The organism is Billgrantia pellis (genome assembly GCF_008297955.1).
In the GTDB taxonomy this organism is placed as follows: Bacteria; Pseudomonadota; Gammaproteobacteria; order Pseudomonadales; family Halomonadaceae; genus Halomonas; species Halomonas pellis.
Genome location: NZ_VTPY01000005.1, coordinates 451,762 through 502,611 on the forward strand (window position 1 = coordinate 451,762; position 50,850 = coordinate 502,611).

Here is a 50,850-nt window from a genome sequence, read left to right on the forward strand (position 1 = left end):
CGCTGTGGGTACGCCAACCAGCTCGCCTTCGGCGTCGAGGTTTTCGGGTAGGGCATAGCTGTCGTCGCGTACCTTGTAGGAGACGCGCCACGTCTCGCCGGGCTCCAGCGCCGTGCCGCCATTGATAGCGTTCACGACATAGCCTTCGTCAGTGGCGGTATATTCACCGTTCCATATGTCGGTAATGGTCCCCGGCAGGTGGAAGCTCACCGATGGCTGCTCGATGATGACGTCCGAGGTGTTCGTAACCCATATTTCGGACATGTAGCCGCCCGACCAGGTCTTGGTGATATTGCGGGTGAGCGCCAGAAAATCCGCCGCCGTGGAGGCGGGATCGAGCGCATCGAACAGCGCGGGATCTGCCGCTTCGCCGGCAACCAACGCCTCCGGGTGCAGCGTCAGTTCGGTGCCGTTCAAGGTGAGCGAGGTAGGCGCTTCACTGGTAGGCGCGTACGCCTTGAAGGAGAAGCGCATGACACTGGCCTCCTTTAGCGCATCACTGCCGTCGTAGGCGATCCGATACGTGTCGCCGTCACGCGCCAGCAGAGTGGCACCATAGAAGGTGGTAATCTCCGCAGGCAGCGCGAAGGTGATCTCGGGGCTCGCCACATCGCTGTCCGAGTGGTTGGCGATCTCGACGCGCATCACGTAGCCGCTTGACCAGCGGCTGACCATGCTCAGCACCACTTCCATTTCGCTGGCGGTGATAGTGGGCTCGTTCATTGGTTCTTCGGAAACCACCGGCTCGGACTCGATGGTGCTCGAGGCCGGAGACGACACGGTGGTGTCGTTGGTGTCCTGTTCCGAGTCGGCGAGGATATCCGCTGGCGTGGGGGCGCTCGGTGCTTCTCCCTGGGAGAGGCTGCGAGTAGCGGCATCGAGCACGATGCCATCGGCGAACAGCACCCTTTCGATGCCGAGCAACGTATCGGTGTCTCCGCCGCCTCCCGCAAGCTGAAGGCTGCCGTCGTCGCCGAACCGAACGGCGTAAGCGTCGTAGTTCTGTTCCATGTGGGCGATATCGAAGCCGGCACCACCCTCGAGAACGTCGTTGCCGAGTCCACCGCGCAGGAGGTCGTCACCGGCGCCGCCAATGAGCGTGTCATGGCCCAAGGCCCCGTCGAGATAGACGCCGTTGTCGGTCCCCTGGATGAGGTCATCGCGGCGTGAGCCGACCACGTAATCGAAGCGGATCTGGTTGGCACCGGCCTCGGTGATGGCGCCGAAGGTCTCGCCGCCATCGTTGTACCACACCACGGGTGAGAGGCCGTCGGCATCGGCGTCGCGAATCGACTGTTCGACATGCACGGTGTTGCCGTGATCCTGGCCGCCATGGAAGTTGATGTCGCGGTCGGTGGCACGCACATGGATATCGTTGCCCACCGAGGAGCGCCACGAGGCGAACAGCACGCTATGGCGCATGCCCGTGTCCTCGAGCTGGGTGAAGACGCCGTCGTAGCTCTCGCGCAGCTCGAAGGCATAGCCGTTGCCGCCGCTGCCCTTGTTGAAGGCACCGTGCGCGCCGAGTGAGTCGGCATGCAGATCGAGGGAGAGGGCGAACTCGAAGGCGGTGGAGGGGCCGTCGATCACTTCGATGTCTTCGACCCGAGCACCCACGGTGCCGCTCAGCTTGATCGCTTGGTAATGGGTCAGGTCGGAGAGCGTATTGCTGAACTCGGCCTTGTCGGGAGAGCCCAGTTCGTAGCCCACCGTGAAGCCCTGTAGGGTCACATTCTCCAGCGCATCGTAACGCTGTACCTTGGCTGCGCCGCCATCGAAGTCGAAGTGCACGCCGCGATCGAGGGTGACGGTGCCGCCATCGACAGCAACCACCGTGGCCATGCTGGTGCGCAACGGAGCATTCAGTTTCTGCCAGGAGGTATCGCCGATCTCGGCGAAGTATTCTTCCGTGTTGTCCTGCCAGATGCGTACGATATCGCCCGCTTGCAGGCCATGGTTCGTCTTGAGCGACAAGGTGTCGTCGCCCATGGCGGCGTTCTGCTTGAGGTAACCGGCGAATTGGGTCGCCTTGTTCTCCACGAGGAAGGCATGCGCACTGCCGGAGGCGAGGGCTTCATCGGTGAAGATAATGCGCGTCTCGCCGCGCCCGGCCCCCACGATACCGATGTCGGAGCGCGAGACGGTGATCATGGCGTCGAATCGATAGTCGCCGGCGGCAAGGTGCAGGACGGCGCCTTCCGGGGCGGCGTCGATCAGCGCCTGCAGCTCGGCGGCAGTGATCTCGGGGCCGACGGTGGCTTCGCCATTGCCGTCGAACGGGCTGGGCTCGACCGACTGGGTCTCGGCGACCTCAGCGATCAGCAGCGTTTCCGCTTCGGGGGAGAACTTGGGAATGGCGCCGTTGACCGTCAGCTCGGAAGGCATCATGCCGCTCTCGGTCAGTACCTTGAATTTGAATCGCACGGTCTCGCCCGGAGCGATATCGTGGTTATCGTCGTCGACAATGGTATAGCGGCCATCGGTTCGGCCATCGATGACTCCGTCCCAGATATCGGTAATGGTGCCGTCGAGTGTGAAGTCGACCCGATAGTCGACGATCGATTGGGTTCCTTGGTTGGTGATGAAGATCTCCATCACGAAGCCGCCGTTCCACTGGCTGCTGAGAGAGGTATCGATGAAGGGACGCATGAAGCTACCGCCATTGCTAGGAATGAAGCAGGCCGCCGGAGGCGGGCAGAGTGTCGGCTGCGGTAGAAGACAAGCACCTGCGAGTGCAAGGGATGGCGCTCGCCTGGCCGGGCAGTCATTCGCCCACTGTCGTCCCTGGAAGCGTTCTAACGGGCAGGACAATGCGAATATAACGGTTCGATTCGCTTCAATTGGCAAGAAAAACCTAACTTTCCTTACGCTGTTCCCGGGTCAGCTATGGCGGGTCGTGATTCTTCCGAGAGGGGCATGGCCGGTGGACGAGGTTTTTGGCGAGGATTGATAACTATTATCATTAATGGCATCATCTTACGCCGCCCACCCAGGGCTACCGTTCGCCGTTACCGTCTCGGGAGTTACATCAGTGAGATCGTTTCGCTACCCCTGCCTCGCAAGCCTGCTCTGGCTGGGGCTTGTTACGGCGTCCACCGCCGACCCTGATGTGCGTGAGGAAGCCACTCAGGCCCAGCGCAACCAGGCCGAACTGCAGGCACGCATCGACGAGGCCGACGACGAATCCCGTGCCATGCTCGCGGAGCTGCGTGAGCTGGAACGAGCCAATCGCCGCCTCGAACGCGAGAACGCCGAGCTCGCACCACGCCTGGAACGACGGGCCGACGCGCTTGAGCGGCGCGAAGCTGCCCTGGGCACGCTGGAGGAGACGCGGGACGCTCTGCCGGCGCTGCAGGCACGACTCGTCGAGCGTCTGGCGCAGTGGGTCGACGACGACATGCCTTTTCTGCGCGACGAGCGCCGTGCTCGCGTGGCAAGCCTACAGGCCATGGATGGCGAACCGACTTCTGCCGAGCGCTGGGAGCGCATCGTTGGGGCATGGCGGACCGAGCTGGAGTACGGACGCGAATTCGACGCTTGGCGCGGTTACCAGGATAGCGAGGGAGGGCGGCGTGAAGTCGACTACCTGCGTCTGGGGCGCATCGGCTTCTACTACCTGACACCCGATGGTCGTGAGGGAGGTGTCTGGGAGGTAGCGTCGGAGCGCTGGGTGCCGCTCGACGAGGCCCAGCGCCGCGAGGTGCGCAATGGTCTGCGTATCGCTCGCGATCGTCGGGCGCCCGAGTTGTTGACGCTGCCAATCTCGCAGCCGCTCGAAAGCACTGGGGAGGGCGATTCATGAGAACGCCACGCTACGTTGTCGGCCTGCTGATCGCCGGTCTCCTGGCCATTCCGGGCACGGCTCAGGCTCAATCCGAACCGCTGAATACCCTGCGTGCCGAACGAGAGGCCGCCGAAGCCCGTGATCGAGCGCGCTTGGCCGAACTGATCGAGGACCGCGAGGCGCTCGAGTCCGCTCTCGAGGAAGCCCGCGCCGCACATGAAACTGCCGAGGCACGCAACGCAGAACTGCAGGCCGAGGCGGAGGCGCTGGACGAGCGTCAGGCCGAGCTGGATGCCAGACAGGAGGAACAGGGCGACGACCTGAAGGCCATCCTGGCGTCGCTGAAGCAGCACAGCGGCGAGCTGCGCGATAGCCTGGCGGACAGCTGGCTGGTCGCGGGAACCGGTGAACTTCCGCCACGTCTCGATGATGCCGAAGTGTTATCACTCGAACACCTGGAAACCTTTGCCGACCGTCTGATCGAACTCACTGCCGATACGGGGCGGGTGGTTCGTTTCGAAGCCCCGGTAGCGGCGGCCAGTGGCGAGATCGCACCGCGACAGATCGTAGGCCTGGGCGACTTCGCCGCCTTCACCGAAACGCATCTGCTCCGCCGCGGCGCGGATGACGAGGCGTTGTCGGTGGTGGAGCGTACCCCGCGTGAGGTTGCCTCCCGCCTGGCCGCCTTCCATGCCGGCGAGTCGCGCTCCCTGGCACTCGATCCGACCCGAGGGGAAGTGCTGTCCGCACTGGCGCAGCGCCCGAACCTGGTTGAGCGTTTTCATCAGGGGGGGGCGGTAGGCTATGTCGTCGTGGGCTTGGGCGTCATCGGTTTGCTGGTGGCCCTCCTGCAATACGCCTACCTGCTGCGCATCAGCCTGGCCATGCGTCGTCAGCTGCGCGACCTGAGCATTCTGCGTGACGACAATCCGCTGGGGCGCGTGCTGTTGCGCTTCCGTGCACTACGGGACGACCCGGTGCCGGAAGCGCTGGAGGCGCGTCTCGATGAGGCCGTGCTCGCCGAGTTGCCGCGCCTCGAGCGCGGTCAGCCGCTGGTCAAGCTGCTCGCGGCCGTGGCACCCCTGTTGGGCTTGCTCGGCACCGTGACCGGAATGATCGTCACCTTCCAGGCCATCACCGTGTTCGGCACCGGCGATCCGCAGCTCATGGCGGGTGGCATCAGTCAGGCATTGGTCACGACGGTGCTGGGGTTGATTACCGCTGTGCCGCTGCTATTCGCGCATACCGCGTTGGCCGGCCGTAGCCGCCATCTGGCTGGCCTGGTGGAGGGACAAGCCAGTGCCGCCCTGGCCGAGCATCTCGAAAGCCGTCCCAGCGGACCGGACACCACCACCGGGAGCGCGCGCCGCGATGCCGCCCTGGCTTGAACCGTTGGAGCGCCTGGTCGAGGCGGGCGGCTCGGTCCTGGTGGTGATCGTACTGGTCGCCATGCTGCTGTTCAGCCTGGCCCTCGAGCGTGTGTGGTATTTCCGCATCACTTATCGCCGTGCGCGACGGGCGCTGATCCGGCGCTGGGCGGCACGCCGTGACCATCTGAGCTGGAGCGCCCTGACGCTTCGCGAGGCGTGGACCCGTGATTTGATCGGTCGGCTGCGCCGGCCATTGCCATGGCTGCGACTGCTGGTGGCACTATGCCCGCTGCTGGGATTGCTGGGCACCGTGACCGGCATGATTGCCGTGTTCGACAGCCTGGCCCTCAGCGATACCAGCCAGGCGCGGGCCATGGCGGACGGCGTGGCACGAGCCACCCTGCCGACGCTGGCGGGCATGGCGGTGGCGGTGGTGGGGCTACTTTTCACCAGCCGGCTGGAGCACATCATTCGACGCGAGGACCAGCGCCTGCACGACCGCCTGGCTCGCGCCGTGGAGGAATCCGATGCGTAGACGTCGCCTTGTCGCCGACGACAGCGAGACCAGCGAGGTCAACCTGACCCCGATGCTGGATGTCGTGTTCATCATGTTGATCTTCTTCATCGTCACGACCAGCTTCATCAAGGAGAGCGGGGTGGAGATCCAGCGCCCCGAATCCAGTGCCGCCAGTCCCCAACCCGATGCTCAGGTGATGGTGGCGATCACTCCCGAAGGCGCGGTATGGGTCGATGGCCAACCCATGGACCTGCACCGCGTCGGAGGCGAAGTGGCCGGGCTGGTGAGCGATGGCGGGTCGGTGGTGATCCAGGCCGATCGCGAATCGACGACCGGCCTGCTGATCGAGGTCATGGATCGCATTCGCGAGGCCGGCGTGGAGCAAGTGGCGGTGGCCGCGAGCCGGAGCCGGCCATGACCCGCATACCCCTCTCTTCGTTGGGAGGTGCGGCCCTGGCGCTGTTGTTGTTCTGGCTGCTGGCGCTATTGGTGACCCCTCCGGAGGAGGCGTTCGAGGTGATCGACGAGAGCCTGACGCTAAGCATGGTCGAAGCTCCGGAGCCGGTGCAGGAGGAAACGGCTGAACCCAGCGCCGAACCGCCGCCACCCCAGGCGGAAGCGACGCCACCGCCTCAGCCGGAACCGCTGCCGCCGCTGGAGAGTTCGATCGCCATGCCGGAGCCGGAGCTGCCTCCTGAGCCGGTGGAGCCGCTCGAGCTCGACGCCAGCCTGCCCGAACTCAGCGAGGCCCGGCCGGAACCGCCGCCGGAGCCTCAACCGGAACCCGAACCTGAACCTGAACCGGCCCCGGAGCCGTCGCCCGAGCCAGCGCCGTCTCCCGAGCCGAGCTCGTCACCTCCGGCTTCCAGCGCGGCCGCTCCCGAGCCAGCTCCTGCCGAGCAAGGGCCGGTGGATGTCGGGCAGATCGCCCCGACCAATCGCGTGCCGCCGGAGTACCCCTCGCGCGCCCAGCGGCGTGGTCTGGAAGGGCACGTGGAGCTGCAGTTCCTGATTCGCCCCGATGGCAGCGTCGATCGTTCTTCCATACGCGTGGTCGAGTCGCAGCCGCGCAACGTTTTCGACTCGGCTGCCGAACAAGCCGTGGCGCGTTGGCAGTTCGAACCGGCCAACGGCGTGCGCCGCGCGCGGCAGCGCCTCGAGTTCCAGTTGAGGTAAGTCATGGTGATTCGTGTCGTACTTCGTCTCATGGCGTGTGCCGGTCTGCTGATAGCCGCTTCGGCAGCGGCCCAGGCGCCGGCGCTGTCCGGCGATATCATCGCCGACCTGGAACGACTTCAGCAGGCGTTACGGCAAGGCGAACACGAGCGGGTGGGCGAGCGCGCTCGTGCCCAGGCCCGGCGCTTCGAGGGCGGCAACGCCACCGACCGTTGGGCCAGCGCCCTGTACCGCCAATTGGCGGCAGGAGCCGAGGCGAACACGGGGCGGCACGAGGCGGCGGCTGATCAGTTGCATCTGGCGCGCCAAGTGCAGGAAGCGCCACAGGAGCAGCGCGATCGCTGGCTGCGCGAGGAGGCGAGAATGCGGCTGGCCGCGGGCCAGCGTGAACGGGGTGTGAAGCTGCTGAGCGATTGGCTGCAGCAACATGACGGCGAGCCGGCGGAACGCTGGCGCCTGGCCCACGCATTGGCGAAACTCAAACGCTGGGAGGAGGCGGCGCAGTGGGTAGAACGAGCCCTGGCCGACGATGCCGATCCGGGTGAGCGTCGCCAGGCACTCGCGGTCGCCGTGTTTCAGCGTGCCGGACGGGGCCAGGAGGCTTTGGCGAACCTGGAGGATTCGCTGAACGCACAGGCCGAGCCCGCCGCGTGGCGGCGTGCCGCGGCGCTGGCCCAGGGGATTGGCGAGGCACAGCGGGCCGCGGCGATCTGGGAGGCCGGCTGGCGGCTCGGGGTGTTGTCTGGAGAGGCCGATCTGCGCCAGCGCATCGAGCTACACCTGGCCGCCGGTACGCCGGCCCGGGCAGCCGAATACCTGAAAGCGGCGCTGGACGACGAGGCGCTACCCGATACCCTGGCGAACCGGCGCCTGCTAGCCCGGGCTTGGGAGGAATCCCGCGACCGCAAGCGGGCGCTCGAAGCCTGGCGGGCGGTCGCTCAGCGTAGCGGTGAGGGCGGTGACTGGCAGCGCTTGGGACTGCTGGCTCACGCCTGGGGGCAGGACGAGCTGGCGCAAGAGGCCATGCAGCAAGCGCAACGCCGCGGAGTGGAGATCGATCCGCGTTGGCTCTCGACCCGCTAGGAGGAGCCTTCCAGGCGGGCGAGGCCATAAGATCTTAGATGTCGAAATCGGTCCACACCGGGGCGTGGTCCGAGGGCCGCTCCATGGCGCGCGTTGCGTATTCGATGCCGGCACCCCGCACGCGCTCGGCCAGGGCTGGGGTCACCAGGATATGATCGATGCGCAGGCCCCGCCTGGGGTCGCGCTCGAAGCCGCGCGAGCGATAGTCGAACCAACTGAAACGATCGTCCGTGTCCGGATAGAGGACCCGGTAGCTGTCGGTCAGGCCCCAGTCCTTCAGGTTGCCGAGCCACTGCCTCTCGATCGGCTGGAAGCTGGTCTTGCCCTCGCGCAACCAGCGCTTGCGGTTGGCCTCGCCGATCCCGATGTCGATGTCTTCCGGCGAGATATTGAAGTCACCCATGACCACCAGTCGCTCCTCGGGGCGATGCCGCTCCTTCAACATTCCGGTCAGGCGTGCATAGAAGTCCCGCTTGTTGGGAAACTTGGTCGGGTGGTCGATGTTCTCCCCCTGCGGGAAGTAGCCGTTCCACACCGTCAACGCCTGACCGTCTGCCGTGCGCAGGCGCGCGCCGATCAGGCGGCGCTGGGACTCTTCACCATCGTCGGGAAGTCCGAAGAACACCGCTTCAGGGCCTTCGGGGCAGAGCGTCTGGTGACACATCAGAGCAACGCCGTAGTGCCCCTTCTGGCCGTGAAAGTGCACGTGATAGCCCATCGCCTGTACCGCTTCGCAGGGGAACTCGCTGTCGTGAACCTTGGTTTCCTGCAGTCCGATCACCAGCGGACGATGCGTGGTAATCAGTGCTTCGAGCTGATGCAGCCGGGCGCGCACTCCGTTGATATTGAACGACACCAGACGTATCACTCGCCGCGCTCCTCATTGTTCTCTTCGTCGCTTCGGGGATGGATGGCGATATTCACCGCCTGTTCCTGACGCGCCAACTTGCGCGCTGCCTGCAGCTTGCGCTGCTGGCGTTTCTTCTGGATGAAGCGTCGCGACGAGGTCACCTGGTCGGGATTCTCGTGACGCCACTTCTTGTAATCCTTGCGCTTGCCGGTGCGGATGGTCACCTTGTCGGCCAGCGAGCGTGTCTTCTTGCGGCGTGTCATCAGGCCTGGCTCCATGAAGGTCGTTGGCAGCATGAAGGGGCATTCTACCAGTCCGTTGCAAGGGACGCGCCCTCGGCGCCATTGGCTGGTACAATACGCGGCTGTAAGAAGTTCAGGAAACGCTGACCGAATCGACGAGCGAGTTGAAGCGCAGCGTTTCTTCACCCATTGCTACGGACAAGACACACAGCTTATGAGCGAGTCGGAACAGACCACAGCCCCGGCCGAGAACCGCAAGCCCAAGCGTCGTCGTCGCAAGCCGCGTCGCCGCCAGTCGAACTGGGATCTGCGCCAGTTTCAGGTGCCTGCCGTGGCGGGCAAGTGGCGTTTTCACGACTTTGACCTGCCGCTGCCCCTGATGCGCGCCATTCATGCATTGGGCTTCGAGTATTGCACGCCGATTCAGGCCGAGGCGTTGACCCACACTCTGCTGGGCGGCGACGTGGTAGGCAAGGCGCAGACCGGCACCGGCAAGACGGCGGCGTTCCTGATATCGATCCTGGCCTATTTTCTCGAAGAGGAGGCGCCGGATGGCCAGAAGCCCGGCGCACCGCGTGCCCTGATCGTGGCCCCGACCCGCGAACTCGCGTTGCAGATCGAGAAGGACGCCAAGGCACTGGCACGCTTCACCGACCTCAATGTCGCCAGCGTAGTGGGTGGCATGGACTATCAGAAGCAGCGCGAACACCTGGGCAAGAAACTCGACATCCTGGTGGCGACACCCGGACGATTGCTCGACTTCCACGAGAAGCGCGACGTCGATCTCTCCCAGATCGAGATTCTAGTGCTCGACGAGGCCGACCGCATGCTGTCGATGGGCTTCATTCCCGACGTCAAGCGCATCATCCGGCATACGCCGAAGAAGGAGGAGCGCCAGACCTTCCTGTTCTCGGCAACGTTCTCGCAGGACATTCTCAACCTGGCCAGCCAATGGACTCACCAGCCGACTCACGTCGAGATCGAAGTCACGGTGGACAACAAGGCCAACATCGATCAGCGCGTCTACATGGTCAGCGACGACGACAAGCCGCGCCTGTTGGTCAACTTGCTCAAGCAGGAGAGCTTCGACCGGGTGATGGTGTTCGGCAACCGGCGTGACCTGGTGCGCAAGCTGGAGAGCCTGCTCAAGAAGGCCGACATCAATGTGGCGATGCTCTCCGGCGACGTGCCGCAGAATCAGCGCATCAAGACGCTGGAGCGTTTTCGAGAGGGCGAGGTGCAGGTACTGGTGGCGACCGATGTGGCCGGCCGCGGCATTCATATCGAAGATGTCAGCCACGTGATCAATTACACCCTGCCCGAGGATCCGGAGGATTACGTGCATCGTATCGGCCGTACCGGTCGCGCTGGGGCTGCCGGGGTGTCGATCAGCTTCGTCGGAGAGGAGGATGCCTTCTCGCTGCCGGAAATCGAGCGCTACATTCAGGACAAGCTGCCCTGCGTGCATCCGCCCGAAGGACTGCTGTAACGGTCATGCTGGACGAGGCCCTGAAGGGTGAGATACAGGCCGCCTATCGCCGCGTGCTGGAGGCCCAGGGGCTGACGCCACGCTACGGCCAGCGACTGATGATCGCCGAGATCGCCCGCACGCTCAGCGCCATCGAGGTCGACGAGGCCGGCCGGCGGCTCTCCGACGAGCACGTCTGCGTGCTCGAGGCGGGCACAGGTACCGGCAAGACCCTGGCCTACCTGCTTGCAGCGCTGCCGGTGGCCAAGGCCAAGGGCAAGCGCCTGGTTATCGCCACAGCGACCATTGCTCTGCAGGAACAGGTGCTGCTGCAGGACCTGCCCACCCTCAAGGCCCACAGCGGGCTCGACTTCGACTACGCCCTGGCCAAGGGGCGCGGACGCTACGTCTGCCTGACACGCCTGGAGCAGGCGCTCGATGGCGTCGAGGACAACCCGACCCTGTCGCTTTTTGAGCAGAGCCTGGCCCAGGGCGCCGGCGATCATTTCCTGGCACTGGTGCAGGAGATGGCCGACGCCTACGGCAGCGGTCGCTGGCAAGGGGATCGCGAGAGCTGGCCGGCAGCCATCGAGGATACCGATTGGCGGCGCCTGACCATCGATCACCGTCAGTGTACCAACCGCCGCTGCGGCCACTTCGGGGCTTGTGCCTTCTTCCGCGCCCGCCGCGACCTCGAGAACGCCGACATCATCGTAGCCAATCACGACCTGGTGCTGGCCGACCTGTCGCTGGGCGGCGGCGTGGTGCTGCCGCCTCCCGGCGATTGCATCTACGTCTTCGATGAAGGCCATCATCTTCCGGACAAGGCGCTGACCCACTTCGCCCACCGGGTGGGCGTCAACGGCACGCTGCGCTGGCTGGGCAATCTGAAGAAATCGCTGGCCGAGCTGAATCAGGCGCTGGCCATTCAGCCAACCCTGGCGCGGCTGCTGGCCAGTCTGCCGGAAAACATCGCGGCACTCGAGCCGCGCCTGGGCGAGGCGTTTTCGCTGGGGCATCAACTGGCGGGGCGTGTCCACGGATTGGAGGAGGGCGAGGAGAGCCACCAGTATCGCTTCGAGATGGGCCGAGTGCCCGATGCTCTATGCGAGCACGCCGGCCATTTGTTGGTGGGCTTCGCCGAACTCTCGCGTACGCTCGAAACCATGAGCGATATCCTGCGCGAGAGCCTCGACCCCGATAAGCACACCGGGCTCGAGCGCGAGCAGGCCGAGGCGTGGCTGCCGCTGCTGGCGCTATTGCATGGGCGGGCACTGGAGGCACATGGTCTGTGGGAGGCGTATGCCGAGATCGATAGGGACGGTGAGGCGCCGCGGGCGCGCTGGCTGACGCTCGAGCGCTTCGGCGCCGATCCCGAACTGACCTTCTCGGCGAGCCCCGTGTCGGCCGCGCCGACCCTGGCCAGGAGCCTGTGGGGGAGCTGCTTCGGTGCCGTGGTGACCTCGGCCACGCTCACCGCGCTGGGTCGTTTCGAGCGCCTGCAGGAGCGGGCCGGGCTCGCTAATCGCTACCGCTACCAGCGTCTGCCGAGCCCCTTCGACTACTCCCGCGCGGTGCTCAGCGTGCCGCGTCTGGCCGCCGATCCCGGCAATCGCGACGCCCACGAGCGCGCCATCGTCGATTTCGTCACCGAACTGGGTGACAAGGAAGCGGTGCTGATGCTGTTTTCGTCGCGGGCCCAACTGCGTGCGGTGGAGAAGACGCTGCCGGCGAAGTGGCGCGAGCGGGTGTTGGCACAGGATCGGCTACCTAAGCGCGAACTGATCGAGCGCCATCGAGCGCGAGTGGATGCCGGGGAGGGCAGTATCATCTTCGGCCTGGCGAGCTTCGCCGAAGGCATCGACCTGCCGGGCGACTACCTGACCCATGTGGTGATCACCCGGCTGCCGTTTGCCGTACCCGACGATCCCGTCGGCGCGACGCTTGCTGAGTGGATCGAGAGTCGGGGCGGCAACCCCTTCATGCGCATCAGCGTGCCCGACGCCTCGATCAAGCTGGTGCAGGCCTGCGGCCGGCTGATCCGCAAGGAGGCCGACCAGGGGCGCATCACGCTGCTCGACCGCCGCGTGCTCACCCGTCGCTACGGTCGGGCGCTGCTCGATGCGCTGCCTCCCTTCCGGCGCGAGATCGACGGTTTCGAGACTTCCTGAGCGGCATGAGCGCAGCAGGCCCGTTCCGGCGGGCCTGCCGATGAGGGATGCGTCGGTTCAGCTCGCCTGGCGCTGTTCGAGTAACGGCATGAGTTTGCGGGCCATGCGTGTCATGACCTCCTCGGTGGTAGGCCAGTCGATGCAGGCATCGGTGACTGAGACGCCGTACTGCATCTGGCTGTGATCGTCGAGAATCTTCTGGCTGCCCCAGCCAAGATTGGATTCAACCATCAGCCCCATGATCGAGCGATTGCCCTCGAGGATCTGGTGGGTGACGTTCTCCATCACCAGCGGCTGCAGCGCCGGGTCCTTGTTGGAATTGGCATGGGAGCAGTCGATCATGATGTTGGGCTTCACCCCCGCCTTGCGCAGCTCCTGCTCGGCGAGCGCGACGCTGACGCTGTCGTAGTTGGGCTTGCCGTTGCCCCCACGCAGCACCACGTGAGCATAAGCGTTGCCGCGGGTACGAATGATCGCCACTTGGCCGCTCTGGTTGATGCCCAGGAAATTGTGAGGATGCGAGACCGACTGCAAGGCGTTGATCGCCACATCCAGGCTGCCGTCGGTGCCGTTCTTGAAACCGACGGGGCTGGACAGGCCCGAAGACATTTCGCGATGCGTCTGGGATTCGGTGGTGCGTGCGCCGATCGCCGACCAGCTGATACAGTCCTGCAGATATTGGGGGGAAATGGGATCGAGGGCTTCGGTGGCCAGCGGTAGACCGAGCTCGGACAGCTCCACCAGCAGCCGTCTCGCGATGTGCAAACCTTCCTCGATCTCGAACGAACCGTTCAGGTGAGGGTCGTTGATCAGGCCCTTCCAGCCAACCGTCGTGCGGGGCTTCTCGAAGTAGACGCGCATCACGATGTAGAGACTTTCCTTGACTTCATCAGCCAAGCGACGCAATCGGCGGGCGTAATCGAGAGCGGCATTCACGTCATGGATCGAGCAAGGGCCAACCACCACCAGCAGGCGCGGGTCGCTTCCGTCGAGAATGTTCTGGATCGTCCGGCGGCCCTCGATCACCATCCTCTCGGCGGTTTCGGTCAAGGGAATTTCATTCTTGAGCGCTTGAGGCGTGATCAGGACGTCCTGGGACAGAACGTTGAGGTTGCTGACCTGCTGATCTGACATGTTGCTACCTGTGTCGTGATGCGTTGAAGGCAAGTGGGAGAACTACTATACACCCGCCGAGGAGGAAAACCGCAATCGCAACGGAACCCGACGTTGGCGCGCTTGTCACAGCGCCGGCGCATGGCGGCCGGCTTGATGCGCGGCCAAGAAACAGGAACACTTGCTTCAACGAAAGACGAATTCGTCCAGGGACTTTCAGCGGCCAAACTGGCTCCAGGTTGATACCATGCATGCAGACTCCGTTACGACGCTTCCGTTACGCCCGTCCTGTCAGGGCAGCTCCCGGCCAGGGGGCATGTGAATGGGCAACCGGGAAACCGATCAACAGCTCGTCGAGCGCGCGCAGAAGGGCGATACACGAGCCTTCGACCTGCTGGTAAAGAAATATCAGCACAAGATCATCGGGCTGATCGGTCGCTATATCCAGGATCACGCCGAGGTGCAGGATGTGGCTCAGGAGGCCTTCATCAAGGCCTACCGGGCGCTGGGCAACTTTCGGTCCGAGAGCGCCTTCTATACCTGGATGTACCGCATCGCCATCAATACCGCAAAGAATCATCTGGTATCGAAGGGGCGCAGACCGCCGGGCAGCGATCTCGATATCGTCGATGCCGAGATCCTCGATCACAGCGGCCGGCTCGCCGATATCGAGACGCCGGAGTCTTCGCTGGCACGCGACCAACTCGAGGCAGCGGTATTCGAGGCGATCGAGAACCTGCCCGACGACCTGCGTACGGCCATTACTCTGCGCGAACTCGACGGACTTTCGTACGAGGATATCGCCAATATCATGCAATGTCCGGTGGGGACGGTACGCTCGCGTATCTTCCGTGCCAGGGAGGCAGTCGATCAACACATTCAGCCACTGGTGACCACCGCCAGGACGCGGGAATCGGTGACCGAATGATTTTTTTCACGGGTTTTCGCCTCTTCGCTGAACTGTCTCGCGTCGATGGCGTCTGAAGCATTGACCGTCGCTTGGCGACGGCTATATGGGCTGCCGGTATCCCAGACGAAGGTGTTCGGGATGCCGAAATCATTGGTTGCAAGGCGGGGTGCCTTGACAATGTGGGGGTGTGAGGAATGAGTCAGAATGCACGGGAGTCGCTTTCTGCCCTGATGGACGGCGAAGGTGATGATCTCGAGCTGCGTCGAGTGCTCAAGTCTCTCGAGGACGAGCCGGACGCAGCCGACGCATGGCGACGCTATCACTTGATGCGCAGCCTGATGCGGCGGGATCATGACATCGATGTCAGCATGGATATCTCGGCCGGCATCATGGCCCGGCTGGAGCAGGAGCCGGTTCCGCTTCGGGAAGAGACGCCTTTCGTATCGCGGCGCACCCAGCCCTTCGCCCGCAGCGCCGGCATCGCTGCTGCCGTCACCCTGATGGTGATTACCGGCGTACAGTTTTACAGTGGCAGCGATTTCACACGCAGTAGCGGCAGCGGTACGGAGCTTGCCGAGAGCGAGTCACCGTCATCCGTCGGGCAGTCGCAGCCCAGCCTGGTCTCGCGCGTCGGCGTCCAGGCTTCGCCGGTCGGCATGCCCCTCTTCTCGCCAGCCGCTTCTTCGAGTGCTCAGTCCGGCGCCATGCCCGTCGGCGTGGGCGCTGACAGGCCGCTTTTCCTGACGCCGAATCCGCGCCAGTCGCATACCGATCAGGAACAGGCACGACTGCTGCAATCCTATCTCGACCGTCACGCCGAGGGCACCACCTACCGCAGCGGCGATGCATGGATGCCCTTGTTACGTGCTTCGGGTAGCGAGACGCTGGGGCAACGCTGATGCCGGGCAGGCGTAGCGCAAGACGCCTGGCCGTGCTGAGTAGCCTCGCACTCCTGGCGTACCAGTTACCTGCCGGTGCCGAGCCGGCGGTCTTTTCGGAATCGAATCCCGAGCGATTCGATTGCCGTCAATTGGCCGATTGGGACATGCCCGACTCGGCGCTGGAATGGTTCGAGCGCAGCCTCTGGGCCAGCCATTGCCACGTCTTCCAGGCACGTGCGGTTCGCATCGGTATCGATGGCGTCCGCACCCTGGCGCTATCCCACGACATCCGCGACGGCATCGAGCGGGAAGTCGCGCGGTTTCTTGACGGACCGTCGGTCTTTTTCGAGCGTCACGGCCGTATCGGGCGCATGACCTGGGCCGATAGCGAGGACGACGCTCCCGCGTCGCCGGCGGGCATCTCCCGTCATATTGACCGTTACTATCGCCTGAGCATGGGCAATGACGAGCGCATTGCCAATCGCAGTGCGGTTCGCCTGGACATCGAGCCGCTCGATGGCATGCGCTTTGGGCAGCGTCTCTGGCTAGACGCCGAAACGGCGCTGCCGCTCAAGCGCGAACTGATCGACGATCGCGGTCGGGTGGTCGAGACCTTCCAGCTCACCGAGTTGCAGCCGCCACAGCTGCACGAGGGCGGCGTGGTGCTGGACGATCGACGAGCGCCGCCACGTCAGGCGTGGCAACCCGGCTGGCTGCCGGAAGGCTTCATCGACCAGCCGGTGGATACCGATGTGGAGCAGCACGACGATACGGTCGCGCATCGCATTTACAGTGACGGCCTCTCTACGCTCAGCCTTTTCGTCGAACCCATCGAAGAGGGGCGTGAGCGGCTCATTCCCGGCCTCCATCGTTTGGGGATTTCACTCGCCGTGGTGCGGCATGTCGCCTCCTCGGACCAGGCCATGCAGGTGGTGGTCATGGGAGAGCTGCCGCCACGAGTGCTGGTTCAGGTCGCCGACAATCTCGTCTGGAACGGGGCGTCGGCAGACGAAGAAGAAGGCTAGCGTGCCCTGACGCACTTGGGTTCGCACTGCTGGACGCCTTGAAAGCGTAGGTGGTATGCCTCAGAAATCGTTTGTGATGCAAATAATCGATGTACGCTGATGCAGGAGCTCATATGAAGCCAATGATGCGACACGTTTCCCTTTGGGCGTTTCTCTTGGCCTTGTTCGTTTCCAGCCAAGCGGCGCTCGCTCGGGAGCTGCCCGACTTCACGGGGCTAGTGAAGGAAGCCGCTCCCGGAGTGGTCAACATCTCGTCCACGCGCGTCGTGCCGGGAAGAGATCAGGCCTTTCACGGGTTCGGTGGCCAGGAAATACCGGAGATATTCCGGCATTTCTTTGGCGACCGTCTTCCCATGCCCCCGGGGGGCGAGCCCGGCCCCGGGCGTGATCAGGAGCGCCAATCGCTGGGCTCCGGGTTCGTCATCAGCGAAGACGGGTATGTTCTGACCAATGCCCACGTGGTCGAGGGCGCCGATGAAATTCTCGTACGCCTCAACGATCGTCGCGAACTCGCGGCCGAGCTGGTGGGGGCTGACACCCAGACCGATGTGGCGCTGCTCAAGGTTGAGGCCGAGGGATTGCCCACCCTGCGGATGGGGGATTCCGATACGCTGCAAGTCGGTGAATGGGTGGCCGCCATCGGGTCGCCGTTCGGCTTCGAGCACTCCGTGACCGCCGGTATCATCAGTGCCATCAACCGCACGCTGCCACGCGACGCCTACGTGCCGTTCATCCAGACCGACGTGGCCATCAATCCCGGCAATTCCGGCGGCCCCCTGTTCAATCTGGACGGCGAAGTGGTGGGGATCAACTCGCAGATCTTCACCCGTAGCGGTGGCTTCATGGGGCTGTCGTTCGCCATCCCTATCAACGTGGCCATGGATGTCGCCAACCAACTGCGCGAAGACGGTCGCGTGCACCGCGGCTGGCTGGGCGTGATGATTCAGCCGGTCTCACGCGATCTGGCCGAGTCGTTCGGCATGGATAGCCCCAGCGGTGCCCTGATCGCCGATCTCGACCCGGAAGGCCCGGCGGCTCGCGCCGGTCTGCAGGCGGGTGACATCGTGCTCGAGGTCGATGGGGAAGAGGTCGAGCGTTCGCGCAACCTGCCACGCCTGATCGGCAGGGTAACCCCGGGGGAGGAAGCCGAGCTGACCATCCTGCGCGACGGCGAGCGTCAGAGCCTCGAGGTGACCATCGGCGATTGGCCCGACAGCGAGACCGGCGGAGGCGAGAAAAATGGTGGCAATTCCCAAGCGCGGTTGGGTATTGCCGTAGCCGAACTCGGGAAGGAGGAACTTAGCCGTCTGGGGCTCGATTCGGGCGTTATGGTGCGTGAGGTCGATCCCGGCGGCGCTGCCGCCGAAGCCGGCATACGGCCCGGTGACGTTATCGTCAGTGTCGATCACCGGGCCGTGGAGAGTGGCGCCCAGCTACGTGAGCTGATCGAATCGATGCCTACCGATCGCGCGGTGCCGGTACGGCTCTACCGTGAGGGGCGCTCGCTGTTCGTGGCGCTGAGACTCGCGCGCGGCTGACCGATTCGAGCGCTCTTCCTTCGACGCCTCCCGCCACGCCGGGAGGCGTCGTCGTATGCGTGTCGTACGGCTGCGCTGTCCAACCCTCTATCATGCCGGTACAATACCGCCATCTTCTTGCACGCCCGACCTCAGTTGCTTCTTCAAACATGGCCGGGGCGTGTGCACGAACCGGATCTCCTCATGTCTGAAGCCGAAAAAAGCAGCAAGCTGAGAAATATACGAAATTTCTCTATCATCGCGCACATCGACCATGGTAAGTCCACGCTTGCCGATCGCCTGATCCAAAGTTGCGGTGGACTGACCGAGCGCGAACTGAAGGAACAGGTGCTCGACTCGATGGACCTCGAGCGTGAGCGCGGCATTACCATCAAGGCGCAGTCGGTGACGTTGGATTATCATGCCCAGGACGGCAACACCTACCAGCTCAATTTCATCGATACCCCCGGTCACGTGGACTTCTCTTACGAGGTTTCGCGTTCGCTCTACGCCTGCGAAGGGGCCTTGCTGGTCGTGGACGCCGCACAGGGCGTCGAGGCGCAATCGGTAGCGAACTGCTACACCGCCATCGAACAAGGGCTCGAGGTGCTGCCGGTACTCAACAAGATGGACCTGCCTCAGGCCGATCCGGACAAGGTATCCCACGAGATCGAGGAGATCATCGGGCTGGACGCCACCGATGCCTGCCAGGTGTCGGCCAAGAGCGGACTCGGCATCGATGCGCTGCTCGAGCGTCTGGTGCGCGACATTCCGCCGCCCAAGGGCGATCCGGCAGCACCGCTGCAGGCGCTGATCATCGACTCCTGGTTCGACAACTATCTCGGTGTCGTCTCGCTGGTGCGCATCTTCGATGGCACGTTGAAAAAGGGCGAGAAGATTCGCATCAAGTCCACGGGGCGCGACTGGCAGGCCAACGAGGTGGGCATCTTCACGCCGCTGCGGAAGGAGACCAACATCCTGCGCGCCGGTGAAGTGGGCTTCGTGGTGGCCGGCATCAAGGACATCCACGGCGCGCCGGTAGGCGACACCATCACCCACGCCAAGACGCCCGACGTGCCGCGCCTTCCCGGTTTCCAGAAGGTCAAGCCGCAAGTCTATGCCGGCATGTTCCCGGTCAGTGCCGATGACTACGAGGATTTCCGCGACGCGCTGGAGAAGTTGGCGCTCAACGACGCTTCGCTGGAGTACGAGCCCGAGAATTCCGATGCCCTCGGTTTCGGTTTTCGCGTTGGCTTCCTCGGCACGCTGCACATGGAGATCATCCAGGAGCGTCTCGAGCGCGAATACGACCTGGATCTGCTCACCACGGCGCCCACCGTGGTCTATGAGCTGGCGATGAAGAACGGCGATACCCATTATGTCTCCAACCCTTCCAAGCTGCCCGACATGGCCGACGTGGAAGAGATGCGCGAGCCGATCGTGCGTGCCAGTATCCTGGTGCCGCAGGAGTTCGTCGGCAACGTGATCATGGAGTGCGAGAACCGTCGCGGCAATCAGCTCGACATGCAGTTCTTGGGTAGCCAGATCCAGCTCACTTATGAGCTGCCCATGTCCGAAGTGGTGATGGATTTCTTCGACCGCCTCAAGTCCATTTCCAAGGGCTATGCCTCGCTGGACTACAATTTCGAGCGCTTCGAGGCGGCCAAACTGGTGCGCCTGGACGTGTTGATCAACGGCGACCGGGTCGACGCCCTGGCGGTGATCATCCATCGCGATCACGCCCACTCGCGCGGTCGCGTGCTGGTCGAGAAGATGAAGGAGCTGATCCCGCGTCAGATGTTCGACGTGGCGATCCAGGCGGCCATTGGCGGCCAGGTGGTGGCGCGCTCCACGGTCAAGGCGCTGCGCAAGAACGTCACCGCGAAGTGCTATGGTGGCGACGTGACGCGCAAGAAGAAGCTGCTCGAGAAGCAGAAAGCGGGCAAGAAACGCATGAAACAGGTCGGTCGGGTGGAGATTCCCCAGGACGCCTTCCTGGCCGTGCTCAAGGTGAACGACTAGGATCGGCGACACTATTATGGATTTCTCTCTCCTGTTGGTGGTGGCCGTCGCCATCACCGGTTTGATCTGGCTGCTCGATATCGTCTGGTGGCGCCCGGCTCGCCGCCGGAAACTCGCCAATGTCGAGGTGGGCACCACCGAAGGGTTGGATGACGCCGCCCGTGAGCGTGCCATGAAGGACCCCTGGCCGGTCGACTATGCGCGCTCCTTCTTTCCGGTGCTGCTGGTCGTGCTGTTGTTGCGGAGTTTTCTGGTGGAGCCGTTCCAGATCCCTTCGGGCTCGATGCGTCCCACGCTCGAAGTGGGGGATTTCATTCTGGTCAACAAGTATGCCTATGGCCTGCGTCTGCCGGTTACGCACGATCGCATCATCGAAGTGGGCGAGCCACAGCGCGGTGATGTCATGGTGTTTCGCTTCCCCAGCGAGCCCTCGGTGAACTTCATCAAGCGTGTGGTGGGCCTGCCGGGCGATACGCTGCGCTACGAGGGCAAGCAGTTATATGTCAATGGCGAGCCGGTGCCCAAGCGCCTGTTGGACGAGGCGCCTCCCTCGGCGCCTGGCGAGTGGCTGCTCGAGGAGCAACTGGGCGAGACCAGTCATCGAATCTACAATAACCCCCGTGACCCCGGCCCTCGGGTACGTGAAGTGGTTGTTCCCGAAGGACACTATTTCACCATGGGCGACAATCGCGACCACTCCAACGACAGCCGCTATTGGGGCTTCGTGCCGGAGGAGAACGTCGTCGGCCGAGCGTTTGCCGTGTGGATGCACTGGGATGGCGGCCTGCCGAGCTTCACCCAGATCCGCCGCATCCATTGATGGACCAGAACCAACAGGAATTTCGTGAGCAAATCCCTTACCGCCTTCAGTCGCCGCATTGGCCATACCTTCCGCGATAATGCCTTGCTGGAACTGGCCATGACTCATCGTAGCTACGGGGGCCAGAACAACGAACGCCTGGAATTCCTGGGCGATTCCATCGTCAACTTCGTTATCGCCGAGGCGCTCTACGAGCGCTTTCCCCAGGCACGCGAAGGACAGCTTTCGCGCTTGCGCGCCCGCCTGGTACGCGGCCAGACGCTGGCCGAGCTGGCTCGCGAGATGGCCTTTGGCGAATGCCTGCGCCTGGGCTCCGGTGAGATGAAGAGCGGGGGGCATCGCCGCGACTCTATCCTGGCCGATGCCGTCGAGGCCGTGCTTGGGGCAATTTACCTGGATGCCGGCATGGACGTGGCCCGGGCCCGCGTGCTGGCCTGGTACGCCGAGCGGCTGGCGTCCATCGACCTGCAGGACACGCAGAAGGATCCCAAGACCCGGCTTCAGGAGTTCCTGCAATCGCGCCAGTCGCCGCTGCCGCGCTACGAAGTGGTGACGGTGGAAGGGGAGGCCCACGACCAGACCTTTACCGTGGAGTGCCACGTCGAGTTGCTCGATTCGCATACCCTGGGCACCGGGTCCAGTCGTCGCCACGCCGAACAGCAGGCCGCCGAGTTGGCGTTGGCACGGCTCGACCTTCGCGGAGGAGGCAGCTCATGAGCGAAACCTGTGGCTTCGTGGCGATCGTGGGGCGCCCGAACGTGGGCAAATCGACCCTGATGAACCGCGTCCTGGGACAGAAGATATCGATCACCTCGCGGCGGCCCCAAACCACGCGACACCAGGTCATGGGCATCAAGACAGTGAACGAGGCGCAGTTCATCTACGTAGACACCCCGGGCATTCATATCCTGGGTCGTGACCGCAACAAGGCGATCAACCGCTTCATGAATCAGGCGGCTACCCAGGCGCTGCGCGATGTCGACTGCGTCGTCTTCATCATCGACCGTACCCGCTGGACCGAAGAGGACCAGATAGTGTTGCAGCGCCTGGAACACGTCGAGGCGCCAGTGATCCTGGCCGTCAATAAGGTCGATCGGCTCGAGGACAAGAGCACGCTGTTGCCCTGGCTCGCCGAGGTCGGGGCGAGGCGTGAGTTTGCGGCCATCATTCCCCTCTCCGCCAAGCACGGTACCAACGTGCCGGAGCTGGAAGCGGAAGTCGCCAAGCACCTGCCCGAAGGTATCCACCATTTCCCCGACGATCAGATCACCGACAGGAGCCAGCGTTTTCTGGCCGCCGAGCTGGTACGCGAGAAGATCATGCGTCAGCTCGGCGACGAGTTGCCCTACCAAGTGACGGTCGAAATCGAGGAGTTCCGCGATGAGGGCAAGATCGTGTACATCAGTGCGCTGATCCTGGTGGAGCGCGCCGGGCAGAAAAAGATTCTCATCGGCGACAAGGGCGAGCGGATCAAGAGCATCGGTCGTGAGGCGCGCCTCGACATGGAGCGAGCATTGGATGCCAAGGTGATGCTCAACCTGTGGGTCAAGGTGAAGCGAGGCTGGTCGGATGACGAGAGGGCACTGAAAAGCCTCGGCTACGATCTTGATTGACCATGCAGCCGCAACCGGCCTTTCTCCTGCATAAGCGTCCCTATCGCGAAACCAGTGCGCTGGTCGAGCTGTTTACCCTCGAGCATGGTCGCGTGCGCGCAGTGGCTCAGGGCGTGCAGCGCCCCGGCTCGCGCTCGCGAGGGCGGTTGCAACCCTTCGCCCCGCTTCACGTGACTTGGGTGGGAGAGGGGGAGCTCAAGCGTCTGCGCCTGATGGAGAGCCGTGGCGCGGCAGCGCTGCTGGTGGGGGAGGGGCTGCTTTGCGGGCTCTATGCCAACGAGCTACTGACGCGAACACTGCCGGTAGAGCTGCCGACGCCGGAGGTGTTTGCCTACTATACGGCCCTGCTCGAGGCGTTGCCGCGTCCCGAGGGACGAGCCACGGCACTGCGGCGTCTGGAGTTCGCCCTGCTCGACGCGCTGGATGCTGCGCCGCGTTACACCACGCCTGATGGCGGCGAACTCGATCCCCAGGGCCGTTACCGTTTCGATACCGCATCGCGGGCCTTCGTGCGCGGCGAGCCCGGGCTGGATGGGCGCACCCTACGCTTGCTGGCCGGCGGTGACTGGGGGATGCCGGGTCTCGCCGGCCCGGCCAAGGCGGTAGCGCGCGCGGCATTGGCGCCATTGCTGGGGACGCGCCCGCTGCGCTCGCGCGAACTGATGCGTCAACTTGCCGAGCGGCGCCGTTCCCCCTCACACTGAAAGTGATTCCCATCGACCTGCTGCTGGAGAAAGCCATGCATCCCCCGCGCATTCTGCTCGGCGTCAATATCGATCATATCGCCACGCTGCGCCAGGCCCGCGGCACACGCTACCCCGACCCCGTCCAGGCGGCGCTGGCAGCCGAGGAGGCAGGCGCCGACGGCATCACCGTGCACCTGCGCGAAGACCGACGCCATATCCAGGAGCGCGACGTGCGCCTTCTCACCGAGGTGCTCAATACCCGCATGAACCTTGAGATGGCGGTGACCGAGGAGATGCTGGCACTGGCCGAGGCGCTACGCCCGGCGCACATCTGCCTGGTGCCGGAGAAGCGCGAGGAGCTGACCACCGAAGGGGGGCTGGACGTGGTCGGCGGGTTCGACGACGTCGCAGCCGCTTGCCAGCGTCTGGCGACCGCCGGCTGCGAGGTATCGCTGTTCATCGATCCGGAGCCTAGCCAGATCGAGGCGGCCAAGCGCGCCGGCGCGCCGGTGATCGAGCTGCACACCGGCGCCTATGCCGAATGTAGCGGGGCGCAAGCCCGGCGGGAGCATGCGCGCCTGACGGCGGCGACGGAAATGGCGCTCGAGCTCGGGCTTACCGTCAATGCAGGGCATGGACTGAATTATCACAACGTCGAGTCGATCGCCGCGATTCCCGGTCTTCACGAACTGAACATCGGTCACGCCGTCATCGCGCGGGCGCTGTTCGTCGGCCTCAAGGAGGCGGTAGCGGAAATGAAGCGCCTGATGATCGCCGGCCAGGAAGCCGGTTTCATCGCTTCGCTGGAAGAGCACGAGCATCACCACCACGGGGATGGCGACGACCACGCATGATCATCGGCGTAGGCACCGACATTGCCAAAGTGGCGCGGTTCGAGGCGGCCATGGCGCGCCATGGCGTGCGCTTCGCCGAGCGGGTGCTGGGGGCGATCGAACGCGAGTGGCTGGAACAGCGCCACAACAAGGCGGCGTTCCTGGCCAAACGCTTTGCCGCCAAGGAGGCCTTCGTCAAGGCGCTGGGTGTTGGCCTGCGTCATGGTATGCGCTGGACCGAGATCCAGGTAGTCAGCGATGCCCTCGGACGCCCCTCGTTGATGCTTGGTGGGCGCGCCCACGAGCTCGCCGAGGTGGCCGGCGTGCGCTCCATTCACTTGTCCTTGAGCGACGAGGCCGAACTGGCGCTTGCCATGGTAGTGCTGGAAGGCGCTTCCTGAGCTTCGGCATGCCAGTCGATGAGCCGCTCAATGGCCTGGAACAGGTCGTCGATCAGTGTATCGACCCCTTCCAGGCCTCGCGAACGCAGGCGCGTCTCCAGCGTCTCCGCCACCAGGGCCAGCTGGGGTGCGCCGCAGTAGCGGCAGGCGCCATTGAGTGCGTGTACGGCGTCGAGTAGGGCCTCGACGTCCTCCGTTGCCAGCGCGGCTTGAAGCTCGGCCATGCTGGCCGGCAGCGAGGCGACGAGCTCGCCGAGCAGTTCGCGTGCCAGCCCCTCGTTGCCATTCGCCAAGCGGGTGCCGAGCTGCATGTCCACCGCCGCGAGTTCGGAGGTCTGTTCGAGTTCCGCAGGTGGGGCCAAGGGCTCGGCTGGGACGAAGGGGAACATAGCCGGGCTCGTGGCTGGCGCCGCCATGGGTAGGTGATGTTGCAGGATGGCCTCCAGCTGATGGGAATCCACGGGCTTGACCAGTACTTCTTGCAGGCCGGCTTCAAGCAGCGATTGGCGCTCATTGTCGAGAGCATGGGCCGTGACGGCGATGATCGGGCAATTCAACCAGCCACCGCCCAGGCTGCGCAGGGCTTGCGTCGTCTCTACGCCATCCATGCCGGGCATGCGAATATCCATTAGCACCAGGTGGAAGACCTCGCTCTCGGCCAGCGCCAGGGCCTCCTCGCCGCTGCCGGCCTCGACGATCTCCAGCTTGGGCCTGTCGAGCAGTTCACGCAGCAGGCGACGATTGATGGAGTTGTCGTCGACCACCAGCAGGCGCAACTGACCGGGTGGCAGCGCGGGCGGTTGCCTCAGCGTTATTCTCTGCCGGCGCAAGGCATCGGACAGCGCCTGGCGCGACACCGGCTTGCACAGTATCTCGCAGGTGGACGGGAGCTTGAGATCCGGTAGTTCCAGCGGTGTGACGTTGGCCAGTAACAGCATGGGGCAGGGGCCCCGATCTAGCCGGGTTTGCCATTCGGCCAGCACTGCCTCGTTCAGTTCCATGGGGAGCGCGGCGATCATCAGGGCGGGAGGCGTTCCGGTGACTTCCGGCGACGCCATCTCCTCGACTTGCGCCCCCCAGCGCTCCAGCAGGTGACGCAGCGCGTAGCGGGTCGGAGCATGCGGTTCAACGAGCATCACGCGGTCGCCGTCGAGGATGCGCTCGGGCAGTGCTTCACTAGGGCCGGCCACGTCCAGGGGCAGCGTGAAGGCAAAGGTCGAGCCCTGAGAGGGCTCGCTCTCCACGGTGATTTGCCCCCCCATCTGCTCTACCAACTGGCGACTGATCGCCAGGCCCAGCCCGGAGCCGCCATATTGGCGCGAGTGGCCAGCACTGGCTTGGCGAAAAGCCTGAAACAGATCGTGTTGTTCCTGGGGAGTGAGACCGATGCCGGTATCGCTGATGCTGATGCGCAGCATTACCCGTCCTTGGCCGCAGTGCTCCTCGACCATGACCCGCACGATGACCTCTCCCTGTTCGGTGAACTTCAGGGCGTTGTGCACCAGGTTGGTCAGTACCTGGCGTATGCGCAGCGGATCGCCGCGCAATGGGGCCGGTACGTCGTCATAGACCAGGCCCAGCAGGTGCAACCTTTTCTGGTGCGCCAGCGGGGCTTGCAATCCCAGCGCCTCGTCGACCAGCGTGACCATGTCCAGCTCGGCCCGATCGAGCTCGAGCCTGCCGGCCTCGATGCGCGAGAAATCGAGGACGTCGTTGACCAGAGCGAGCAGGTTGTCGCAGGCGATCTGCACCTGATCGAGCCATTCGCGCTGACGTGGATCCAACCGCGAACGTCCCAGCAAGCGACAGAAGCCGACGATGCCGTTTAGCGGCGTACGAATTTCATGGCTCATGCTGGCGAGGAATTCCGATTTCACTCGGTTCGCCTCGAGCGCGCGCCGATGGGCAAGGTCAAGTTCGATATTCTTGATCTCGATCGTTTCCATCGACTCCTGAAGGTCGACGGTAGTCTGTTCGATCTGGCGCTGCATGTTCTCGTGAGATTGTTCCAATTCGTCGCCCAGCGCATTGACGTACCGGGCCAGGCGGCGCAGCTCCGGCGCCCCGACTTCGGGGAGCCGGGCGTGAAGATCGCCGCTGCGCAATCGTCGCAGGATCTCGGCGGCATCATTCAGGCTGGCATCCAGACGCCGGCCGAGCGTGGACGCCAGGACGAACAGCAGCAGGCCGAGGATCAGCAGGCCCAGCCCGGCAGTGGCGAGGCGGCGATAGAAATCGAGGGTAAGGGCACGACTATCGACATCGAGTTCGAGCCAGGCGCGCTGCGCCACCCTGCCATCGGCTTCGCGCGGCACCAGCGGTACCAATAGCCGCCAGAGATCGCCGCTGGTATCCAGTTGGGTTTCCCGTGGGGGTGTCGTGGCCACCTGGGCACGCGTGCGTCCGAGCTCAAGGACGGTGGCGCCGGCATCGGTATAAAGGCCGACACCGCGTGTTTCCTCGATTTCCAATAGTTGCCGAGCCACTGAATCGAGGCGGCTTCGGTCATCGTCGAGCACCGCGCGGGCGAGTTCCGGCCCCTGCAGCTCGGCGGCGGTGACGAGCCGTTCGCTCAGCGCCGACCTGCGCCATTCGGTATCCTGATGCAGCATGAATACCGCCACGACTAGCAGCACCAGCAGGGGGAGACACAATATCCAGAGTGTCAGGCGGTTTCCGAGTGACATCGGGGATCCCTTGTTCCATCCAGTCCGTGCCAGTATGCCACACCCGGCCGGGATGCCTGTCCAGTGGGTGGCGGCACGGATATAATGAGTAAAAGACGTTACCCTAAGGACGGTTGCATGCAATTTCCCACCATCGAGGACGTCATCGGCCATACGCCTCTGGTCAGGCTCAAGCGTATCGCGGCAGGGCGCAACAACACCTTGCTTGCCAAGCTCGAAGGGAACAACCCGGCTGGCTCGGTCAAGGATCGCCCGGCGCTATCGATGCTGGAGCAGGCCGAGGCGCGCGGCGAGATCCAGCCCGGTGACACTCTGATCGAGGCCACGTCGGGCAATACCGGCATTGCCCTGGCAATGGCCGCGACCATCAAGGGCTACCGCATGATCTTGATCATGCCGGAAAATGCCTCCAGCGAGCGCAAGCAGGCCATGGCGGCCTTTGGCGCTAAGCTGATGACCGTCAGCAAGGAAGGCGGCATGGAGGAAGCGCGCGATCTTGCCGAGACGATGATCGCACGCGGTGAAGGCAAGCCGCTCAATCAGTTTGCCAACCCCGACAATCCGCTGGCCCATTTCCGAGGCACGGGACCCGAGATATGGGAGCAGACCCAGGGTACCGTCACGCACTTCATCAGCTCCATGGGGACCACGGGAACCATCATGGGCGTCTCGGCGTATCTCAAGGAGCGCAACCCGGAAGTGCAGATCGTCGGTCTGCAGCCGCAGGATGGAGCCAGTATCGCCGGCATTCGCCGCTGGCCGAAGGAATACCTGCCAAGCATCTTCGATGCCCGCCGGGTCGACCGAGTTCTTGATATCGGCCAGCGCGAAGCCGAGGAGCATATGCGCCGCTTGGCCCGCGAAGAGGGGATTCTTGCCGGCGTGTCATCCGGGGGCGCCTTGGCCGGCGCGCTACGCGTGGCCGAGGAAGTCGAGAACGCGGTCATCGTCTTCATCGTCTGCGACCGTGGCGACCGCTATCTCTCCACCGGGCTGTTCGCCCCGGAGGCCTGAGGGTGGCAATGCTTGGCAAGCGTCGCCCGGCGCGTCCGCGTTCCGGTACCTCCGGCCTGCAGAAGGCACGCTCGGAGGCGCCGCGCGGCCAGGCGCGCATGGACCATGAGTCCGAGGTCACGATCGAGCGCCTGGCCCATGATGGGCGCGGCGTGGCGCGCACCTCCGAGGGCAAGGCGCTGTTCGTCGACGGGGCGCTGCCCGGCGAACGAGTCGACGTCGCCGTGCACCGCACACGCAAGCGCTTCGACGAGGCCCACGTCCGCAGGCTGCTCGAACCGTCCACCGAGCGGGCCGCTCCCCCCTGTGTCCACTATGGACAGTGCGGCGGCTGTGATCTGCAGCATTTGTCCGTTGCCGCCCAGCGCGAGCACAAGCGGGCAGTGTTGGCCGACCTGCTGGCGCGCGAAGGCGTCGAGCTCGGCGGCGAACCGCAATTGCTGGCCGGCGACCCGTTCGGCTATCGACGCCGTGCCCGGCTGGGAGTGAAGGTGGATGCCGAGGGAAGGCGGCATCTTGGTTTCCGTGCCCGGCATGCCAATCGCCTGATCGACGTCGAGTCCTGTCCGGTGCTGGTGCCGGCGCTCTCCACGCTGCTCGGCCCCTTGCATGCTCAATTGGCGCAACTGGAAGCCCCTCGCTTGATCGGTCACCTGGAACTGGTGGCGGCAGACACGGCCACCGTGGTGGTCGTGCGTCAGTTGCGGGCGAACGCGGCCGACCGTCAGCGCTGGCTGACCTTCGCTGAGACCTACGATGTCGCCGTGGCCTGGCGGGTGGGGCGTGAGTCGCCCACGCTTGAATGGTTGGGCGAAGCGCCGGTACTGTCCTATCGGCTGTCCCGCGGAGAAAACGATCTCGAGCTGGTGTTCGCTCCGGGGGATTTCCTGCAGGTCAACGAAGCGGTGAATCGCCAGCTGGTGGCTGCGGCGCGGGAATGGCTTGCCCCGCAGCCGGGGGAGCGGGTGCTCGACCTATTTGCTGGCATCGGCAACTTCAGCCTGCCGCTGGCGGCCGACGGCGCTCGCGTCACGGCGGTGGAGGGCAATCCCGACATGGTGGCGCGCTTGGCGAGCAACGCAAGGTGCAACGGCCTTCCCGTCGAGGCCTTGCAAGCCGATCTCAATGACAAAGCCCGGATCACTGCCCTGCTGGAACGTCTGGCTCCCACGGCCCTGGTGCTCGATCCGCCCCGCGACGGAGCCGATGCGGTTTGCCGGGCATTGATCGAACGTCCCGTGCCGCGTCTGGTCTACATCGCCTGTGACCCGGCCACGCTGGCCCGCGATACGGCACGACTCGTGCATGGTGGTTATCGCATCGCCCGGGCCGCGGTGGCCGACATGTTCGTGCACACCTCACACCTGGAATCCATTCTGCTGCTCGAACATGGTGCATGGCAGCCGCCATCGCAAGGAGCCTAGAAAGATGGTGAAAGTGCGCGACGACCAGCCATTGACGGACAGTGGCGACGTCGACATCGGACATTGGGTCGAGCGTCTCCAGGAAGACGTCAAGCTGCGCGAGCCCGGCGAGATGCGCGATGCCTGTGAGCTGGCGAAGCGCCTCTCGCAGGCGGTCGAGCGGCCCCACAAGGCCTGGCTGCCCCAGGATGCGAGTTTTCGCATGGGGCTAGAGATGGCTGACATCCTCGGTCAGCTCAAGCTCGACCAGCCGGCGCTGGAGGCTGCGGTGCTCTATCGCTCCGTACGCGAGGGGCTGGTCGAGGTCGAGACCATCGCCAAGCACTTCGGCAGCGAGGTGGCGAAGTTGATCGCAGGCGTGCTGCAGATGGCGGCCATCAGCAATGCCCAGATTCCCAGCCAGGGCCTGGTCCAACACGATCAGCAGGACAACCTGCGCAAGATGCTGGTCAACATGATCGACGACGTGCGCGTCGCCCTGATCAAGATTGCCGAGCGCACCTGCGCGCTGCGTCAGGTCAAGGATGCTCCCCGCGAGAAGCGTCTGCAGGTGGCCCGCGAGGTGTTCGACATCTACGCGCCGCTGGCGCACCGATTGGGCATCGGCCAGGTCAAATGGGAGCTGGAGGACCTTTCCTTCCGCTATCTGCACGAGGACGATTACAAGACGATCGCCCGGCAGCTGGCCGAGAAACGCTTGGATCGGGATCGCTACATCCACGAGGTCGTCCAGACGCTCAAGGGAATGCTCGAGTCGCAGGGAATCGTCCACTATGAAGTCAACGGACGGGCGAAGCATATCTATTCGATCTGGCGCAAGATGAAGCGCAAGCGCATCGACTTCTCCCAGGTCAACGACGTGCGCGCCGTGCGGATTCTGGTTCCCGGGGTGGCCGACTGTTACACGGTGCTGGGGCTAGTGCATTCGCGCTGGCATCATGTGCCCAACGAGTTCGACGATTATATCGCCAACCCCAAGAAGAACGGGTACCAATCGCTGCACACGGCCGTGCTCGGACCCGAGAACAAAGTGCTGGAGATCCAGATTCGCACCTTCGCCATGCATGACGAGGCGGAGCTTGGGGTCTGTGCCCACTGGCGCTACAAAGGCCACGATACCAGCAACAAGAGCACCAGCTACGAGGAGAAGATCGCCTGGCTGCGCCAGGTACTGGAATGGCAGGAAGAGGTCGGCGAATTTGGCGACCTGCGCGAGGGGCTCTCCAGCGACGTGGCGCCGGATCGCATCTACGTCTTCACACCGGATGGCCACGTCATCGACCTGCCGCGTATCGCCACGCCGATCGATTTTGCCTACCGCGTGCACACCGAGGTCGGCCATCGCTGTCGCGGAGCCAAGGTCGACGGTCGTATCGTGCCGCTCACCTACAGGCTCAAGACCGGCCAGCAGGTGGAGATCCTGACGGCCAGCAAGGGCGGCCCCAGCCGCGACTGGCTCAACCCCAGCCTCGGTTACGTACGTACCTCGCGGGCGCGGGCCAAGATCCAGTCGTGGTTCAAGCATCAGGCGCGCGAACAGAACCTGGACGAGGGCAAGGCCCTGTTCGAGCGCGAGATGAGACGCCTGGACGTCGAGGACATGGACCTCGATACCCTGGCGCGCAAGGTCAACTATCAGAGCCCCGACGATATGTACGCCGCGTTGGGAGCCGGCGATTTGCGCATCGGTCAGGTGTTGCATCAGGCCCAGCAGCTGTTCGGCGAAACCGACGATCAGGAGCAGCTCGACCGTCTGCTGGCCAAACCGAGGCGCGATCAGGGCAAGGCCGGTACCAGCGATATCACCGTGCTCGGTGTCGGCAATCTCAAGACCAGCATGGCCAACTGCTGCCACCCGGTACCCGGCGAGCCCATCGTCGGCTTCATTACCCAGGGGCGCGGTGTCACCGTTCATCGCCAGGACTGTCCCAATATCCTGCAGTTGCGTGTCGATGAGCCCCAGCGAGTGATCGAGGTGGAATGGGGGCAGCGGGCCCGCACCCAGTACCCGGTGGACATCGAAATCCAGGCCTGGGATCGCTCCGGCCTGCTGCGCGATGTCACCGGTATCCTCAGCAACGAGAAGGTCAACGTGCTATCGGTGAACACGCTCACCGATACGCGAGACGGTATCGCTCGCATGCGCATCACCGTGGAGGTTGATGGGCTGGAGACGCTGGGCAGGCTTTTTTCGCGCATTCAGCAGTTGTCGAACGTGATCGAAGTCCAGCGGCTGCGTACCGGCGCCAAGGGCATGAAGCGTAAGGGGAGCGGCAGATGAGCGAGATTCGCCACGGCACGATTCGTCACGACATCGATGACCTGCTCACGCTAATGGCCGTACTGCGAGATTCCGACCAGGGCTGTCCGTGGGACCTCGAGCAGGACTGGGACAGCATCGTGCCGCATACCCTGGAGGAGGCCTACGAGGTGGCGGATGTCATCGAGCGGCGTGCCTGGGACGAACTGCCCGGCGAGCTCGGCGATCTGCTGTTCCAGGTGATCTACTACAGCCAATTCGCGCAGGAAGAAGCCCGCTTCGACTTCCGCGACGTGGTGCACACCCTGACCGACAAGATGGTGCGCCGCCACCCGCACGTCTTTCCCGACGGCACCCTGGCTTCGCGCCGCCCACCCGGCGTCAGTGCCGAGCAGGTCGAGACCCGTCAGGTCCATAGCCGCTGGGAGTCGCTCAAGGCCGCGGAGCGTGCCGAGCGCATCGACGATGCAACGACGCTCTCGGTTCTCGACGACGTGCCGCGCACCCTGCCGGCGCTATCGCGTGCCGCCAAGCTCTCCAAGCGTGCCGCCCGGGTCGGCTTCGACTGGCCCGATACCCATGGGGTGATTGCCAAGATTCGCGAGGAGCTCGATGAGGTCGAGCAGGCCCTGGAGGAGGGGAACCGGATGCATGCCAGCGAGGAAGTTGGCGACCTGCTGTTCGCGGTGACCAACCTGGCGCGCACCCTCAAGGCCGATCCCGAGCGGTGTCTGCGCGATACCAACGCCAAGTTCGAGCGACGCTTTCGCTATGTCGAGACAGCGCTGGCCAAGCGCGGCATGACGCCGGGCGACGCCGACCTGGACACCATGGAACGGTACTGGCAGGAAGCCAAGCGCCTCGAGATTCCATTTTCCGAATCGTCTTCTGGAGGAGATCGGCCATGAGCGGCGATCTGCATGAATCCCTGCGCGACAACGTACGCATCCTGGGCGATAGCCTGGGCCGCACCATTGCCGATGACCTGGGCCAAGGCTTCGTCGATCGCATCGAGACCATTCGCGGACTGGCCAAGAGCGGCCGGCAGGGAGACGTGCAGAGCAGTCGCGAACTGATCGATTACCTGCGCAAGTTGCCCGACTGCGATCTGCTGCCGGTGACGCGTGCCTTCAACCAGTTCCTCAATCTGGCCAACATCGCCGAACAGCACTACCGGGCACGCTTCCGCCGCGTCGAGGACTACAAGCCCGGCTCGCAGCCGGTACTCTCCGATTTGTTGATGCGTGCCCGCGACGCCGGGCACCCACCGCGCAAGCTGGTCGAGAGCCTGGCGAGCATGCGCGTCGAGCTGGTACTGACCGCACACCCCACGGAGGTTATCCGTCGTACCCTGATCCAGAAGTACGATGCCATCGACGAATGCCTGACCGTCATCGAATCCTCGATCGACTATCCCGAGCGAGCCAGTCGTGCTCGCGGCCGTCTCGAGGAGTTGATCAGCCAGGCTTGGCATACCGACGAGATCCGCCACGAGCGGCCCACGCCGGTGGATGAGGCGAAGTGGGGCTTCGCCGTGATCGAGAACTCGCTGTGGCAGGCGGTGCCGGCGTTCCATCGCGACCTCGACAGCCTGCTGCTGGAATCCGCCGGTGAGCGCCTGCCGCTCGACGCGGCACCGATCGTCTTCGCCTCGTGGATGGGCGGCGACCGTGACGGCAACCCCAACGTCACCTCGCGGGTTACGCGCGAAGTGCTGCTGCTGGGGCGATGGATGGCGGCGGATCTCTACCTGCGCGACCTGGAGCAGCTCAAGGCCGAACTCTCCATGTGGAAGTGCAACAGTGCGTTGCGCGCCGAGGTGGGTAACGTGGCCGAGCCCTATCGTGAATTGCTCAAGCGCCTAGTGCAGCGGGTCGAGGCGACGCGTGATTGGGCCAAGGCCCAGCTCGACGGTCGCAGCTTCGAAGGTGGCCCGATCATCGAGAACAGCGACCAGCTCTACGCGCCGCTGCTGACCTGTTATCGCTCGCTGTGCGACGTCGGCCTCGATACCATCGCCAACGGCGCGCTGCTCGATACGCTGCGCCGCGTGGCGGTCTTCGGCGTGACCCTGACCAAGCTCGATATTCGCCAGGAGGCGAGCCGTCATGCGTTGGTCATGGAGGAACTGACCGATGCGCTCGGTCTCGGCCACTACCGCGACTGGAGCGAGGAGCAGCGACAAGCCTTCCTGCTGTCGGAACTCGAATCGCGCCGCCCGCTGATTCCGCGGCGCTGGGACTGTTCCGCCGAAACCCGTGAGGTGCTCGATACCTTCTTGGTCATCGCCAACGAGCAGTCCGAGGCGCTGGGTACCTACATCATCTCCATGGCGGCCCAGCCCTCCGACGTCTTGACCGTGGCCCTGCTGATGAAAGAGGTGGGCGGCGTCGTGTCGCTGCCCATCGCGCCGCTGTTCGAGACCCTGGACGACCTCAATCGGGCAGGCGACGTCATTGATCGGCTGCTGGCGCTGCCGGGCTACCGGGCACTGGCTGGCGAGCGTCAGGAGGTGATGATCGGTTACTCGGATTCGGCCAAGGACGCCGGCCAGCTGGCGGCAGCCTGGGCGCAGTACCGAGCTCAGGAGCGCCTGGTGGAGGTGTGCCGCCGACATGGCGTGGCCCTGACCCTGTTTCACGGTCGCGGCGGTGCGGTCGGTCGAGGTGGTGGCCCGGCCTATGCCGCGATCCTGTCGCAGCCTCCGGGCTCGGTGAACGGCAGCTTGCGCGTTACCGAGCAGGGCGAGATGATCCGCTTCAAGTTCGGTCAGCCCGACATTGCGCTGCGCTCGATGGAGATCTATGCTTGCGCCGTACTCGAGGCGACGCTATTGCCGCCTCCCTCTCCCGAACCCCGCTGGCGCGAGGAAATGGATCGTCTGGCTGAGATCGCCCACCACAGCTATGTGGGCGTGGTCCGTGAGGATCCCGATTTCGTGCCCTATTTCCGGGCGGTGACGCCCGAAGGCGTGCTGGGGCACCTGCCGCTCGGTTCGCGCCCCACCAAGCGCCGCCAGGATGGTGGCGTGGAGACGTTGCGGGCAATTCCGTGGATCTTCGCCTGGACCCAGATACGTCTCATGCTGCCGGCCTGGCTGGGCAGCGGTGAAGCCTTCTCGACTCGCATCGAGGAGGAAGGGGGACTGGAGGTGCTGCGTGAGATGCGCGACCGCTGGCCCTTCTTCGGCACCTATCTGGACATGCTGGAGATGCTGTTGGCCAAGGCCGACGTAGGCATCGCCTCCTACTACGAGCAGCGCCTGGTCGACGAACCGGCACTCAAGGAGCTTGGCGCCCAATTGCGGCAGCGTTTCACCCGGCTGCAGTCAGTGCTGTTGACCCTCCTCGACCAGTCGCAGCTGCTGGAGCAGACGCCGCTGATTCATCAGGCCATCGAGGTTCGCAACCCTTACATCGATCCATTGCACGGTCTGCAGGCCGAGCTGCTGCAACGCAACCGCGATGCCGACGGGGCCATCAGCGGCGAACTCTCACGTGCGCTGATGGTGACCATGGCCGGTATCGCGGCAGGCTTGCGCAATACCGGCTGAAAAGTGACTGCGCACGGCCATGTTTTTCGCCTCGTCCGGCCATCGCTCAAAGGCTTTTCCCGCGTAGCGACACCCAACAGGAACGCCCCGGCTTGGCCGGGGCGCGATTCACGAGCCATGCCAGCGTAAGCGAGGCTTACTGGGGCTGCTTGACCGTACGCAGGTATGGCTTGAGCGTGGTGAAGCCCTCCGGATACTTCTTCTTCGCCTCGTCATCGCTGACCGAGGGTGGGATGATCACGTCCTCGCCGGGCTTCCAGTTCACCGGTGTGGCCACGGTATGCTTGGCGCTCAGCTGGACGGAGTCGAGCAAGCGCAGCACTTCGTTGAAATCGCGACCCGAGGTCATGGGATAGATCAGCATGGCCTTGATTCTCTTGTCCGGGCCGATCACGAACACAGAACGTACCGTGGCATTGTCGGCGGGGGTTCGGCCCTCGGCGCTGCCTGGCTCCTCGGCGGGCAGCATGTCATAGAGCTTGGCCACCTCGAGCTTGTCATCCCCGATCATCGGGTAATTGGGGGCCGTGCCTTGGGTCTCTTCGATATCCTTGGCCCAGGCGGTATGGTTGTCGACCGGGTCAACCGACAGGCCGATGATCTTGGTGTTGCGCTTATCGAACTCGGGCTTGAGCTTGGCCATGTAGCCCAGTTCGGTGGTGCAGACCGGCGTAAAGTCCTTGGGGTGCGAGAAAAGAATGCACCAGCTGTCGCCGATCCATTCGTGAAAGCTCAGCGTACCCTGGGTGGTTTGCGCCGTGAAATCTGGCGCGATATCGCCGATTCTGAGACTCATCTTCATGACTCCAGGAACAGTTCAAGGAAGCGCCGTTACGCTCTGCGTAGACGGCCGTATCAATATAGGACAATTCCCATAAGAACGCAGGGTATGAGAGATATATCAAGACAACCTTTTCGTTATATAGGTAAGCGTAAATTACATGGTGTCTTGCCGAGCCGTTAGAAAGCAAGCGAGCTAGAAGGGGTAGTGCAGAGAGGCGGTAATCAGATTGAGATGCGCCATGCTCGGCGCATCGATCTCTTCGAACTCCAGCCGGCTGACGAGCCGCTTGTGCTGAAGCCGGGCGCCGAAGCCATGAATGCGTGACGTACCGGTTGTGGCCACGTAACGCGGTTCGCTCTGGTTGACAGGGTCGCCTTCCCATTCGACGAAGCCGGACTTGGCGTATACGCCGAACTGGCCGAGTCGCACACCGGCCAGCAGGCTGCCTCCCACCGTCGTGGTATTGAGAAGCATCGCTTGATCGGCGTGGCGAGCGGGGACCTCGTCGCTTTCGCGATACGTCAGCTCGGCGCCCAGATCGATCTGCGGCAGGTTCTCCGGAGAGAAACCGGCGGTCAGGCGGAAGCCTGACGTATAACCGTCAGGGGTGTCGAGGTCGGCGCCTTCCACGATAAGGCCATTGTCCAGGTACATGAGATCGCTGGCGCGGATCGTGAAGGAGGGAATGTCGAAGCGGGCCAAGGCCAGTGATGACAGCCTCTCAGCCGTGGCTTCGGTAAAGGCGGGCGCTTCAACGCGATCGGGTATGGCCTGCTCCGCCCATGCCAAGGATGACATCAGCGAAAGGCCGGTCGCCACGATAAGGGTATCTGTGAGACCCGTTTTCATTTCCCCGCTCATTCCTGTGCAACGTGTTTCGACGCATCCTTGGCGCCTGGTCGCAACATGAAAATACTAGCAGGCTCATGTGAGCCGCGCCAGGCGATGACCCAACGCGAGTCAGCTCGGCGACAACCGAGCTAAATCCCGGTCCAGTTCCGCCAGGAAGGGAGTCGCAAGCCCATGTCGCACGGCAGCCACCATCAACGGTTGCAGGATGGCCTCGCGTTCGAGGGGTCGCCCCGTCAGGACGTCCTGCAGCATAGAGGCGCGGTTGTGTGCGGTGCCCTCCACTACCCGCCATACCAATGCATGCCAGCCGGCATCAGGCGGCTCGATGTCTTCTGCGGAGAGGATCGGGGCGATCTCGTTCACCAGGCGTTCCACCATCGACCGGAAGGGAGGGTCACGTAGTTGCCCGTTGCGGATGCGAAAGCGCGCTGTCAGTGGGTTGATGACGGCGTTGATGACCAGCTTGTGCCACAGACGGGTGGCGATATCGTCGACCGCCCGTGCAGCGAGTCCGGCTCGGTCGAGAATGCCGGCCAGCCGTTGGCTGAGCTCGGCATGGCGATGGGCGAGATCACCGATATACGTCATGCCACGGCCGGCATGGACGACAGCACCGTCATTCGCCACCCAGGCCCCCTCGGTAGTGGAGGCGCACAGTACAGGCCCCGGGTGGCGCCGGCTGAGCTCAGGCTGTACTTGGTAACCGTTCTGCCACAACACCAGCGGCGTGGTGGCTGGGAGTTGTTCGAATAGGCTCGCGTATGCCGCTTCTGACGCGTAGGCCTTGGTGGTCAGGTGGATGAAGGAGGGCGCCATGGCCGGCAAGGCACGCACATCCGCCATATCGAGGCGATGCGTCCGGCGCTCCCCTTCCGGCGTCGTCAAGGTCTGCCTGGCGGGCAGGGGGCGGCGTCCGGCGAGTACAACCGATACCGGTTCTGCCAGGTGCAGAGCGACCAAGCGGCCGAGGGCGCCCGGGCCGACGATGAGATGGGTTTCGGTGTGCATGCCGTTTGACTCGCGCCATGAGGCAGAGATTCGCCCAACCTAGCAGGAATCCGCGGGCAGGTCACCGCGTGGAGACGCAGCGTCAGGCATTGTTACGTTGGCGGCGGCGAGGGGGCGGTTTGCCTTTGCCACTGCGACGCCGAGTGGAGATGGCCTTGCCGCGGCGCGATGGAGTCGGTGCGGCTTCTCCCTGGGCCGTCGCCATGGCTTGGCGCAGCCGGGCGGCATCGGCGCTGTCCAGCAAATCACGCAGGTCCTCGACCAGTGCAGTAATAAACGGCCTCGGGTCGTCGCCGCGTTCGGCGATGGCGGTCAAGCGTTGCTCCCACACCGCGGTACGCTCAGGGCGTGAGGCGGCTTGGGGCAGCGAGGCGATCAAGCCGTCGCCAAGGCGGGTGGCGCGAAGCGTCTTCTTCCGGCGCACGAGATAGCCGCGCTCGATCAGGGTTTCAATGATCCCGGCCCGGGTCGCTTCGGTGCCCAGTCCGTCGTGCTCGCGCAGAGTGCGCTTGACCACGGGGTCGTCGACGTAGCGGGCAATGTTCATCATCGCCTTGATCAGGCTGGCATCGTTGAAGGGCTCGGGAGGACGGGTCTCGCGGTCCTCGACATCGCACGCCTCGACCCGGCAGGGTTCACCCTCGACGAGCGGCGGTAGCGGCGGCGCCTCGTCGCGTGTGGCAAACAGCGGTTTCCAGCCGGGTTCGAGCAGTTCCTGACCGCTGGCGCGAAAGCGCTCTTCGAGAATCGTGAATTCCGCCTTCACCTCGTTGATCGCCAGCGGCGGATAGAACTGGGCAAGCACGTTGCGCGCAATCAAGCGAAAAACGTCGGCTTCGGCGTGCTCGAGGCGAGCGAGCTCGGCCGGCTTGCCGGTGGGCGCCAGCGCATGGTGGGCTCCTACTTTCTTGTCATCCCATGCTTTCGAGCGCAGCCGGAAATCGGCGCCGCGCAGCCAGCCGCCCAACGTCTCGTCGCTGCGACAGGCGCTCTCCAGCGTGGCGCGCGCCTGGGCGAAGTGCTCGTCCGGCAGGTAGCGGCAATCCGAGCGTGGATAGGTGATCAGCTTGTGGCGCTCGTAGAGCCGCTGGCAGATGTCCAGCACCGCCTGGGCCGAGAGCCCGAACCGCCGGGCGGCATCGACTTGCAGCGCCGAGAGCGAATAGGGCAGCGGCGCGGCCTGACGCTTTTGGCGCGTAACGAGCGACGTCAATCGCCCTTCCGCTGCGGGCAATCGCTCGGCTAGGGCGAGGGCCGGGGCGCGATCGAGCAGCCGACCCTGTGCGTCAAGCCGATGATTCTCGCCGGGCTGCCACCAGGCGCGCAGCTGACCATGGCGCACTGCCAGATCGGCCCACAGCACGTGAAAGGGATAAGGAACGAAGTCGCGAATCTCCGCATCGCGACGTACCACCAAGCCGAGCACGGGAGTCTGCACCCGGCCGACGGAGAGAACGCCGTCGTGGCCGGCCTGGCGCCCGGTCAGGGTCCAGGCGCGGGTCAGATTGATGCCATACAGCCAGTCGGCGCGCGAGCGGGACTCGGCGGCACGGTAGAGCGGCTGGTAGCGGGCGTTGTCTTCTAGCCGTGCCAAGGCGCGCTGTACCGCCGGTCGGTTGAGATCGCTGACCAGCAGACGCGACACCGGCCCCTTCCAGCCCAGGTACTCGATGACCTCCTGTACAAGCAGTTGCCCCTCGCGGTCCGGATCGCCGGCATGCACCACCTCGCGCGTCTGCTTGAGCAGCTTGCGGATGACGCCGAGCTGCCCCCGTGCCTTGGCTCGTGGCACGAGCTGCCAGCGTGTCGGCAGGATCGGCAGATGATCGACCCGCCACTGCTTGAAGGCGGGGTCGTAAGCGTCGGGTGGCGCCTGTTCCAACAGATGGCCCAGGCACCAGGTCACGACGGTGTCGCCCGCGTGCAGGGCGCCGTCCTCGCGACGTGAACCGCCCGGCAGGGCGTCGGCAATGGCTCGGGCCAGGCTGGGCTTTTCGGCAATGATCAGGCGCATGGCATTTTTCCCATAACAATATGGACATTCTTACAGTATCGCGGCGCCAAGGCCAGCCGTGCGAGCGTATCATTTCATCGCAGCCATGCGCGGCATGACAGCCCGGGGCGTTAGCGGGAAGATACGGAAGGCAGGGAGGAATGGGCCAAGCCACACGAGGTGACCGTATGCGTGAACGGGGCAGAACGCGGCGTCTGCTGGGACTTGGAGCCCGCAGCGGCGGGGCCGTGCTGCGTACCCGCCTGGGGGGGCAGGCCGATTGGCGCGCCCTCGGTGAGGCGTTGTTCGAGGGGCTTTCCGAACTGAAGGGGCCGGCAATGAAGCTGGCCCAGGTCATGGCACAGTGGGACGACTTGCTGCCGCCGGACCTCGTCGACGGGCTGGCGCGCCTGCAGCGCCAGGCGGAGCCGATGCCCTGGGAGCGGATCCGATGCACTCTGGTCGAGCAATACGACGAGCCGGAGCGTTACTTCCGCGAGATCGAGACGCAGCCATTTGCCAGCGCCTCCATGGGCCAGGTGCACCGAGCGGTGACCCGAACCGGCGAAACCGTGGTGTTGAAGGTGCAATACCCGAACCTGACCGAGGCCTTGGAAGGTGACCTGACGCAGCTACGTCGGATCATGCGCCTGGGGCGCTGGCTCAAGGTTTCCCAGGTGCGCCTGGAGGCGCTGTTCGAGGAGCTCGCCGCCAGCCTTCGCCACGAGCTCGACTATCGCGCCGAGGCGGCTGCGCTGGCGCGCTATCGGGCCCGCTACGCCCATTTCGAAGGGCTGAGGATACCCGAACCTCTGCCTGACCTGTCCGGACCGCGCGTATTGGCCATGCGCTACGTGATCGGTACGCCGCTGCGTGAGCTGGAAGGAGCTGACGACTCCCTGCGCCAGCGCGTCGCCACGACGCTAACCGACTGGCTTACCGAAGAGCTGTTCACTCATGGTGAGCTGCATGCCGACCCGCATGCCGGCAATTTCGCCGTCGATGAACACGGCTGTCTGATAGTCTACGACTTGGGAGCGGTGATTGCGGTGCCCCAGGCGCATCTTCGCACTCTGATGCATTTGCTCGACGCCATCCTGAGGATGGATGCCATGGCCATGGACGATGCGCTGCGACGATTGGGGGGCCGCCAGGGGCAGGGCGCGCCACTGGCGTTGTATCGCGAAGCCGCCGAAGCCGTGTCACCCTTGTTCGAACCGGGTATGCAGGATTTCGCCGACGTTCGGCTGCATCGTCGTCTACGCGAACTCACTCCCAAGGTCTGGGCGGCAATGGATCGACTGCAGCCACCGGCGGATATCCTGCTGCTGTCGCGCACCCTGAATGGCCACTACTGGAACCTGGTTCGCCTTGGCGCTCGCCTGGATCTGCACGCACGCACGCGCCCGCTGCTGGCGTGGGCACGGGGTTGAGATCCTGTTCCGGGTCGATGCCGCCTTGCAGGCGACATCGAGCCGCGCTTCCCTGTTAGAATATGCGCCTTTTCACTGGCGGAGAGTGCGATGCTGGCAGTATGGGTGGAACAGCTGCTGGGCTTTGCCGCGGGAGCCCTGGCAGCCATCCGCGAGGACGAGCGCTACCCCGAGTTCATGGCGTGGGCGCGGGAGGAGGGTGCCGAACTCATGGGCGGCAATCTGGCCATGGCCCAGGCGCTGGCGCCAGTGCTCTGGTCACAGACCCCATTGGAGCGTGCCGGTTTCGCCTGTGAGCCGCTGGCGCGTCCAGGGCGCAACGAGCCTTGCTGGTGTGACTCGGGACGCAAGACCAAGCACTGCTGCGGGGCGGTCTCGATGCCCGCTGACGTTCCCGATCACCTGATGTGGATGTTATCGCTGCGCGACTGGAAGGGGCCGACGCTGAAAGCCGCCCTGGAGAGCGGCCACGCCCCGGCGCAGGCGCTGCTCGAGGCCGGGTTGATCGCCGCCGAAACCGGTCAGCGCGGTCGCGCCCAGCAGATTCTCGAATCGCTGTTTCAGCGCGCCGACTGGTCCCGGTTGCCGGCACAGGCCGAACCCGCTTTCGAACTACTGATCGATCTCTATCAGGAACGTGGTTTTACGCGCAAGCGCGCCGAACTGCTCGACGAGGTGCTCGATCGCGGCCCGATGTTCCTGCGCGGCGTGGCGCTCGAGCGGCTATGCCTGATGCACCTGGACAACGATGACCTGGACAGCGCTCGGGCCGCTTTCGTGCGTGCCCAACAGGCGTTGCCGGATTCGCCCACCCTGGCGTATATCGAGGCCATGCTGCTGCTTCACGAAGGACATGAGCAGGAGGCCGCCGAACGGGCCCGCTTCTGGTTCCGTAGGCTGGCGCGCCAGGGCGAATTGGAACCCGAGCAACTGCAGTTCCTGGCCGATCTGGCTGAGAACCCCGGTGCGACCCTGGCCGACCAATTGCTCAATGCCGAGGAGGATCTGGCGGAGCCGCTGGCGGCGCTACAGGCGCTGCTCGCCGAGCTGCCCCCTGCACCGGGGCTCGATGTGCGGAGCACGGAGACAGGCGAATTGGAATATCGCAGCAGTGCGCGAGAGGATACGCTCGTCGCCGCCTGGCGACAGCACTTCGAAGTCGACGTGGATGATGAGAGCGCGCTGGGACTCAAGGGCGATCCCTGGGTTCAGGCCGGCGACTGGCTGCGTGAACTCTGCGCGAATCCCGAATGGCTCGATGCGCCACGCGTGGTCCAGTCGCTCGCCCTGGCCCTGACCAGTCGCTTCGGCAGCCTGCCGTGGATGTCGCCGAGCCTGTTCGAACCGCTGGCCGATCGCCTGGAGCGCTGGCTGGAGCGGGTGCGCGGCGTGGGCGAAGGGCCTTTCCTGTGGGACAGCGCCGACAATGCCGTACTGTTGCGCACCGGGCTTGCGTTGGTGGTCGGCATGGAGCGAGGCGCCCGGGCGCGCTCCCGACAGCTGGCCGAGCGCCTGCTGTCGTTGGATGACCAGGACAGCCTTGGCCTGCAGGAACTGGTCCTCGACCAGTTGCTGCGCGAAGGGCGGGAGCGCGAGGCGCTGGCAATGACCGAGGCCCGGCGCGACGACGGGCCGGTGCTGGGCATTCTGATGGGGCGGGCGCTGGCGCTGTTCCGTCTCGAGCGGGTTGATGAAGCCGATGCGGTGCTGCATGAGGTCGAACGGCATAATCCCCACGCCCTGCCCATGCTGTGCGCCGAGCAGACGCGGGCCGTGTCGCTGGGCCCAGACGGCGTGGCCGAGCCGGGAACGCGCGCCGAGGCGTGGCAATACCGCACGCTGATGCGGGACCAGTGGCGTTCCACGCCGGGCGCGCTGACCTGGGTGCAGGCGTACCTGGACCAGCGATAGCGCTGTACCGCCCGCTCAGGCGGTACGCGGCGTGGGTCGGGGCACCAGCTCGCGATCGCGGCTGATCCAGATGGCCAGGAAAATGGCCGGTAATCCGAGTGCCGTGGCGATGACGAAGAAGGTGGCGTACCCCTGCGTCGCCACTACCAGCCCGCCGAAGCCGCTCAGGAACTTGCCCGGCAGGGTCATCAACGACGAGAACAGGGCGTACTGGGTGGCGGTGTAGGCCCGTGAGGTCAGGCTGGAAATGAAGGCGATGAAGACAGCGCTGGCCAGGCCATTGGCCAAATTGTCGCCGATGATGGCCAGCGCCAGCATCGGCAGGCTTTGGCCGGCCAGCGCCAGCGCGGCGAACAGCAGGTTGGTGAGAGTGGCCGCCGACGCGCCAACCACCAGGATCGGACCGATCCCGTAACGCGCCACCAACAGGCCGCCGAGGATGCCGCCGCCGATGCTCATGGCGATACCGAAGATGTTGGTCACGCTGGCGATCGTGGAGAGCGAAAAGCCCAGGTCGATATAGAGGGGATTGGCCATCGATGCCATGGCCAGATCGCTGATGCGAAATACCGCCACGAATAGCAGCAGCCACAGCGCCTTGAGTCGGTGGCGCGAGACGAAATCGGTGAAGGGGCAGATCACCGCGCCGATCAGCCAGGCCCCCATGCGGCGCAGCAGGCGCGGCTTGCCACGGCTGGCACGGAGGAAGGCGCGCACGCGTGGTTCGTGAATCAACTGGATGGTGAGCGACAGACGCTCGGGCTCGGGGCGTAGCAGTACCGTGATCACGCCGATGCCGACCAGCATTGCCATGGTCAGGTAGGCGGCCTGCCACGATAGCCACGAGGCGACGTAGAGGGCTCCGGCCCCGGCGGCCAGCAGCCCGCCCCGGTAGCCGATAATGTACGTGGAAGCCATGGCCGCCTGGATGTCATCGGGTGCCGATTCGATGCGAAAGGCATCGATGGCGATATCCTGAGTGGCCGAGCCGAACGCTACCAGCAGCGCGAAGGTGGCCACCCAGGGCAGGTTCTGCTGTGGCTCGAGACCCGCCAGGCCGACCAGCCCACCGGCTATCATGGCCTGGGCCAGCAGCATCCAGCCGCGTCGCTGGCCGAACGTGCGAGTCAGCACGGGCAGGGCCAGGCGATCCACCACCGGTGCCCAGAAGAACTTGATCGAGTAGAGCATGCCGATCCACGCGAAAAAGCCGATGGCGGCGACCTCGACGCCAGCGCTGCGCAGCCAGGCGGATAGCGTCGAGAATACCAGCAGGAACGGCAGCCCGGCCGAGAATCCCAGAAACAGCATGGTGAGTACGGGCGCTCTCAGGTAGACGGCCAAGGCGGCACGCCAACTACGCTGAGCGGGGGGGTTGGACATGCGTCGCACGACTCCTTGAAGATCGATGGCCAGGGGGGCGGCCCGATACCCGGCAACGATGGTAGAATGGCCCCGCTGGGCGGGGCGACAGCCAGTCGGGGCAGGGACCGGCCGGCCGATTGTGGCAAAGCACCGTCAGGGATGCCAGCAGGTTAGTCCGACCAAGGAGCCCTTCATGAACGAACGTGAAACCCAGCCGATCGAGGATGACGTAAGCGTGCCACGCTGGTACGTCATCCAGTGCAAGGGGGGCGAGTCCTTTCGTGCCGCCGAGCACCTCGGCAATCAGGGTTACGAACTCTTCCACCCTGTTCTCGATGTACAGAAAAAGCGCGGCGGCAAGCTGGTGTGGATAAGCGAGCCGCTGTTTCCTCACTATCTGTTCATCCGCCTGGATCGAGTCGCCAGCAACTGGAGGCCGATTCGCTCGACTCGCGGCGTGCTGCGCATCGTCACCTTCGGCAACCGGCCCCTACCGGTTGACGACGCGTTGATCGAGACACTGCGCGAGCAGGGCACCGAGGATCGAGAGAGCTCCGTCAACGTCTACTTCCGCGCCGGCGAGAAGGTGGAGATCACGGAGGGCCCGTTCAAGGATCTGCAAGCCGTGTTCGCCAGCCATAAGGGCGAGGAGCGCGCCATCGTTCTGCTCAACCTGCTCAATCGTCAGCAGCGCCTGGAAATGCCCGTGGAGCATCTGCGCCCGGAGCGCTGAGTGCTGTTCTCGCAGCGCCCAAACCGATCGAAGCCAAGGAGATTCCCCATGCAGATCGCCCCTCAGCGGGTCGTAACCCTGCACTATGTGCTCAGCGACGAACGCGGCGAGGTACTTGACGACTCCCGACGGCGCGCCCAGCCATTGGCCTACCTGCACGGTCACGACAATATCCTACCGGGATTGGAAGCTGCCCTGGCAGAGCGCGAGACGAAGGATGCCCTGCGTGTCACGCTTGCTCCGGCCGAGGCCTATGGCGTTCGTGACGAGGGGTTAGTGCAGGAGGTGAGCCGCAGTGCCTTTCCGCAGGCGGAACTCGCTCCCGGCATGCGCTTCCAGACCCCGGGTGACGATGGGCCGCAGATCGTCACTGTACTCGGGGTGAACGGCGACTCGGTTCGGATCGACACCAACCATCCACTGGCCGGGATGACGCTGCACTATGATGTGGAAATACTCGAGGTGCGCGAGGCCGGCCGCGCCGAATTGGCCAAGGGCCATCCGCTTCCCGTCGACGTCGAACCTTCCCAGGTGGAAGACCGCAAGGTTCCGTAAGCCTCGTTTGACTCCGTTCCCCTCGAAAAACTGACCTGAATCAAATTGCTGAGCCCTGGTTCTCCTGCCAGGGTGGAATTTGATTCAGGTCATCTTTCCCTCCCCATGATCACGCTAGAGTGAACCCATCACATCAAGTGACGGGGAGAAACCACCATGTACTGGGATGATGCCGTAGTCTTCGGGTTGGTCACCGTCGCGATGATGGTAGCTTTCATGGCAGGTTGGATCGGTTTCGTGATTCGCGACCATCGTCGCAAGCGCAAGCACTGAGTCCACCTGCTCGGCAAGTCGTCAGGGGAGGGGGGATTTCCCCCCAGTAGCCGGCCCAAATGGGCCGGCATTTTTTTCTACGATACTATGTTCTCAGCGCTCGACCCACCATTGCTCGGTTAGAGCGCGCATGACGCGTTCGGGGTACCAGGTCTTGCCCAGGCTGCCGTTGTAGCGTGCCAGGGCGCGGGTCAGGTCACCGCGCTCAACGGTCAGGTAGTGGGCAAGAATGGTGCAGCCATAGCGCAGGTTGAGCCAGGGGTCCATCAGGTCGTCGGCGCTGCGGCCCAGTTCGCGAATCCAGAACGGCATGATCTGCATCAGTCCCACTGCGCCGGCCGAGGAGACGGCGTCGGCTTGGAAGGCGCTCTCCACCTGGATCACTGCCAATACGACTTCCGGTGCCAGTCCGGCCAGCCGCGCCTCGCGGTAGATACGCTGCAGCAGCTCGCCGCGCAGCGCCTCGTCATCCACGAAACGCGTCAGGCGTGGTTCCATTGCGTTCACCCATTGTCGGGCGGCCCAGATCGCCTCCGCAGACGGCGGACGGTTCGACTGGGCGTCCAAGGTTAGGCGCAGAGTCGTCGGTATGTCGGGCTCGACGCGAACCCGTCGGGTAGGGGGCGGCTGAAAACCGCTGGGCAAGGCATCGAGGACGTCAGGTTCCTGGGTGCCGGATACGTCATGCACCGGATCTGCGCCTACCGGTGAGAGAGCGTCGAGCAGACTGGCCGCGGCCAACAGCAGCGCGGCCAGTCGGCCATCACGCCTCGATCCGCTTGCGCAGGAACTCGACGATGCCGTCGGCCGGTACCATGGTCGCATCACTGTCACGCCGTCCCTTGTACTCCAGCTCGCCGTTATCCAGCCCGCGGTCGCCGACCACCAAGCGGTGGGGTATACCGATCAGTTCCTGGTCGGCGAACTTCACCCCGGGGCGCAGGTCGCGGTCGTCCAGCAGTACATCGATGCCGGCGGACGTCAGTGCTTGGTAGAGCCGTTCGGACTCCTCGCGCACGCGCTGCGACTTGTGCGCGTTCATTGGCACCAGGGCGACCTGGAAGGGGGCGATGGCGTTGGGCCAGATGATGCCTGCCTCGTCGTGGTTCTGCTCGATGGCAGCGGCCACGACACGGGTCACGCCGATGCCGTAACAGCCCATCCAGGGGTGTGCCGCCTTGCCGTTGTCGTCGAGCACCGTGGCGTTCAGCGCCTCGGAATACTTCTTGCCCAGTTGGAAGACATGGCCGACTTCGATGCCGCGCTTGATCCCAAGCGTTCCCTTGCCGTCCGGCGAAGGGTCGCCTTCGACCACGTTGCGAATGTCGGCCACCTTGGGCAGTGCCACATCGCGCTCCCAGTTGATGCCGAAGTAATGCTTGCCGTCGATGTTGGCACCCGCACCGAAGTCGCTCATCAGCGCCACGCTGCGGTCGACGATGATCGGCATGTCCAGGTTCACGGGGCCCAGCGAGCCGGGGCCGGCGCCCACCGCGGCGCGGATCTCCTCCTCGCTGGCCATGGTCAGCGGCTCGGCCACCTCGGGCAGGTTCCCGGCCTTGATCTCGTTGAGCTCGTGGTCGCCGCGCACCAGTAGAGCGATCAGGCCGCCTTCGGCGGCGTGAACCATCAGTGTCTTGATGGTCTTCTCGATGGGCAGGCCATGCTGCTCCACCAGCGCGGCAATGGTACGCACGTCGGGCGTGTCGACCAGGCGCAGTTCCTCGCTGGGCGCGGCGCGCTCGGGGTTGGTGCCCAGCGGTGCAGGCAGCGCCTCGGCCTTCTCGATGTTGGCGGCGTAGTCCGACTCGGTGGAAAAGACGATGGCGTCCTCGCCGGAGTCGGCCAGGACGTGGAATTCATGCGAGTCGGTGCCGCCGATGGCGCCGGTGTCGGCCAGCACGGGGCGGAACTCCAGACCTAGACGGCTGAAGATACGCACGTAGGCGTCGTACATCGCCTGATAGGTCTCCTTCAGCGAGGCCTGGTCGATGTGGAAGGAGTAGGCATCCTTCATGATGAACTCGCGCGAACGCATCACACCGAAGCGCGGTCGAATCTCGTCGCGAAACTTGGTCTGGATCTGATAGAAATTGGCCGGCAGCTGCTTGTAGCTGGAGAGCTCGCGGCGCATCAGGTCGGTAATCACCTCTTCATGCGTTGGGCCGACGCAGTAGTCGCGCTCGTGGCGATCCTTCAGGCGCAGCAGTTCGGGGCCGTACATCTCCCAGCGGCCGGACTCCTGCCACAGCTCGGCGGGCTGCACCGCCGGCATCAGCACTTCCTGGGCCCCGGCCCGATCCATCTCCTCGCGCACGATGCGCTCCACCTTGCGCAGGGTGCGCAGGCCGACCGGTAGCCAGGTGTACAGGCCCGAGGTGAGGCGGCGGATCATGCCGGCACGCAACATCAGCCGGTGGCTGACGATCTCGGCGTCGGCAGGCGTTTCCTTGAGAGTGGCGATCAACAGTTGGGTGGCGCGCATGGGTCCGGCGTTTCCTTCCAGCATGGGCTGACATGAGTCGACATGCCGCGGTGGGCGGCGTTCGAGGCATTGTACGGCCAACGGGGAACGGCGGCAAAAGAGCGAGTTGATTAAGAAGCAGCGAGGAGCGCTGGGGACAGGTCGAGGCGCACTGCTCCGAACGGGCTGGCCAAGGATGGCCAGTCCCGGTCCTGCAAGCGGAGCAGGATGCGAGAGCGAAGCAGGGCAAATGTAGCGCCAGGAAGGGTTTACAGCGCCTCATCAACGGTCCGGCGCCCCGGGGCCTGTCCCCGGGTCAGCCTCGAGCGAACATCATGCCAGCGATTTCAGCCAGAACACCATCGGCTTGTCGCTCTCCTCCGACTCGCCGATATCCTTCCAACGGAAGGTGGTGGCAAGCTCCGGATGACGCTCATAGCCCTGCGAGCGCCAGAAGCCATGCAGTGGCACGTAGCCTTCAGGCGTGAGCGGATGATCGTGGGGGCGCTCCACGGCGCAGAAGGCCACGGTACGGAAGCCGCGGCTGGCCGCGTGGCGCTCGCGCTCGGCGAGAAAGGCCTTGCCGATGCCGCGGCCGCGGTAGCTCGGCAGCAGCACCGATTCGCCGTAATAGAACACGTTGTCGATATCGAAGCCGGCCTGTTCGAACGGAGTGCGAAATTCCTCCACGTCCTCGGATAACGGCATGCCAGTGGCGGCGCCCACCAGGGCATCGCCATTCTCGGCCAGCACGAACAGGCTCTCGGGGCACTCGGCGTAGCGCCGCAAGTAGTTGGCTTCGTATTCGAAACTGCCGTCGTAGAGATAGGGAAAATCGCGAAACACGGTCATTCGCAGGTGAGCCAATTCGTCCAGTCGTGGATCGATGTCGCTGCCCTGGCAGGTGTGCAGTGCGATTTCGCTCATGACGCCTCCGTGAAACGGTTTAAACGTTCGTATTAGCTTTCATCATGATATTCTCCCGCCATTCTCCATGGCGGCGCCAAAGGCGGCAATCATCGGCGCCGGTAACCCGACTTTCTGCGGAGCACTCTTTCCATGAGGAATCAGATCCGCCATGCCCTGACCGGGCTGGTGCTTGGCGTTTCCCTGACCGCCCTGGTGGGCTGCGGTACCGTTTTCCATCCCGAGCGCAAGGGGCAAATGAACGGTCGCATCGACCCGGTGATCGCCATCGCCAATGGCGTGGGCCTACTGTTCTTCATCATCCCGGGGGTGATCGCCTACGCCGTGGACTTTTCCAACGGCACCCTCTACCTGCCTGGCACCCAGGACAACGCCGGCGTCGATACCCTGCAGCTCGAGGAAGGCATGGACATCGCAACCCTGGAGCAGCTGCTTTCCGACAAGACCGGCAAGTCGGTGAGTCTCGACAGCGAGTTGGTACGGGTCGAAGAGGTGGAAAGTCTCGACGAGGCCCTGGCGCTGATCCGCATGGCCGGTACCAATGACCGGGAACGTCTTGGCCTAACCTTGCAGAGCGGAACATAAGCGTTCGTCTCGCTACCAGCACGACCAAAAGACAGCTCAAAAGGCCGTCTTTGGTATCAGTAGGCTGTAGCTTTTGTTACTAGGCTGTTAATTCGTCTCGCGTGTTCCGTCGATCAGCCGCGACACACCCCAGGGGTTGCCGTCACGCAGCGCCTCGGGCAAGAGCCCCTGCGGCAGCGCCTGGTAGCACACCGGGCGCAGGAAGCGGAAGATCGCCGCGCTGCCCACCGAGGTGGTGCGGCTGTCGGAGGTCGCCGGGTAGGGGCCGCCGTGGACCATGGCGTGGCACACCTCGACCCCGGTCGGCCAGCCGTTGGCCAGAATGCGGCCCGCCTTGCGCTCGAGGATCGGCAGCAGCGCTTTCGCTGCGTCCAGGTCGCCGTCGTCCATCTGCAGGGTGGCGGTGAGCTGGCCTTCAAGCTGTGAGGCGACCTGGCGCACCTCGTCCTGGTCGGCGCACTCGATCACCAGCGAGGTGGAACCGAACACTTCCTCCTGCAGCTCAGGATCGGCCAGGAAATCCTCGGCCGCGGTGGCGTAGAGCCCC

Annotated in this window: 43 protein-coding genes and 1 pseudogene (1 of these 44 only partly in view); 30 read left to right on the top strand and 14 right to left on the bottom strand. The window is 64.4% G+C overall.

Annotated features, from left to right (window positions below; translation table 11 throughout):
- A protein-coding gene (locus F0A17_RS15260; RefSeq protein WP_149329185.1) for a cellulose binding domain-containing protein crosses the window boundary here: on the bottom strand, positions 1-2,649 show its 5' portion. Its footprint begins 411 nt before the window's first position; only the first 2,649 of its 3,060 coding nucleotides appear in the window; it begins with the start codon at positions 2,647-2,649; the stop codon falls past the left edge of the window.
- Between the two features lie 382 nt (positions 2,650-3,031).
- Here F0A17_RS15260 and F0A17_RS15265 point away from each other — a divergent pair, with 382 nt between their 5' ends.
- From F0A17_RS15265 to F0A17_RS15290, 6 genes are read left to right on the top strand one after another with little or no spacing between them, the layout of a single operon-like run.
- The gene (locus F0A17_RS15265; RefSeq protein WP_228716923.1) at positions 3,032-3,802 is read left to right on the top strand and encodes a DUF3450 domain-containing protein; all 771 of its coding nucleotides are present in this window, start codon (positions 3,032-3,034) and stop codon (positions 3,800-3,802) included.
- Positions 3,799-5,172, top strand: coding sequence for a MotA/TolQ/ExbB proton channel family protein (locus tag F0A17_RS15270; protein ID WP_149329187.1), 1,374 nt, complete (start codon positions 3,799-3,801; stop codon positions 5,170-5,172). Before F0A17_RS15265 ends, F0A17_RS15270 begins: the two co-directional genes overlap by 4 nt.
- Positions 5,156-5,689, top strand: coding sequence for a MotA/TolQ/ExbB proton channel family protein (locus tag F0A17_RS15275; RefSeq protein ID WP_149329188.1), 534 nt, complete (start codon positions 5,156-5,158; stop codon positions 5,687-5,689). Before F0A17_RS15270 ends, F0A17_RS15275 begins: the two co-directional genes overlap by 17 nt.
- On the top strand, positions 5,682-6,089 hold the full coding sequence (locus F0A17_RS15280; protein ID WP_149329189.1) for an ExbD/TolR family protein: 408 nt from the start codon (positions 5,682-5,684) through the stop codon (positions 6,087-6,089). The genes F0A17_RS15275 and F0A17_RS15280 overlap by 8 nt, the downstream gene beginning before the upstream one ends.
- Positions 6,086-6,847: an energy transducer TonB gene (locus F0A17_RS15285; RefSeq protein WP_149329190.1), complete on the top strand. Its 762-nt coding sequence runs from the start codon at positions 6,086-6,088 to the stop codon at positions 6,845-6,847. Before F0A17_RS15280 ends, F0A17_RS15285 begins: the two co-directional genes overlap by 4 nt.
- 3 nt (positions 6,848-6,850) lie before the next feature.
- Positions 6,851-7,930, top strand: a complete 1,080-nt coding sequence (locus tag F0A17_RS15290; RefSeq protein WP_228716924.1) for a tetratricopeptide repeat protein — start codon at positions 6,851-6,853, stop codon at positions 7,928-7,930.
- A gap of 34 nt (positions 7,931-7,964) precedes the next feature.
- Here the strand turns inward: F0A17_RS15290 and xthA are convergent, their stop codons facing one another.
- Complete coding sequence (gene xthA / locus F0A17_RS15295) at positions 7,965-8,795, bottom strand: exodeoxyribonuclease III (RefSeq protein ID WP_149329261.1); 831 nt, start codon at positions 8,793-8,795, stop codon at positions 7,965-7,967.
- Positions 8,795-9,043 carry a hypothetical protein gene (locus tag F0A17_RS15300; protein ID WP_149329191.1) on the bottom strand — a complete coding sequence of 83 codons (249 nt, stop codon included), beginning with the start codon at positions 9,041-9,043 and terminating at the stop codon, positions 8,795-8,797. Before F0A17_RS15300 ends, xthA begins: the two co-directional genes overlap by 1 nt.
- Before the next feature lie 193 nt (positions 9,044-9,236).
- Here F0A17_RS15300 and rhlB point away from each other — a divergent pair, with 193 nt between their 5' ends.
- The gene (gene rhlB / locus F0A17_RS15305; RefSeq protein WP_149329192.1) at positions 9,237-10,511 is read left to right on the top strand and encodes an ATP-dependent RNA helicase RhlB; all 1,275 of its coding nucleotides are present in this window, start codon (positions 9,237-9,239) and stop codon (positions 10,509-10,511) included.
- Positions 10,512-10,516: 5 nt separating this feature from the next.
- Positions 10,517-12,661 carry an ATP-dependent DNA helicase DinG gene (gene dinG / locus F0A17_RS15310; RefSeq protein WP_149329193.1) on the top strand — a complete coding sequence of 715 codons (2,145 nt, stop codon included), beginning with the start codon at positions 10,517-10,519 and terminating at the stop codon, positions 12,659-12,661.
- 57 nt (positions 12,662-12,718) lie between these two features.
- Here dinG and F0A17_RS15315 read toward each other — a convergent pair whose 3' ends face one another.
- Positions 12,719-13,795, bottom strand: coding sequence for a 3-deoxy-7-phosphoheptulonate synthase (locus F0A17_RS15315; protein WP_149329194.1), 1,077 nt, complete (start codon positions 13,793-13,795; stop codon positions 12,719-12,721).
- A 301-nt stretch (positions 13,796-14,096) separates the two neighbouring features.
- Here F0A17_RS15315 and rpoE point away from each other — a divergent pair, with 301 nt between their 5' ends.
- The 11 genes from rpoE (at position 14,097) to acpS (ending at position 24,482) form a co-directional block, all read left to right on the top strand.
- Positions 14,097-14,702 carry an RNA polymerase sigma factor RpoE gene (rpoE, locus tag F0A17_RS15320; protein WP_104205060.1) on the top strand — a complete coding sequence of 202 codons (606 nt, stop codon included), beginning with the start codon at positions 14,097-14,099 and terminating at the stop codon, positions 14,700-14,702.
- Between the two features lie 176 nt (positions 14,703-14,878).
- On the top strand, positions 14,879-15,583 hold the full coding sequence (locus F0A17_RS15325) for a sigma-E factor negative regulatory protein (protein WP_149329195.1): 705 nt from the start codon (positions 14,879-14,881) through the stop codon (positions 15,581-15,583).
- Between the two features lie 32 nt (positions 15,584-15,615).
- Positions 15,616-16,590: a MucB/RseB C-terminal domain-containing protein gene (locus F0A17_RS15330; protein ID WP_228716925.1), complete on the top strand. Its 975-nt coding sequence runs from the start codon at positions 15,616-15,618 to the stop codon at positions 16,588-16,590.
- A gap of 113 nt (positions 16,591-16,703) precedes the next feature.
- A complete protein-coding gene (locus tag F0A17_RS15335) occupies positions 16,704-18,128 on the top strand; it encodes a DegQ family serine endoprotease (RefSeq protein ID WP_149329197.1) in 1,425 nt (474 codons plus the stop codon).
- Between the two features lie 183 nt (positions 18,129-18,311).
- Complete coding sequence (gene lepA, locus F0A17_RS15340) at positions 18,312-20,129, top strand: translation elongation factor 4 (protein ID WP_149329198.1); 1,818 nt, start codon at positions 18,312-18,314, stop codon at positions 20,127-20,129.
- Between the two features lie 16 nt (positions 20,130-20,145).
- Positions 20,146-20,949 (top strand): signal peptidase I, encoded by an 804-nt coding sequence (gene lepB, locus F0A17_RS15345; RefSeq protein WP_149329199.1) that lies wholly within the window; start codon positions 20,146-20,148, stop codon positions 20,947-20,949.
- A 24-nt stretch (positions 20,950-20,973) separates the two neighbouring features.
- On the top strand, positions 20,974-21,666 hold the full coding sequence (rnc, locus tag F0A17_RS15350) for a ribonuclease III (protein ID WP_149329200.1): 693 nt from the start codon (positions 20,974-20,976) through the stop codon (positions 21,664-21,666).
- Positions 21,663-22,562, top strand: coding sequence for a GTPase Era (gene era, locus F0A17_RS15355; RefSeq protein WP_149329201.1), 900 nt, complete (start codon positions 21,663-21,665; stop codon positions 22,560-22,562). Before rnc ends, era begins: the two co-directional genes overlap by 4 nt.
- Positions 22,563-22,564: 2 nt before the next feature.
- The gene (gene recO, locus F0A17_RS15360; protein WP_149329202.1) at positions 22,565-23,266 is read left to right on the top strand and encodes a DNA repair protein RecO; all 702 of its coding nucleotides are present in this window, start codon (positions 22,565-22,567) and stop codon (positions 23,264-23,266) included.
- 35 nt (positions 23,267-23,301) lie between these two features.
- Positions 23,302-24,102: a pyridoxine 5'-phosphate synthase gene (gene pdxJ, locus F0A17_RS15365; protein WP_149329203.1), complete on the top strand. Its 801-nt coding sequence runs from the start codon at positions 23,302-23,304 to the stop codon at positions 24,100-24,102.
- Positions 24,099-24,482, top strand: coding sequence for a holo-ACP synthase (acpS, locus tag F0A17_RS15370; RefSeq protein WP_149329204.1), 384 nt, complete (start codon positions 24,099-24,101; stop codon positions 24,480-24,482). The genes pdxJ and acpS overlap by 4 nt, the downstream gene beginning before the upstream one ends.
- On the opposite strand, the gene F0A17_RS15375 is transcribed toward acpS, so the two are convergent.
- On the bottom strand, positions 24,416-27,169 hold the full coding sequence (locus F0A17_RS15375; protein ID WP_149329205.1) for an ATP-binding protein: 2,754 nt from the start codon (positions 27,167-27,169) through the stop codon (positions 24,416-24,418). The two genes, acpS and F0A17_RS15375, sit on opposite strands and share 67 nt — an antisense overlap.
- A 117-nt stretch (positions 27,170-27,286) precedes the next feature.
- Here F0A17_RS15375 and cysM point away from each other — a divergent pair, with 117 nt between their 5' ends.
- The 5 genes from cysM to ppc are packed head-to-tail and all read left to right on the top strand — an operon-like array spanning position 27,287 to position 35,420.
- The gene (gene cysM, locus F0A17_RS15380) at positions 27,287-28,183 is read left to right on the top strand and encodes a cysteine synthase CysM (protein WP_149329206.1); all 897 of its coding nucleotides are present in this window, start codon (positions 27,287-27,289) and stop codon (positions 28,181-28,183) included.
- 2 nt (positions 28,184-28,185) lie between these two features.
- Positions 28,186-29,607 (top strand): 23S rRNA (uracil(1939)-C(5))-methyltransferase RlmD, encoded by a 1,422-nt coding sequence (rlmD, locus tag F0A17_RS15385; protein WP_149329207.1) that lies wholly within the window; start codon positions 28,186-28,188, stop codon positions 29,605-29,607.
- A gap of 4 nt (positions 29,608-29,611) precedes the next feature.
- Entirely contained in the window at positions 29,612-31,888 is a 2,277-nt protein-coding gene (gene relA / locus F0A17_RS15390; RefSeq protein ID WP_149329208.1) for a GTP diphosphokinase, read from the top strand.
- Positions 31,885-32,775 (top strand): nucleoside triphosphate pyrophosphohydrolase, encoded by an 891-nt coding sequence (gene mazG, locus F0A17_RS15395; RefSeq protein WP_149329209.1) that lies wholly within the window; start codon positions 31,885-31,887, stop codon positions 32,773-32,775. Before relA ends, mazG begins: the two co-directional genes overlap by 4 nt.
- Positions 32,772-35,420: a phosphoenolpyruvate carboxylase gene (ppc, locus tag F0A17_RS15400; protein ID WP_149329210.1), complete on the top strand. Its 2,649-nt coding sequence runs from the start codon at positions 32,772-32,774 to the stop codon at positions 35,418-35,420. Before mazG ends, ppc begins: the two co-directional genes overlap by 4 nt.
- A gap of 136 nt (positions 35,421-35,556) precedes the next feature.
- Here the strand turns inward: ppc and F0A17_RS15405 are convergent, their stop codons facing one another.
- The 4 genes from F0A17_RS15405 to F0A17_RS15420 all read right to left on the bottom strand — a co-directional run bounded on the left by F0A17_RS15405 (position 35,557) and on the right by F0A17_RS15420 (position 40,078).
- The gene (locus F0A17_RS15405) at positions 35,557-36,216 is read right to left on the bottom strand and encodes a peroxiredoxin (protein WP_149329211.1); all 660 of its coding nucleotides are present in this window, start codon (positions 36,214-36,216) and stop codon (positions 35,557-35,559) included.
- A gap of 180 nt (positions 36,217-36,396) precedes the next feature.
- A complete protein-coding gene (locus F0A17_RS15410) occupies positions 36,397-37,053 on the bottom strand; it encodes a hypothetical protein (RefSeq protein WP_228716926.1) in 657 nt (218 codons plus the stop codon).
- A 111-nt stretch (positions 37,054-37,164) separates the two neighbouring features.
- Positions 37,165-38,064: a ketopantoate reductase family protein gene (locus tag F0A17_RS15415; protein ID WP_149329212.1), complete on the bottom strand. Its 900-nt coding sequence runs from the start codon at positions 38,062-38,064 to the stop codon at positions 37,165-37,167.
- An 82-nt stretch (positions 38,065-38,146) separates the two neighbouring features.
- On the bottom strand, positions 38,147-40,078 hold the full coding sequence (locus tag F0A17_RS15420; protein WP_149329213.1) for a DNA topoisomerase III: 1,932 nt from the start codon (positions 40,076-40,078) through the stop codon (positions 38,147-38,149).
- A gap of 167 nt (positions 40,079-40,245) precedes the next feature.
- On the opposite strand from F0A17_RS15420, the gene F0A17_RS15425 reads away from it, so the two are divergent.
- A complete protein-coding gene (locus F0A17_RS15425; RefSeq protein ID WP_149329214.1) occupies positions 40,246-41,490 on the top strand; it encodes an ABC1 kinase family protein in 1,245 nt (414 codons plus the stop codon).
- A gap of 90 nt (positions 41,491-41,580) precedes the next feature.
- Positions 41,581-43,401, top strand: coding sequence for an SEC-C domain-containing protein (locus F0A17_RS15430; RefSeq protein WP_149329215.1), 1,821 nt, complete (start codon positions 41,581-41,583; stop codon positions 43,399-43,401).
- Positions 43,402-43,416: 15 nt separating this feature from the next.
- Here F0A17_RS15430 and F0A17_RS15435 read toward each other — a convergent pair whose 3' ends face one another.
- On the bottom strand, positions 43,417-44,784 hold the full coding sequence (locus tag F0A17_RS15435; RefSeq protein WP_149329216.1) for an AmpG family muropeptide MFS transporter: 1,368 nt from the start codon (positions 44,782-44,784) through the stop codon (positions 43,417-43,419).
- A gap of 175 nt (positions 44,785-44,959) precedes the next feature.
- Here F0A17_RS15435 and rfaH point away from each other — a divergent pair, with 175 nt between their 5' ends.
- The 3 genes from rfaH to ccoM all read left to right on the top strand — a co-directional run bounded on the left by rfaH (position 44,960) and on the right by ccoM (position 46,327).
- On the top strand, positions 44,960-45,499 hold the full coding sequence (gene rfaH, locus F0A17_RS15440; protein ID WP_149329217.1) for a transcription/translation regulatory transformer protein RfaH: 540 nt from the start codon (positions 44,960-44,962) through the stop codon (positions 45,497-45,499).
- Positions 45,500-45,547: 48 nt separating this feature from the next.
- The gene (locus F0A17_RS15445; protein ID WP_149329218.1) at positions 45,548-46,054 is read left to right on the top strand and encodes an FKBP-type peptidyl-prolyl cis-trans isomerase; all 507 of its coding nucleotides are present in this window, start codon (positions 45,548-45,550) and stop codon (positions 46,052-46,054) included.
- A 156-nt stretch (positions 46,055-46,210) separates the two neighbouring features.
- A complete protein-coding gene (gene ccoM, locus F0A17_RS20960; RefSeq protein WP_276571223.1) occupies positions 46,211-46,327 on the top strand; it encodes a cytochrome c oxidase subunit CcoM in 117 nt (38 codons plus the stop codon).
- Positions 46,328-46,420: 93 nt separating this feature from the next.
- Here the strand turns inward: ccoM and F0A17_RS15450 are convergent, their stop codons facing one another.
- The 3 genes from F0A17_RS15450 to F0A17_RS15460 all read right to left on the bottom strand — a co-directional run bounded on the left by F0A17_RS15450 (position 46,421) and on the right by F0A17_RS15460 (position 49,718).
- Entirely contained in the window at positions 46,421-47,017 is a 597-nt protein-coding gene (locus F0A17_RS15450) for a lytic transglycosylase domain-containing protein (protein ID WP_422671003.1), read from the bottom strand.
- Positions 47,018-47,090: 73 nt separating this feature from the next.
- Positions 47,091-48,812 carry a proline--tRNA ligase gene (locus tag F0A17_RS15455; RefSeq protein WP_149329219.1) on the bottom strand — a complete coding sequence of 574 codons (1,722 nt, stop codon included), beginning with the start codon at positions 48,810-48,812 and terminating at the stop codon, positions 47,091-47,093.
- Between the two features lie 312 nt (positions 48,813-49,124).
- Positions 49,125-49,718: a GNAT family N-acetyltransferase gene (locus tag F0A17_RS15460; RefSeq protein ID WP_149329220.1), complete on the bottom strand. Its 594-nt coding sequence runs from the start codon at positions 49,716-49,718 to the stop codon at positions 49,125-49,127.
- 132 nt (positions 49,719-49,850) lie between these two features.
- On the opposite strand from F0A17_RS15460, the gene F0A17_RS15465 reads away from it, so the two are divergent.
- Positions 49,851-50,303 carry a hypothetical protein gene (locus F0A17_RS15465; RefSeq protein ID WP_149329221.1) on the top strand — a complete coding sequence of 151 codons (453 nt, stop codon included), beginning with the start codon at positions 49,851-49,853 and terminating at the stop codon, positions 50,301-50,303.
- Positions 50,304-50,390: 87 nt separating this feature from the next.
- On the opposite strand, the pseudogene F0A17_RS15470 reads toward F0A17_RS15465, so the two are convergent.
- Positions 50,391-50,850, bottom strand: a pseudogene (locus tag F0A17_RS15470) (aldehyde dehydrogenase (NADP(+))); the annotation flags it as partial.

Coding starts and splice junctions, on each gene's coding strand:
- acpS (WP_149329204.1), top strand. CDS start 24,099: ATGATCATCGGCGTAGGCACCGACATTGCCAAAGTGGCGCGGTTCGAG.
- cysM (WP_149329206.1), top strand. CDS start 27,287: ATGCAATTTCCCACCATCGAGGACGTCATCGGCCATACGCCTCTGGTC.
- era (WP_149329201.1), top strand. CDS start 21,663: ATGAGCGAAACCTGTGGCTTCGTGGCGATCGTGGGGCGCCCGAACGTG.
- F0A17_RS15425 (WP_149329214.1), top strand. CDS start 40,246: ATGCGTGAACGGGGCAGAACGCGGCGTCTGCTGGGACTTGGAGCCCGC.
- F0A17_RS15445 (WP_149329218.1), top strand. CDS start 45,548: ATGCAGATCGCCCCTCAGCGGGTCGTAACCCTGCACTATGTGCTCAGC.
- rpoE (WP_104205060.1), top strand. CDS start 14,097: ATGGGCAACCGGGAAACCGATCAACAGCTCGTCGAGCGCGCGCAGAAG.
- rfaH (WP_149329217.1), top strand. CDS start 44,960: ATGAACGAACGTGAAACCCAGCCGATCGAGGATGACGTAAGCGTGCCA.
- F0A17_RS15405 (WP_149329211.1), bottom strand. CDS start 36,216: ATGAGTCTCAGAATCGGCGATATCGCGCCAGATTTCACGGCGCAAACC.
- F0A17_RS15290 (WP_228716924.1), top strand. CDS start 6,851: ATGGTGATTCGTGTCGTACTTCGTCTCATGGCGTGTGCCGGTCTGCTG.
- ccoM (WP_276571223.1), top strand. CDS start 46,211: ATGTACTGGGATGATGCCGTAGTCTTCGGGTTGGTCACCGTCGCGATG.
- mazG (WP_149329209.1), top strand. CDS start 31,885: ATGAGCGAGATTCGCCACGGCACGATTCGTCACGACATCGATGACCTG.
- F0A17_RS15285 (WP_149329190.1), top strand. CDS start 6,086: ATGACCCGCATACCCCTCTCTTCGTTGGGAGGTGCGGCCCTGGCGCTG.
- F0A17_RS15460 (WP_149329220.1), bottom strand. CDS start 49,718: ATGAGCGAAATCGCACTGCACACCTGCCAGGGCAGCGACATCGATCCA.
- F0A17_RS15430 (WP_149329215.1), top strand. CDS start 41,581: ATGCTGGCAGTATGGGTGGAACAGCTGCTGGGCTTTGCCGCGGGAGCC.
- F0A17_RS15315 (WP_149329194.1), bottom strand. CDS start 13,795: ATGTCAGATCAGCAGGTCAGCAACCTCAACGTTCTGTCCCAGGACGTC.
- F0A17_RS15455 (WP_149329219.1), bottom strand. CDS start 48,812: ATGCGCGCCACCCAACTGTTGATCGCCACTCTCAAGGAAACGCCTGCC.
- F0A17_RS15410 (WP_228716926.1), bottom strand. CDS start 37,053: ATGAAAACGGGTCTCACAGATACCCTTATCGTGGCGACCGGCCTTTCG.
- F0A17_RS15375 (WP_149329205.1), bottom strand. CDS start 27,169: ATGTCACTCGGAAACCGCCTGACACTCTGGATATTGTGTCTCCCCCTG.
- lepA (WP_149329198.1), top strand. CDS start 18,312: ATGTCTGAAGCCGAAAAAAGCAGCAAGCTGAGAAATATACGAAATTTC.
- F0A17_RS15415 (WP_149329212.1), bottom strand. CDS start 38,064: ATGCACACCGAAACCCATCTCATCGTCGGCCCGGGCGCCCTCGGCCGC.
- relA (WP_149329208.1), top strand. CDS start 29,612: ATGGTGAAAGTGCGCGACGACCAGCCATTGACGGACAGTGGCGACGTC.
- F0A17_RS15435 (WP_149329216.1), bottom strand. CDS start 44,784: ATGTCCAACCCCCCCGCTCAGCGTAGTTGGCGTGCCGCCTTGGCCGTC.
- F0A17_RS15270 (WP_149329187.1), top strand. CDS start 3,799: ATGAGAACGCCACGCTACGTTGTCGGCCTGCTGATCGCCGGTCTCCTG.
- F0A17_RS15300 (WP_149329191.1), bottom strand. CDS start 9,043: ATGACACGCCGCAAGAAGACACGCTCGCTGGCCGACAAGGTGACCATC.
- recO (WP_149329202.1), top strand. CDS start 22,565: ATGCAGCCGCAACCGGCCTTTCTCCTGCATAAGCGTCCCTATCGCGAA.
- pdxJ (WP_149329203.1), top strand. CDS start 23,302: ATGCATCCCCCGCGCATTCTGCTCGGCGTCAATATCGATCATATCGCC.
- rhlB (WP_149329192.1), top strand. CDS start 9,237: ATGAGCGAGTCGGAACAGACCACAGCCCCGGCCGAGAACCGCAAGCCC.
- F0A17_RS15280 (WP_149329189.1), top strand. CDS start 5,682: ATGCGTAGACGTCGCCTTGTCGCCGACGACAGCGAGACCAGCGAGGTC.
- F0A17_RS15420 (WP_149329213.1), bottom strand. CDS start 40,078: ATGCGCCTGATCATTGCCGAAAAGCCCAGCCTGGCCCGAGCCATTGCC.
- F0A17_RS15335 (WP_149329197.1), top strand. CDS start 16,704: ATGAAGCCAATGATGCGACACGTTTCCCTTTGGGCGTTTCTCTTGGCC.
- F0A17_RS15325 (WP_149329195.1), top strand. CDS start 14,879: ATGAGTCAGAATGCACGGGAGTCGCTTTCTGCCCTGATGGACGGCGAA.
- dinG (WP_149329193.1), top strand. CDS start 10,517: ATGCTGGACGAGGCCCTGAAGGGTGAGATACAGGCCGCCTATCGCCGC.
- ppc (WP_149329210.1), top strand. CDS start 32,772: ATGAGCGGCGATCTGCATGAATCCCTGCGCGACAACGTACGCATCCTG.
- F0A17_RS15275 (WP_149329188.1), top strand. CDS start 5,156: ATGCCGCCCTGGCTTGAACCGTTGGAGCGCCTGGTCGAGGCGGGCGGC.
- F0A17_RS15465 (WP_149329221.1), top strand. CDS start 49,851: ATGAGGAATCAGATCCGCCATGCCCTGACCGGGCTGGTGCTTGGCGTT.
- lepB (WP_149329199.1), top strand. CDS start 20,146: ATGGATTTCTCTCTCCTGTTGGTGGTGGCCGTCGCCATCACCGGTTTG.